Source organism: Actinomadura sp. NPDC023710 (assembly GCF_040639875.1).
Taxonomy (GTDB): Bacteria; Actinomycetota; Actinomycetes; order Streptosporangiales; family Streptosporangiaceae; genus Spirillospora; species Spirillospora citrea.
In genome coordinates this window covers 1-57,671 of the sequence record NZ_JBFAGB010000010.1, presented here as the reverse complement: position 1 = coordinate 57,671, position 57,671 = coordinate 1, and the positions used below count along the sequence as shown (strand labels likewise).

41 protein-coding genes (1 of these 41 running past the window's edge) are annotated in these 57,671 nt (G+C 75.2%); 14 read left to right on the top strand and 27 right to left on the bottom strand.

Features of this window, described 5'->3' with window-relative positions; translation table 11 throughout:
- Positions 1 to 69, top strand: partial view of a ribokinase gene (locus AB0H37_RS13770; protein ID WP_360612774.1) — the 3' portion only. The gene continues 837 nt to the left of window position 1, outside the view; the window shows 69 of its 906 coding nt (coding positions 838-906); its start codon lies off the left edge, out of view; the stop codon is at positions 67 to 69.
- A gap of 1 nt (position 70) precedes the next feature.
- On the opposite strand, the gene AB0H37_RS13765 is transcribed toward AB0H37_RS13770, so the two are convergent.
- On the bottom strand, positions 71 to 499 hold the full coding sequence (locus AB0H37_RS13765; RefSeq protein ID WP_179835914.1) for a PH domain-containing protein: 429 nt from the start codon (positions 497 to 499) through the stop codon (positions 71 to 73).
- Between the two features lie 64 nt (positions 500 to 563).
- Between AB0H37_RS13765 and AB0H37_RS13760 the strand changes: the two genes are divergently transcribed.
- On the top strand, positions 564 to 1,490 hold the full coding sequence (locus tag AB0H37_RS13760) for a Ppx/GppA phosphatase family protein (protein WP_329088836.1): 927 nt from the start codon (positions 564 to 566) through the stop codon (positions 1,488 to 1,490).
- Positions 1,491 to 1,511: 21 nt separating this feature from the next.
- Here AB0H37_RS13760 and AB0H37_RS13755 read toward each other — a convergent pair whose 3' ends face one another.
- The 4 genes from AB0H37_RS13755 to AB0H37_RS13740 all read right to left on the bottom strand — a co-directional run bounded on the left by AB0H37_RS13755 (position 1,512) and on the right by AB0H37_RS13740 (position 9,300).
- A complete protein-coding gene (locus AB0H37_RS13755; protein ID WP_360612772.1) occupies positions 1,512 to 3,518 on the bottom strand; it encodes a protein kinase in 2,007 nt (668 codons plus the stop codon).
- Between the two features lie 128 nt (positions 3,519 to 3,646).
- Positions 3,647 to 6,916, bottom strand: coding sequence for an error-prone DNA polymerase (locus AB0H37_RS13750; protein WP_360612770.1), 3,270 nt, complete (start codon positions 6,914 to 6,916; stop codon positions 3,647 to 3,649).
- A 33-nt stretch (positions 6,917 to 6,949) separates the two neighbouring features.
- Entirely contained in the window at positions 6,950 to 8,473 is a 1,524-nt protein-coding gene (locus tag AB0H37_RS13745) for a DNA polymerase Y family protein (RefSeq protein ID WP_360612768.1), read from the bottom strand.
- Positions 8,470 to 9,300 carry a hypothetical protein gene (locus tag AB0H37_RS13740; protein WP_360612766.1) on the bottom strand — a complete coding sequence of 277 codons (831 nt, stop codon included), beginning with the start codon at positions 9,298 to 9,300 and terminating at the stop codon, positions 8,470 to 8,472. The genes AB0H37_RS13745 and AB0H37_RS13740 overlap by 4 nt, the downstream gene beginning before the upstream one ends.
- Before the next feature lie 144 nt (positions 9,301 to 9,444).
- Here AB0H37_RS13740 and mtnA point away from each other — a divergent pair, with 144 nt between their 5' ends.
- On the top strand, positions 9,445 to 10,497 hold the full coding sequence (gene mtnA / locus AB0H37_RS13735; RefSeq protein ID WP_360612765.1) for an S-methyl-5-thioribose-1-phosphate isomerase: 1,053 nt from the start codon (positions 9,445 to 9,447) through the stop codon (positions 10,495 to 10,497).
- Between the two features lie 13 nt (positions 10,498 to 10,510).
- Here the strand turns inward: mtnA and AB0H37_RS13730 are convergent, their stop codons facing one another.
- Positions 10,511 to 11,809 (bottom strand): serine hydrolase domain-containing protein, encoded by a 1,299-nt coding sequence (locus AB0H37_RS13730; protein WP_360612763.1) that lies wholly within the window; start codon positions 11,807 to 11,809, stop codon positions 10,511 to 10,513.
- 120 nt (positions 11,810 to 11,929) lie between these two features.
- Here AB0H37_RS13730 and AB0H37_RS13725 point away from each other — a divergent pair, with 120 nt between their 5' ends.
- Entirely contained in the window at positions 11,930 to 14,170 is a 2,241-nt protein-coding gene (locus AB0H37_RS13725) for an ATP-dependent RecD-like DNA helicase (protein ID WP_360612761.1), read from the top strand.
- On the opposite strand, the gene AB0H37_RS13720 is transcribed toward AB0H37_RS13725, so the two are convergent.
- Genes AB0H37_RS13720 through AB0H37_RS13705 form a run of 4 tightly spaced genes read right to left on the bottom strand, consistent with a single transcriptional unit; the run spans position 14,161 to position 17,647 of the window.
- Entirely contained in the window at positions 14,161 to 14,946 is a 786-nt protein-coding gene (locus tag AB0H37_RS13720) for an MBL fold metallo-hydrolase (RefSeq protein ID WP_360612759.1), read from the bottom strand. The two genes, AB0H37_RS13725 and AB0H37_RS13720, sit on opposite strands and share 10 nt — an antisense overlap.
- A 16-nt stretch (positions 14,947 to 14,962) precedes the next feature.
- Complete coding sequence (locus tag AB0H37_RS13715; protein ID WP_179835905.1) at positions 14,963 to 15,526, bottom strand: TetR/AcrR family transcriptional regulator; 564 nt, start codon at positions 15,524 to 15,526, stop codon at positions 14,963 to 14,965.
- Positions 15,527 to 15,557: 31 nt separating this feature from the next.
- Positions 15,558 to 16,100 (bottom strand): NAD(P)H-dependent oxidoreductase, encoded by a 543-nt coding sequence (locus AB0H37_RS13710; RefSeq protein ID WP_360612758.1) that lies wholly within the window; start codon positions 16,098 to 16,100, stop codon positions 15,558 to 15,560.
- Between the two features lie 17 nt (positions 16,101 to 16,117).
- Entirely contained in the window at positions 16,118 to 17,647 is a 1,530-nt protein-coding gene (locus AB0H37_RS13705; RefSeq protein WP_360612756.1) for an ABC transporter substrate-binding protein, read from the bottom strand.
- A 164-nt stretch (positions 17,648 to 17,811) separates the two neighbouring features.
- On the opposite strand from AB0H37_RS13705, the gene AB0H37_RS13700 reads away from it, so the two are divergent.
- Positions 17,812 to 19,248, top strand: a complete 1,437-nt coding sequence (locus AB0H37_RS13700; RefSeq protein WP_329088857.1) for a hypothetical protein — start codon at positions 17,812 to 17,814, stop codon at positions 19,246 to 19,248.
- Between the two features lie 41 nt (positions 19,249 to 19,289).
- Here the strand turns inward: AB0H37_RS13700 and AB0H37_RS13695 are convergent, their stop codons facing one another.
- The 3 genes from AB0H37_RS13695 to AB0H37_RS13685 form a co-directional block, all read right to left on the bottom strand.
- Complete coding sequence (locus AB0H37_RS13695; RefSeq protein WP_329088859.1) at positions 19,290 to 20,645, bottom strand: aromatic acid exporter family protein; 1,356 nt, start codon at positions 20,643 to 20,645, stop codon at positions 19,290 to 19,292.
- A 93-nt stretch (positions 20,646 to 20,738) separates the two neighbouring features.
- Positions 20,739 to 21,272 carry a CGNR zinc finger domain-containing protein gene (locus tag AB0H37_RS13690; protein WP_229810510.1) on the bottom strand — a complete coding sequence of 178 codons (534 nt, stop codon included), beginning with the start codon at positions 21,270 to 21,272 and terminating at the stop codon, positions 20,739 to 20,741.
- A 163-nt stretch (positions 21,273 to 21,435) separates the two neighbouring features.
- Positions 21,436 to 22,881, bottom strand: coding sequence for a glutamine synthetase family protein (locus AB0H37_RS13685; RefSeq protein WP_360612753.1), 1,446 nt, complete (start codon positions 22,879 to 22,881; stop codon positions 21,436 to 21,438).
- Positions 22,882 to 22,979: 98 nt separating this feature from the next.
- Between AB0H37_RS13685 and AB0H37_RS13680 the strand changes: the two genes are divergently transcribed.
- From AB0H37_RS13680 to AB0H37_RS13665, 4 genes are read left to right on the top strand one after another with little or no spacing between them, the layout of a single operon-like run.
- On the top strand, positions 22,980 to 24,095 hold the full coding sequence (locus tag AB0H37_RS13680) for an amidohydrolase family protein (RefSeq protein ID WP_360612751.1): 1,116 nt from the start codon (positions 22,980 to 22,982) through the stop codon (positions 24,093 to 24,095).
- Between the two features lie 40 nt (positions 24,096 to 24,135).
- The gene (locus AB0H37_RS13675) at positions 24,136 to 25,524 is read left to right on the top strand and encodes an FAD-dependent oxidoreductase (RefSeq protein ID WP_329088865.1); all 1,389 of its coding nucleotides are present in this window, start codon (positions 24,136 to 24,138) and stop codon (positions 25,522 to 25,524) included.
- Positions 25,525 to 25,561: 37 nt separating this feature from the next.
- Complete coding sequence (locus AB0H37_RS13670; RefSeq protein WP_360612749.1) at positions 25,562 to 28,903, top strand: DUF4132 domain-containing protein; 3,342 nt, start codon at positions 25,562 to 25,564, stop codon at positions 28,901 to 28,903.
- Positions 28,904 to 28,916: 13 nt separating this feature from the next.
- The gene (locus AB0H37_RS13665) at positions 28,917 to 31,076 is read left to right on the top strand and encodes a DUF4132 domain-containing protein (RefSeq protein WP_360612747.1); all 2,160 of its coding nucleotides are present in this window, start codon (positions 28,917 to 28,919) and stop codon (positions 31,074 to 31,076) included.
- Here AB0H37_RS13665 and AB0H37_RS13660 read toward each other — a convergent pair.
- The 4 genes from AB0H37_RS13660 to AB0H37_RS13645 form a co-directional block, all read right to left on the bottom strand.
- Entirely contained in the window at positions 31,073 to 32,314 is a 1,242-nt protein-coding gene (locus AB0H37_RS13660; protein ID WP_360612745.1) for a hypothetical protein, read from the bottom strand. The genes AB0H37_RS13665 and AB0H37_RS13660 overlap by 4 nt on opposite strands.
- A 50-nt stretch (positions 32,315 to 32,364) precedes the next feature.
- A complete protein-coding gene (locus tag AB0H37_RS13655; protein ID WP_360612743.1) occupies positions 32,365 to 33,474 on the bottom strand; it encodes a cystathionine gamma-lyase in 1,110 nt (369 codons plus the stop codon).
- Positions 33,475 to 33,539: 65 nt separating this feature from the next.
- Complete coding sequence (locus AB0H37_RS13650; RefSeq protein ID WP_360612741.1) at positions 33,540 to 34,439, bottom strand: tetratricopeptide repeat protein; 900 nt, start codon at positions 34,437 to 34,439, stop codon at positions 33,540 to 33,542.
- Between the two features lie 14 nt (positions 34,440 to 34,453).
- Complete coding sequence (locus tag AB0H37_RS13645; protein WP_360612739.1) at positions 34,454 to 37,924, bottom strand: protein kinase; 3,471 nt, start codon at positions 37,922 to 37,924, stop codon at positions 34,454 to 34,456.
- Positions 37,925 to 37,973: 49 nt separating this feature from the next.
- On the opposite strand from AB0H37_RS13645, the gene AB0H37_RS13640 reads away from it, so the two are divergent.
- The 5 genes from AB0H37_RS13640 to AB0H37_RS13620 are packed head-to-tail and all read left to right on the top strand — an operon-like array spanning position 37,974 to position 47,839.
- Positions 37,974 to 41,273: a DUF4132 domain-containing protein gene (locus AB0H37_RS13640; protein ID WP_360612738.1), complete on the top strand. Its 3,300-nt coding sequence runs from the start codon at positions 37,974 to 37,976 to the stop codon at positions 41,271 to 41,273.
- A complete protein-coding gene (locus AB0H37_RS13635) occupies positions 41,270 to 42,424 on the top strand; it encodes an AAA family ATPase (protein WP_329088883.1) in 1,155 nt (384 codons plus the stop codon). The genes AB0H37_RS13640 and AB0H37_RS13635 overlap by 4 nt, the downstream gene beginning before the upstream one ends.
- Positions 42,382 to 44,733 carry a DUF5682 family protein gene (locus AB0H37_RS13630; RefSeq protein ID WP_360612736.1) on the top strand — a complete coding sequence of 784 codons (2,352 nt, stop codon included), beginning with the start codon at positions 42,382 to 42,384 and terminating at the stop codon, positions 44,731 to 44,733. The genes AB0H37_RS13635 and AB0H37_RS13630 overlap by 43 nt, the downstream gene beginning before the upstream one ends.
- Positions 44,730 to 45,893, top strand: coding sequence for a VWA domain-containing protein (locus AB0H37_RS13625; protein WP_179835890.1), 1,164 nt, complete (start codon positions 44,730 to 44,732; stop codon positions 45,891 to 45,893). Before AB0H37_RS13630 ends, AB0H37_RS13625 begins: the two co-directional genes overlap by 4 nt.
- Complete coding sequence (locus AB0H37_RS13620) at positions 45,890 to 47,839, top strand: hypothetical protein (protein WP_360612734.1); 1,950 nt, start codon at positions 45,890 to 45,892, stop codon at positions 47,837 to 47,839. Before AB0H37_RS13625 ends, AB0H37_RS13620 begins: the two co-directional genes overlap by 4 nt.
- 7 nt (positions 47,840 to 47,846) lie before the next feature.
- Here AB0H37_RS13620 and AB0H37_RS13615 read toward each other — a convergent pair whose 3' ends face one another.
- The 10 genes from AB0H37_RS13615 to AB0H37_RS13570 form a co-directional block, all read right to left on the bottom strand.
- A complete protein-coding gene (locus AB0H37_RS13615) occupies positions 47,847 to 48,785 on the bottom strand; it encodes an MBL fold metallo-hydrolase (protein ID WP_329088886.1) in 939 nt (312 codons plus the stop codon).
- 55 nt (positions 48,786 to 48,840) lie between these two features.
- Positions 48,841 to 49,899, bottom strand: coding sequence for a rod shape-determining protein (locus AB0H37_RS13610; protein ID WP_360612732.1), 1,059 nt, complete (start codon positions 49,897 to 49,899; stop codon positions 48,841 to 48,843).
- Between the two features lie 183 nt (positions 49,900 to 50,082).
- Positions 50,083 to 50,973 carry a metal ABC transporter permease gene (locus AB0H37_RS13605; RefSeq protein WP_360612730.1) on the bottom strand — a complete coding sequence of 297 codons (891 nt, stop codon included), beginning with the start codon at positions 50,971 to 50,973 and terminating at the stop codon, positions 50,083 to 50,085.
- Positions 50,970 to 51,638: an ATP-binding cassette domain-containing protein gene (locus AB0H37_RS13600; RefSeq protein WP_360612728.1), complete on the bottom strand. Its 669-nt coding sequence runs from the start codon at positions 51,636 to 51,638 to the stop codon at positions 50,970 to 50,972. The genes AB0H37_RS13605 and AB0H37_RS13600 overlap by 4 nt, the downstream gene beginning before the upstream one ends.
- Entirely contained in the window at positions 51,635 to 52,546 is a 912-nt protein-coding gene (locus tag AB0H37_RS13595; protein ID WP_360612726.1) for a zinc ABC transporter substrate-binding protein, read from the bottom strand. Before AB0H37_RS13595 ends, AB0H37_RS13600 begins: the two co-directional genes overlap by 4 nt.
- Positions 52,547 to 52,692: 146 nt before the next feature.
- Entirely contained in the window at positions 52,693 to 53,544 is an 852-nt protein-coding gene (locus AB0H37_RS13590; RefSeq protein WP_360612724.1) for an SAM-dependent methyltransferase, read from the bottom strand.
- A 67-nt stretch (positions 53,545 to 53,611) separates the two neighbouring features.
- Positions 53,612 to 54,607, bottom strand: coding sequence for an aldo/keto reductase (locus AB0H37_RS13585; protein WP_360612722.1), 996 nt, complete (start codon positions 54,605 to 54,607; stop codon positions 53,612 to 53,614).
- Between the two features lie 99 nt (positions 54,608 to 54,706).
- Positions 54,707 to 55,609: an NlpC/P60 family protein gene (locus tag AB0H37_RS13580; RefSeq protein ID WP_360612721.1), complete on the bottom strand. Its 903-nt coding sequence runs from the start codon at positions 55,607 to 55,609 to the stop codon at positions 54,707 to 54,709.
- A gap of 247 nt (positions 55,610 to 55,856) precedes the next feature.
- Positions 55,857 to 57,293, bottom strand: coding sequence for a phosphotransferase (locus AB0H37_RS13575; RefSeq protein ID WP_360612719.1), 1,437 nt, complete (start codon positions 57,291 to 57,293; stop codon positions 55,857 to 55,859).
- A 2-nt stretch (positions 57,294 to 57,295) separates the two neighbouring features.
- The coding region (locus AB0H37_RS13570; RefSeq protein ID WP_360612717.1) for an alpha-glucosidase C-terminal domain-containing protein at positions 57,296 to 57,671 on the bottom strand (376 nt) is incomplete at its 5' end.

Here is a 57,671-nt window from a genome sequence, read left to right as displayed (position 1 = left end):
GCGGCCGCCGTCCGCCGCCCCGGTGCGCAGAGCTCGTTCCCCACGCCGGACGACCTGCCCGCCTTCTAGGTCACCGGTCGGTGCGGGCGCGCAGCCGGTACAGCTCGTCGGCGGCGTCGTGGACGTCCGCGCCCAGGTCGAACGCGCTGAGCAGGTACAGGTCGTCGGCGGTCTCGATCTCCAGGATCCGCGTGTGCAGCAGGAGCCGGCGCCGCTCGTCCACCCGGATGCAGACCACCTCGTCCCAGCGCAGGCGGTGGCGCCGGGCGTAGCCGGTCACGACGGTGAGGCCGTCGCCGTCGGCGGCGAGCCGGACCGGGGCGATCAGGTCGCGCAGCGCGAGCACGTTCAGGCCGATCGCCGCCGCGCCCGCCAGGAACCGGAACTGGGGGTCGTGGGCGTACAGCACGAGCAGCGCCGTGACGGCCGCCGCGGCGGCGCACTTGACCACCACATGACCTGGCGGTACGCGCCACCGCCGCTCCTGACCCGGCTCCATGCCGCCGACCCTAGCCGCAGCCGGGGCCTGCCCGCGCCATGGATCGGTCCGATAGCGTCGGGCCATGCGACTCGGTGTGCTGGACGTGGGTTCGAACACGGTGCATCTCCTGGTGGTGGACGCTCATCAGGGCGCGCGGCCCCTTCCCGCGTACTCCCACAAGGCCGACCTGAGGCTCGCCGACCATCTGGACGCGGAGCGGCTCTCCGAAGAGGGCGAGACGCTGCTGCGCGACTTCGTCGACGAGGCGCTGCAGATCGCCGAGGACAAGGGCGTGGAGGACCTGGTCGCGTTCGCCACCTCCGCCGTCCGGGAGGCCTCCAACGGCGAGGACGTGCTGGCGCGCATCCGCGAGGACAAGCGGATCGACATCCGGGCGCTGTCCGGCGAGGAGGAGGCGCGGCTGACGTTCCTCGCCGTCCGGCGCTGGTTCGGCTGGTCCTCGGGACGGCTGCTGGTGGTGGACATCGGCGGCGGCTCGCTGGAGGTCGCCTCCGGCATCGACGAGGAGCCGGACGCGGCGTTCTCCCTGCCGCTCGGCGCCGGGCGCCTCACCCGCGACTGGTTCACCGCCGACCCGCCGCCCGCCGAGGAGGTCCGCAACGTGCGCCGGCACGTCCGCGCGGAGATCGCGCGGCGGGTCGCGGACGTCGCCCGGTACGGGGCCGCCGACCACGCGGTCGCCACGTCCAAGACGTTCAAGCAGCTCGCCCGGATCGGCGGCGCCGCCCCGACGGCCGACGGCCCCTACCAGCGGCGCGTCCTGGCCGGCGAGGCCCTCACCGACTGGACCGACAAGCTCGCCGCGATGCCCTCCGCCGAGCGCGCCGAGCTGCCCGGCGTGTCCGAGCGGCGCGCCCCCCAGCTGCTCGCCGGCGCGATCGTCGCCGACGCGGCGATGGACCTGTTCGAGCTGCCGGAGCTGGAGATCTGCCCGTGGGCGCTGCGCGAGGGCGTCATCCTGCGCCGCCTCGACATGATCACCGGCTGAGCGCGGGGACCGGGACCGGCCTCACGACCAGTTCGGGTGGCCGAGCACCCCGCCCTCGGGCGTGACGGCGCGGTCGCCGGTGCCGTCCGCGCGGACGGCCCGGATCACCGGGTCGGTGACCGCGCCGCGCACGTAGGCGAGCCAGCGGCCGCCGTCCGACCACGCCGGGTCCATGTCGCGCGCGGTCCCGGACGTCAGCGCGTGCGCGCCGGAACCGTCGGCATTCATGATCCAGATGTTGCTCTTGGTGGCCGGGCCCCGCACGAAGGCGACCTTGGACCCGTCGGGGGACCATTCCGGGTCGACCGCGCGCACACCGTCCTTGCTCAGCCGCGTCCAGGCGCCGCCCGGCCGGTCCGCGTCCATGCTGTACATCTGCTCCACGTCGGCGTCGCGCTTGCTCCAGAACACGAGCCTGCCCGTCGACGACCACATCGGGTCGTCCTTGAGCGAGCCGTCCGTGGTCAGCTGGGTGGCCGGGCCGCCTCCCACGGCGACGGCGAAGATCTGCCGGACGCCGTTCCTCTCGCCCATGTAGGCCAGGCGGGCGCCGTCGGGCGACCACGTCACGCGGGTGCCGCGCACGATGCCGGTCACCTTCCGGGCGCCGGACCCGTCGGCGTTCACCACCCAGGCCTCGGCGCTCCTGTCGCCCATTCTGGTGAACGCCACGCGCTTGCCGTCCGGTGACCGCTCGGGGAGGACGTCGCAGCTCGGCCCGCCCACCAGCGTCTTCGCGGACGCGTCGCCGGGCCGGTAGACGCCGATGTCGGCGTTGCACGACGTCGGCCACCCGGGCGCGGTGTCGATCCGGACGAACATCGGCGTGGTCGGGAACGCCGCCGAGCCCGCCGACGCGTTCCGCGCGCCGCCGGACTCCCGGCCGGTGTAGTAGACGGCGCCCGCGACGATCCCCGCGACCAGCACCCCCGCAGCGGTCGACGCGGCGAACACACTGCGCCGCGACGGGCCCCGGCCCCTGGCCGGGGGCGCCGTGAACTCCCGCGCGGTGGGCGGGTCGGTACGGCGCTCGTACACGGGTTCGGTCCGGGGCTCGGTCCGCGGCTCGGGCCGGGGCTGCGGGACCGGGACCGGCGCCGGGACGTCCTGGGACGTGGCCGACGGGCCGGCGGCGGGCGGGACCACCGGGGTCCCCGCGGGCGGGGAGGTCCACATCTCGCCCAGCTCGGTCGTCACGGCGGCCTCGCCGGATCCGCCGACCAGCGCCAGGAGCAGGTCCCGGGCGCTCGGGCGCTGCGCGGGGTCCTTGCGCAGCGACGCCTGGACGAGCCCGGCCAGCGACGGAGGCAGGTCGCCGACCTCGGGGTCGGCGTGCACGGCGCGGGCCGCCATGATCTGGAAGGAGCCCTGCCCGAACGGGTTGCGCCCGCTGGCGGCGAACGCCACCAGGCAGCCCCAGGCGAACACGTCCACGGCCGGGGTGACCTGCTGCGTGGTGATCTGCTCGGGCGCGATCCAGCCGGGCGTGCCGACGACCTGCCCGGTCCGGGTGTGGGAGGAGGCCATGTCCAGCGCGCGGGCGATCCCGAAGTCGATCACGCGCGGCCCGGAGATCGACAGCAGCACGTTGCTCGGCTTCAGGTCGCGGTGCACCAGGCCCGCGCTGTGGATGGCGACGAGCGCGGCCGCCACGCCGACCGCGACGCCGTGCAGCATCCCCGGCGACAGCGCCCCGTTCGCGCTGACGTGCTGGAGCAGCGACGGCCCGTCGATGTACTCGGTCACCATGTAGGCGAGCCCGAGGTCCTCGCCGTGCTCCAGGACCTGCGCCGTGCAGAACGACGCGACGCGCTGGGCGTTGGCGGCCTCGTCGTGGAACCGCGCGAGGAACGTCTTGTCGCCCGCCAGTTCGGCCCGCACCACCTTCACCGCCACGGCCCGCCCGTCGGCGTCGCGGCCGAGGTAGACGGCGCCCATCCCGCCCTCGCCGATCCTGGCCTCGATCCGGTACGGGCCGATCCGGCTGGGGTCGTCCGGCCGCAGCTCACCCAGGGAGGTCGCGTCCATGGAGTCTCACCTTCCGCCCCCACGGAGCCACGTCTTGGCGACCGCCCCACGGCGGCACGCGGCCCCAACGCCTCCATACGATGACAGAGGAGGCGGTGAGGTTCTAGCGGGGGCCGTCCGATCTCGTCTCAGTGGAAGTTCCGGGCCCGGACGCGGCCGGGGACCGGCAGGCGTCGCAGCCGGGTCGCACGCACGTTCACGACCCCGTCCACGCGCTCCAGGCGGCCGCTGACCAGCAGCGCCTGCGAGTCGACGGCGAGGCCGCGGTGCCGCTGGAACACCTGCGGCGGGCACACCACGTTGATGATGCCGGTCTCGTCCTCCAGGGTCATGAACACGATGCCGCCGGCCGTCGGCGGGCGCTGCCGGTGGGTGACGAGCCCGGCGACGACGACGTTGGTCTCGCCCGGCGTCCCCGCGAGCCGCGCGGACGGCAGCGCGCCCAGCTCGTCCAGCGCCTCCCGGACGTGCGCGACCGGATGGGTGTGGGAGACGCCGGTCGCCCACAGGTCGGCGAGGGTCTCCTCGATCGGCGTCATGGCGGGGAGGGCGGGAGCGGACGCGCCCGGTGTGACGCCCTCGATCCGCCCCGGTCCGGAACCCGCCAGCGCGCCCGCCGCCCAGAGCGCCTCGCGCCGCGACAGGCCGAACCGGTCGAACGCGCCCGCGGTGGCGAGCGCCTCCAGGGCACCGGCCGACAGCGGCACGCGGCGGGCGAGGTCCTCCATGCTCGTGTAGGGGCGTCCCGCCGCGATGGCCTCGGCGGTGTCGTCACCCAGGTTGCGGATGCCCGACAGCCCCAGCCGTATCGCCGGCTGCGGCGCGGCGGGCGCGTGGGGGTGGCCGGAGCCGACCTCGACGGGCTCCTCCAGAGTGGGATGGACGCCGCTGGCGTTGATGTCCACGCCCCGGACCACGACACCGTGCCGCCGGGCGTCGGCGAGCAAGCTCTGTGGGCTGTAGAACCCCATCGGCTGGTTGCGCACCAGGGCCGCGGTGAACGCGGCGGGGTGGTGGCGCTTCAGCCAGGCGCTCGCGTACACCAGATGGGCGAAGCTCTGCGCGTGCGACTCGGGGAACCCGAACCCGGTGAAGCCGAGGATCTTCTCGTACACGCTCTCCGCGATGGGGGCCGGGATGCCGCGCTCGGCCATCCCGTCGAGCAGCCGCCGCCTCAGCCGCTCGACGCGCTCGGGGGCGCGCTTGGCGCCCATCGCCTGCCGGAGCTGGTCGGACTCGGCCGGAGTGAAGCCCGCGCAGTCGACGGCGAGCTGCATCATCTGCTCCTGGAACAGCGGCACGCCGAGCGTCCGGGACAGGGCCGGCTCCATCAGCGGGTGCGGGCACTCGGCGGGCTCCTGGCCCTTGCGGCGCCGCAGGTAGGGGTGCACGGACCCGCCCTGGATCGGCCCCGGCCTGATCAGCGCCACCTCCACCACCAGGTCGTAGAACTCGCGGGGCTTGAGGCGGGGCAGCGTCGCCATCTGCGCCCGCGACTCGACCTGGAACACCCCGACCGTGTCGGCGTCGCACAGCATGTCGTAGACCTCCGGGTCGTCCGGGGGGATCGACTGGAGGTCGTGCCGGCGCCCGTGGTGCTCGGCCACCAGGTCGAAGCAGTCGTGCAGCGCCGCGAGCATCCCGAGGCCGAGGAGGTCGAACTTGACCAGGCCGGCCGCCGCGCAGTCGTCCTTGTCCCACTGCAGGACGCTGCGGCCCGGCATCGCCGCCCACTCGATCGGGCAGATCTCCCCGACGGGCCGGTCCGCGATGATCATGCCGCCGGAGTGGATGCCGAGGTGGCGGGGGAGCGCCAGCATCCGCTCCGCCAGTTCCCTCACCGGCGCCGGGATGCCGGTCTCCGTCCCGACCGGGTCGCGCGGGTCGATGCTCTTCGACCACGCGTCCTGCTGGCCGGGGGAGAAGCCGAGGGCGCGTGCCGCGTCCCGGACGGCCATGCGCGGGCGGTAGCTGATGACGTTCGCGACCTGCGCCGTCCGCTCCCGCCCGTACTTCTCGTAGACGTACTGGATGGCCTCCTCGCGGCGCCGGTGCTCGATGTCCAGATCGATGTCGGGCGGGCCGTCCCGCCCGGGCGACAGGAACCGCTCGAACAGCAGGCCGTGCCGGACGGCGTCGACCCCGGTGATGCCGAGCGCGTAGCAGACCGCCGAGTTGGCCGCCGACCCCCGCCCCTGGCACAGGATCCCCCTGCTCCGGCAGAACTCCACGATGTCGTGCACGATCAGGAAGTAGCCGGGGAAGCGGAGCTGCTCGATGACGTCCAGCTCCCGGGCGATCTGCTCGTAGGCGCCGGAGATCCGCTCCCGCTCGGGCGGCCCGTACCGCTGGAGCGCGCCCTCCTTCACCAGGAGCCGCAGCCAGCTCGCCTCGTCGTGCCCGTCGGGGACGGGCCAGTCGGGCAGCCGGGGCGCGACCACGTCGAAGTCGAAGCGGCACTCGTCCGCCAGCGCGACCGTCCGCTCGCGTACTCCGGGGAACCGGGCCAGCCGTCTCGCCATCTCCGCGCCGCCGCGCAGGTGCGCGGTGCCGCTCGCGGGAAGCCAGCCGACCATGTCGTCCAGGCCGCGCCGGGCCCGGACGGCGGCCATGGCCTGCGCGAGCCGCGCGTCGGCGCCGGGGGCGGCGAAGTGCACGTTGTTGGACGCCACCACGTCCACCCGGGCCCGGCGCGCCAGCTCGAACAGGGCGTCGTTGCGCAGGTCGTCGTCGGGCTGGTCGTGGTCGACCAGCTCGACGAACACGTTCTCGCGGCCGTAGGCGCCGACCAGCTCGCGCAGCTCCCGTTCCGCCGCGTCCGGGCCGCCCGCCTCCAGCGCGGCCGGGACCGGGCCCTTCCGGCAGCCGGTGAGGACGGCCCAGTGGCCGCCGTGCGCACCGGCCAGCGCCTCCGCGTCGTACACGGGACGGCCCTTGCGCCCGCCCGCGAGCTGCGCGGACGTGATCGCCGAGCAGAGCCGCGCGTACCCGGGGGCGCCCCGGGCGAGGACCAGCAGGTGCCGGCCCGCGGGGTCGGGCTCGCCGGTCCGCGGCCCGGGCAGGCCGAGGCCCAGCTCCGCGCCGAACACCGTGCCGATCCCGGCCTCGCGCGCGGCCTGCGCGAACTGCACGGCCCCGTACATCCCGTCGTGGTCGGTGACCGCCATCGCCCGCACGCCGAGCCGCGCCGCCTCGGCGACCAGCGACCCGGGGTCGCTCGCACCGTCCAGGAAGCTGAACGAGGAGTGGACGTGCAGCTCCGCCCACGGCACCTCCGCCTCGGCGCGGCGGGGCGCGCCGGCCGGCTCCGGCGGCGGCTCGGGCGCCCGCTCGCCGGGCCGCCACGACAGCCGCTCCTCGAACTCCCGCCACGGGATCGGCGGATTGTGCCATCCCATCAGCCGAGGTGCCCATGGGTCATGGACGGCCGCTCAGTCATAAACCGCCTCGACGTGCCAGCGCCCGCCCTCGACGGCGAGCAGGTAGGCGGCGCCGTCGTCGGTGGTGACCTGGAACCGGGCGCGGCGGCGCGCGGCGGCCGGGTCCCACCAGCGCTCGTCCGCCGGCCACGGGCCGGTCCAGCCGGTCACGGCGGCGGGACGCCCGCGCACGGAGAGCGTCGCGGGCGGCGCGGACACCTCGCACCGCGCCGACACCACGACCGCCGCGCCGGACGCGTCGGCCAGCTCGGCGGGAGCCGGCGCCGCCGGGACGACCGCGGGCGCGGGCCCGGAGACGCTCCCGGGCCACGGCCCCTCGCGCGGCTCGGCGGGGGCCAGGTCGCCGACCGGGACGCGGACGACCCGCTCACCCGGCCCGCGCCCGCCCACCAGCACGGGCCGCGCGATCCCGTGGTGGCCGAGCAGCGCCTGGATCCGGTCGGCCGCCCGCGCGATGCGGTCGGTGACGGTGGTGCGCCCCCAGAGCCCCTCCTGGCGTCCGAGGTCGGGGACGAGCTGGTCGGGCGCCAGCTCGACCCACGTCACGCCGCCCCAGCCGTCCTCGCCGCCCCCGTCCTGCCCGGCCGGCCGGTGGGCCGACAGCTGCCACCGCACCCGCTCGGCGACGGCCAGCGCCGACAGCCCGTCGTGCCGCCACAGCCGCCGCAGGACGTGCCCGTCGGCGAACCCGACCGCGACCTCCAGCCGGACGCACGCCAGCCCGCCCGCCGCGAGGCCCTCGTGCAGCTCGCCCGCGAGCCTCTTCGCCGCGAACACGACCCGCTCCGCCTGCTCGGCGGGCGGGTCGAAGCCGCCGCGCACCGACAGGTCGGCGGCGGCGCGGACCGGTGCGAGCGGGCGCGGTTCCTCGCCCCGCGCCAGCCGGTGCGCGAGCGCCCCGTCCGTGCCGAACCGGCCCGCGACGTGCCCGGACGGCAGTGCCGCGAAGGCGCCGAGGGTATTGACGCCGAGCCGTCGCAGCAGGTCGGCCAGCTCCGGCCGGTCGAGCACCGACAGCGGGTACGGCGCGAGGAACGCCGCCGCGCCGCCCTCGGGCACCACGACGCCGCCCTGCCCGGCACGCGCCGCCAGCTCGGCCGCGAACAGCCCGTCCGCGACGCCCGACCCGCAGTCGTGGCCGGCCTCGACGACCGTGTCCTGCACCAGGACGCGCAGCGCGTCCTCGCCCCCGTAGAACCGGGCGGGGCCGCGCGCCGGGATCGCGCAGAGCCCCGGCCGCACCACCTCCACGCGCGGCGTCAGCTCCGCGACCGCCTGCGCGACCGCCTCGAAGCGCCGTCCCTCCGCGTCGGTGTCGCGTTCGCGCACCACCAGCTCGGGACACCGCCGCTGGGCGTCGCGGAGCCGCTGCCCGCGCCGCACCCCCTCGGCGCGCGCCGCCGCCGAGCAGGCCGCCACCCGCCCCTGCACGACCACGGCGCCCGGTGCCGCCGCGTCGATCCCGACCGCGGTGACCGGCCAGTCCGGGCACCACGCCACGAGGACCCTGGTCACGCGATCCCCTCCTCGGCCGGCACCCGCACGAGCGGCGGGGGGCCGGACGGCCGCGGGTGGACGGGCGCGCCGGCGGCCACGGAGCCGGGCACCAGCTCCAGCGGCGGCCGCGCGGTCTCCACCGGCCGGACGGTGCCGTCGGCCGCGGGGAGCCAGAGGGCCGCGCGGCGACCGGAACCGGGGGCGTCGCGCCCCTCGGCGACGACCTGGACGCGGCGGCCGGTGAGCCGGCCGTGCCCCTCGGCCAGGCCCTCCCAGACCGGGTCCTCCACGCGGAGGCGGAGCCGGGTGCCGGGCCAGTCGCGGGCGAACGCGCCGGTCAGCGTGAGGACGCAGCCGTGCTTGCGGGCCAGCGCCGTCAGCCGGCGCACCGCGGCGGCGCCGGGCCGCTCCGGCGGGCACAGCAGGACCAGCTCGACGGCCTCGGCCAGGGCGGCGACCACGTCCGGCCAGCGGTCGCCGGGCTCGTCGACGAGCAGCAGCCGCTCGGGCGCGGCGCCCATGCCCGCCGCGGCGGCCACGCCGAAGCCGGGCAGGCCGACGACGGCGCACCAGCCGCCGGCGCCGTCCTCGCCGCCGTGCCGGGACACGCCCGCGGCGAGCGCGACGCCGAGGGAGGCGGCGCCGGGACCGTCAAGCCCGACGACCGAGCCGGGACGCAGCCCGCCGGCGGGGACCACGGTCCGCAGCGCGGGCAGCACCGGCACCGTCGCGTGCGGCGCCGCCGCTCCGGCGCCCCCGGACACCGCCGCTCCGGCGCCCTTGAGCGCCGCCGGTCCGGCGTCCTCCAGCGCCGCCGCAAGATCCCGCAGGGCCGCCTCCGGCACGCTCGCCCTCCTCTCGCCGCCTCCCGCACAAATCTCGAACATAAGTTCGACTGTGTCAAGTTGTCGCAGGTCACACGGCGGAGCCGGCAGGGCCGAAAGCCCGATAGGGGCGGGCTTCACGACATTTTTGTGCATCATGGAGACATGACGATCGATGCGCCGACCATCGAATGGACGGGCGACGCCCTGCGGCTGCTGGACCAGACCGTCCTGCCCCACCGGGTGGAGTTCCTCGCGGTTCAGGACGTCGACGCGCTCGTGGACGCGATCCGGCGGCTGGTGGTGCGGGGCGCCCCCGCGCTGGGCGTGGCGGGCGCGTTCGGCGTCGCCATCGCGGTCCGCCAGGCCGCGCGCGAGGGCTGGGACGGCGCAGGACGCGACGCCGCGATCGCCCGCGTCCGGGAGGCCCGCCCGACGGCGGTGAACCTGGCCGCCGGGGTGGACCGGGTCCTGCCGTTCGTTCCGCTGGGCGCCGACGCGGTGGCGGCCGAGGCCCAGGCCCTGCTGGACGAGGACGTGCGCGGGAACCGGGCCATCGGGGCCTTCGGCGCCGACTGGATCCTCGCCCGGGTCGGGGACCGGCCCCTGCGCGTCCTGACGCACTGCAACGCCGGCTCGCTCGCCACCGCCGGCTGGGGGACGGCCCTCGGCGTCGTCCGGGAACTGCACGGCAGGGGACGCGTCGAGCTCGTCTACGCGGACGAGACCCGCCCCCTCCTGCAGGGCGCGCGGCTCACCGCGTGGGAGCTCGACCAGGCCGGCATCCCCTGCCTGGTGCAGGCGGACGGGGCCGCGCCGAGCACCGTCCTGCGCGGCCTGGTGGACGTCGCGGTCATCGGCGCCGACCGGATCGCCGCCAACGGCGACACCGCCAACAAGATCGGCTCGGTCGGCGTGGCGCTGGCCTGCCGGGAGGCCGGGATCCCGCTGGTGGTCGCCGCGCCGTGGAGCACGGTCGACCTCGCGCTCCCCGACGGCGCGGGCGTGCCGATCGAGGAGCGCGACGCCGGGGAGATCCTGGCCTGGGGCGGCGCGCGGACCGCCCCGGACCGGGTGGGCGCGTTCAACCCCGCGTTCGACGTCACGCCCGCCCGCCTCGTGACCGCGCTGGTCACCGAGACGGGCGTGCTGGAGGTCGCGGCGGGCGCGACGCCCGCCCGGCGGGCCGCCGCCGGATCCGGCCGGGGCCGGTACTAGCGCGGGCGGGCGGTCAGAAGTACGTGCCGAACAGGTTCGTGGCCGGCCAGGTCGTCACCGCGTTCGCGACCTTGTGCAGCGGGGCGCTGAAGTCGTCGTAGTCGTAGGTGAGCCCGGACGGGTCGTCGCGCTGGTCGAACAGCAGCGCCCAGGTCACGCCGTCGTAGCGGCGCGTCACGATCGTGCTGGTCCCGTCGAGGGCACCGGAGTGCCAGGTGTTCCGGCCTCCCGTCACGTCGCGCACGTACCAGCCGAAGCCGTAGTAGGACCCGCCCGAGTTCAGGCCCGTCTCCGGCTTGGCGAAGATCGAGGCGATCGAGGAGGAGTTCAGGACGCTCGTCCCGCCGTCGTGGATCTGGGTGAAGCGCACGTAGTCGACGGCGGACGCGAGCCAGCCGCCCATCGGGGTGCGGTTCTCCACGTTGAACGTGCCGTAGGGGGCCGGGAGGGTCGTCCCGGCCTCGTCGAACACCGACGGTCCGGTCCGCTGCGAGAAGTAGGGCACCTCCCCGGGCGCGCGGTCGGCCTTCAAGGACGTACCTGGCCGCATCCGGGTGATCCCCATGGGGCCCAGCACGTTCTGCTGGACGTACTGCTCGTAACCCGTCCCCGCGACCTTGCCGATGATCTGGCCGAGCAGCAGGTATCCGTAGTTGCTGTAGGCGAAGGTGGTGCCGGGGTCGTGGTCGAGTTTCAGGCCCGTCCCGTACTGCACCATGTGCTCCCGGCCGATCGGCAGCGGCACGCCCAGCAGTTTCGCCGTGGTGCGGTCGCGGTAGGTCGGGTCGCCGGAGATGTCGCGGTCCCAGCCGCCGAGGTGCTGCAGCAGCCGCCGCACCGTCACCTGGCCGAGGCGCGGGTCGGGGGACTGGCCCGGCGGCGGCGTCAGCGTCAGGAGGTCCGTCACGCGCGCCGACAGGCTGAGCCGGCCGTCCTGGACGAGCCGGGCGACCGCCGTCGCCGTGACGGCCTTGCTGAGGCTGGCGAGCCGGAACAGCGACGTCGGCTGGACCTTGAGCGAGGTGTCGTCGCTCCAGGTGTAGCCGCGCGCGAGCACGAGCTTGCCCTTGCGCATGACGGCGAGCGCTCCGCACGGGATGTTCCGGGCCTGCATCAGCGACTTCACGGCCGTGTCGAAGCCGCCGAGCCCGGCGCCCGCCGTCCCGGAGACCTGCCACGTCCGCGCGCCCGCCCGCGTCGCCGCCTGCTGGGACGGCGTCCCGCAGCCGCCCGCGAGCGCGGGCACCGCGAGGCCGAGCCCCGCGGATCCCATGAGCCTGCCGAAGTCCCGCCGACTGAGCCCCTGCCCCACCGCGTCCCCCTCCAGATCGCCCGGCCCCACATGATCGAAATGGGGTGAGCAGGGAAGTTAACATGATCTTGGGGTGAGGTGGCCGGTTTCCGGGAGATACCGCCGGGCCGATCGGCCATCATGGTGACCGTGCCGACCTCCCCGAACCCACCCGCCGCGCCGCGTCCGGCGGAGCTGGAGGCGGTGCTGGAACGGATCACCTACGCCAACGAGGACACCGGCTACACCGTCGCGCGCGTCGCGACCGCCAAGGGCGGTCCCGACCTGCTCACCGTCGTGGGCGCGCTGCTCGGCGCGCAGGTGGGGGAGAGCCTGCGCCTGGTCGGGCGGTGGCGCTCGCATCCGAAGTACGGCAAGCAGTTCGAGGTCGACTCCTACACGACCGTCCTGCCGGCGACGATCCAGGGCATCCGCCGCTACCTCGGCTCCGGCATGATCAAGGGCATCGGCCCGGTGATGGCCGACCGGATGGTCGTGCACTTCGGCACCGACATCCTGCGCGTCATCGAGGAGGAGCCCGAGCGCCTCGTCGAGGTCCAGGGCCTCGGCCCCAAGCGCACCCGGCGGATCGGGGACGCCTGGCAGGAGCAGAAGGCCATCAAGGAGGTGATGGTCTTCCTGCAGGGCGTCGGCGTCTCCACGTCCCTCGCGGTCCGCGTCTACAAGCAGTACGGGGACGCCTCGATCGACACCGTCCGCAAGCGGCCGTACCAGCTCGCGTCGGACGTGTGGGGCATCGGGTTCAAGACCGCCGACACCATCGCGCAGGCCGTCGGCATCCCGCACGACAGCCCCGAGCGGATCAAGGCGGGCCTGCAGTACACGCTGTCGGAGGCCGCCGACGACGGGCACTGCTTCCTGCCCGAGCCCAACCTCGTCACGGCGGCGGAGAAGATCCTCGGCGTTGGGCGCGAGCTGATCGTCCCGGCGCTGGACGAGCTGGCGGGCGAGGAGGGCGTCGTCCGGGAGCCCATCCCCGGGGACGGCGAGGACGCCGCGACGATCCCGGCGGTGTACCTCGTCCCGTTCCACCGGGCCGAGCGCTCCCTGGCCCGCGGGCTGCTGGAGCTGCTCGACGCCCCCGCCGACCGGCTCAAGGCGTTCGCCGGCGTCGACTGGGACAGGGCGCTGCCGTGGCTCAAGCAGCGCACCGGCCAGGCGCTCGCCCCCGAGCAGGAGGACGCCGTCAAGCTCGCGCTGACGTCGAAGGTGGCCGTGCTGACCGGCGGCCCCGGCTGCGGCAAGAGCTTCACCGTCCGCTCGGTGGTGGAGCTGGCCGCCGCCAGGCACGCCAAGATCGTCTTGGTGGCGCCGACCGGCCGGGCCGCCAAGCGGCTCGCCGAGCTGACCGGGCACGAGGCCGCGACCGTGCACCGGCTGCTCCAGCTCCAGCCGGGCGGCGACCCCAAGTTCGACCAGGACAACCCCCTGGACGCCGACCTGGTCGTCGTCGACGAGTGCTCCATGGTCGACCTGATCCTGGCCAACAAGCTGGTGAGGGCCGTCCCGCGCGGCGCGCACCTGCTGCTCGTCGGGGACGTCGACCAGCTCCCGTCCGTCGGCGCGGGCGAGGTGCTGGCCGACCTGCTCGGCGCCGAGGTCGTCCCGCGCGTCCGGCTGACCAGGATCTTCCGGCAGGCGCAGCAGTCGGGCATCGTCGTCAACGCGCACCGCGTCAACTCCGGCGACCACCCCCACACCCGCGGCTACCCCGACTTCTTCCTGTTCCCCTGCGACGAGCAGGACGAGGCCGCCGAGCTGACGGTGGACGTCGTCGCCCACCGCATCCCGCGCAGGTTCGGCCTCGACCCGCGCCGCGACGTCCAGGTCCTCGCCCCGATGCACCGTGGCGCCGCCGGCGCCGGCACGCTGAACTCCCTGCTGCAGGAGAAGCTGACCCCGCATGACGACGCCCGTCCCGAGCGCCGCTACGGCGGCCGCGTGTTCCGCGTCGGCGACAAGGTCACCCAGCTGCGCAACAACTACGACAAGGGCGAGGCCGGCGTCTTCAACGGCACCGTCGGCGTCGTCACGTCCGTGTCCCTGGAAGAGCAGTCACTGACCGTCGTGACCGACGAGGACGAGAGCGTCGACTACGCCTTCGACGAGCTGGACGAGCTCGCCCACGCGTACGCGATCACGATCCACCGCTCGCAGGGCAGCGAGTACCCGGCCGTCGTCATCCCGCTCACCACCGGCGCGTGGATGATGCTGCGCCGCAACCTCCTGTACACCGGCATCACCCGGGCCAAGAAGCTCGTGGTCCTCGTCGGGTCGCGCCGGGCCCTCGCCGCCGCCGTCCGCACCGCCGGCGCGGGCCGCCGCCACACCGCCCTGGCCCACCGCCTCTCTCAGCGGTAGCGCGCCAGTTCCCAGGGGTCGTGGGCGCAGAACACCTCGACCTCGCCGCCGCGCGCCAGCTCCCGCAGCCGAGCCACGTTCGCGAGCCGCAGCTCCCGGTCGACCTCGCCGCCCGCCTGGACGAGCTCCATCAGCGGATGCGCGACCGGCTCGGGGCGGTCGACCTCCCCGTGGTACATGTACGCGTCCCCCGCGTGCAGCAGCCAGCGGGCGCCGTCGCGGACCGCCACGCCCGCGTGTCCCGGCGTGTGGCCGCCGAGCGGCACCAGCAGGACGTCCTCGGGCACGCCCTCCAGCGACCGGACGCCCTCGAAGCCGTGCCAGGTCTCGCCTTCGGCGCCCGCGTAGGCGACCCACTTCGGGCCGTGGGCGAGCTGCGCCGGGGTCTTGCCGCCGTCGGCGAGCTCCGCCTCGAACAGGTGCACCGCCGCGTCCGGGAAGTCGCTCAGCCCGCCCGCGTGGTCGCGGTGCAGGTGCGTGGGGACGACGTGCCGGACGTCGGCGGCCGCGTACCCGAGCCCCTCGATCTGCCGGACGGCCGTCGCGGACGGGTCGAGCGTCGGCCCCGCCATCTCCACCCAGTCGTCCAGCAGCCGCTCGGACGGGCGCTCGATGTCGCCGAGCCCGATCCCGGCGTCCACGAGCACGAGCCCGGCCGAGTCGGTCTCCACCAGCAGCACGTGGCCGACGGCCCGCGCAGGGCGCAGCGGGCTCTGCGGCCCGTCGGCCGGTTCGATCTCCCGCATGGGAGCGCAGTCGAGATGGTGAACGCGCATCGGTTCTCCTTCAGATTCAGATCAGGTCGGCGAGCTGGCGGGTGACCTCGTGGATGACGGACACGTCCCGCCGGACGCGGGCGAGCATGACGGCGCCCTGGACCGACGACAGGACGAGCGCGGCCAGTGGATCGGCGCGCTCGTCCGGCACGCCCCAGCCGCGCAGGGCCATCGCGATCCCGCCCTGCCATTCGGTGTAGGTGCCGTCGCAGGCGGCGCGGATGGTCTCGCTCTCGGCGGCCGTCTCCAGCGCCACCGTCGCGACCGGGCATCCCTTGCCGAAGTCGGACTCCAGCAGGGCGCGCGCGAAGTGGTCGCCGAGGGCCGCCAGCCCGGCCCGCCCGTCCGGCGCGGCGACGAGGGCCCCCGCGAGCGCCTCGCCCACCGCGCGGCCGGACAGCGCGACCGACTCCGACGCGAGCTGCTCCTTGCCGTCCGGGAAGTGGAAGTACAGCGAGCCCTTCGGCGCCCCGCTCTGCGCGAGGACCTGGTTGAGCCCGGTGCCGTGGTAACCCTGCCGCTGGAACAGCTCCGCCGCCGTCCGCAGCACGCGTTCACGCGTCTCGCCCCGAGGTGCCATGGGGCGATTCTAGGTAGACTGGTCTAATAATTCAAGGGCGGAGCGCGGCGTGCAGCGCCTCCACGGCCCCGCGGAGCCGGGCGCGCGGCTCCGCGGTGCGGACCAGGCCGTCCTCACCCACGTCGGGCCGGGTCACCGGGATCCGCGCGCACGCGGCCTCGACGATCTCGGTGCCCGCGTAGCCGAGCACCTTGCGCAGCGAGGCGTGCGCGTCGCCGCCGCCCGTGGGCGCGGCGGGGGAGGCCACGTTCAGCCAGGCGACCGGCTTCTCGTAGATCTCGCCGCCGCCGATCGTCCAGTCGAGCAGGTTCTTGAAGGAGCCGGGCAGCGCGCCCGCGTACTCCGGAGTGCAGATGAGCAGGGCGTCCGCGGCGCCGATCGCCGCGCGCAGGTCCGCGACGGCCGGGTGCAGCGGCTCGCGGTCGTCGTCGGGATTGAAGTGCGGCAGGTCGCCCATGCCGGCGTAGAGCGTCGCGTCCAGCCCGTCCGGCGCCACGGCCCGCGCGGTGCGCAGCGCCGCCTCGTTCGTGGACCCCTTGCGCAGGCTCCCGCAGAGCATCAGCACGTTCGTCATGATCGTCAGGCTACGCGTCAGTCCCGGGCGGTCAGCCGGTCGAGGCGCAGGCCCGTGAAGGCGTCGGCGGTGACGCCGCGGGCGCGCTCGGACCAGACCAGGTGGTCGTGGCGCGACCACAGCGGCATCGCGGGCATGTCGCGCAGCAGGGCGCTCTCGGCGAGGCGCGCGGGGATCACGCCCTCCTCCGGGGTGGCCGCGCGCTCGGCCTCGGTGAGCAGGCCGGACGCGTACTCGTCGTCGAAACCGGTTCCGGCGTCCAGGAGCGGCGCCAGCGCGGCGGCGGGCGCGGGGTAGGCGGCGGTGGTGTGGACGACGAAGGGGCCGTCCACCTCGTGGGAGTCCACGGCCTCGCGCAGGCCGGCGACGGGATGCGGGCGGGCGTCGAGCTTCAGTTCCTCGCCGAGCCCGTGCGCGACGGCCTTCACCCACGCGTCGTCGCCCCGGCCCGCCTCGTACCAGAGGTTCAGCGGGCCCTCCAGCCCGCCCGCGTCGGCCAGCGCGGCGACCGCCGCCTTGGAGTCGTGGACGCACAACCGGCACTGCCCGTCGCGGTGACCGGGGCGGATGCCCGGCGCGACGAGCGAGTCGGCGGGGGAGTACTGGTGGCCGAGCGGCCCCTCCGTGACGGCGGACCGGTCGATCGCCATCGACAGCGCCGTCCGGACGGTCGGGGACGACAGCCGCTCCACCCGGGCCGGGAACGCCAGGGAGGTGACGTCGCGGCCGGGGACGGCGAGGTGCCGGTCGCCGAAGTCGGCCTCCATCGACTCGTGCCGGTCCGGCGGCACCAGCGTGGCGACGTCGAGCTCGCCTGCGCCGGCCGCGGCGTACTGGCGCTTCGCGTCCGGCATCGCCCTGACGACCACGGACCGGCCCTCGCCCGATCGGCGCCGCAGAACGATCTCCCGCGCGCTCCGCGACCTCACCTGGAAGAGGCCGTTGCCGACCGGGGCGCGGCCGTAGGACGCCCAGTCGCGCGACGCGAGGACGCTCTCGGGCATGGGGAAGAACGCCGGGTCGCCGAGGAGGGCGGGGAACCCGTTCAGCGGGCGGTCCAGCGTCACCTCGAAGGTCCGGTCGTCCTTCACCTTCAGGCCCGGCACCCCGTCCTCGCCCGCGCGGGCGCCCTTGACGCGGGCGACCTCGGTGAACTGCCGGGACCCGGCCCAGCGCTCGCGCAGCACGGCCGTCCAGGCGCCGGTGAACGAGCGGGACGTGACGGGCGAGCCGTCCTGGAAGGTCGCGCCGGGACGGAGCCGGACCGTCCAGACGCGCCGGTCCGGGCTGGTGACCGACGCGGCGGCGGCGTTCGCGGGCGCGCCGGTCTTCGGGTCGTAGGAGACCAGGCCCGTCCACACCGCGTTCGCGATCATCCGGCCGGATGCGTCGCGGACGTCGCCGGGCAGCAGCGTCGCGGGGGCCGCGGCGCCGACCGAGATCCGCGGGTCGGCGGGCTCGCTCCAGGCCTTCAGGGCCGCGACCGGCGCCACGAGCACCACCACGGCGCCGGCGACCAGGGCGGCGGTGCGGGCTGAGCTCTTCACTGGCCTCTCCCGGGAGCTGGGCGACCCCAGGGGAGGGTAGACCACGTTGTCAGGTCTCACCAGTCCTTACGGTGCTGAGTCCATTTCGTGACCGCCGACCTGTTGATCAAGTCGGCGGCGCCGGTCACACTGGCGCTTGCGAAGATCCATTCCGTGGAGGCGCGATGCTCCCCCGCACATCCTTTCCCTCCGGACGCCTGCTGCAGGGCGGCGTCGCGGTCGCGGCGTCCGTGGCACTGACGGCCGGCAGCGCCTGGGCCTGCCCGCCCGAGCCGGAGAGCACCCAGACCAAGCAGGCCGCCGCCACCGCGGGCGAGGGCGCCGGCGGCCACGCCGGGCACTACCACCGCGCGGCCCCCGCGAGCACGAAGTCCGAGGCGGTCAAGGGCGTGCGGCGCGTCGGCGGCGTCTCCGACGCCAAGGGCGCCATCTCCCTGATGTTCATGGACTACGGCCAGGGCCGGCACAAGCGGACGATCATGTACGCGACCGGCGAGTTCGGGCTGAAGGCCTACGACGTCAGCGCCGACCCCCGCGTCCCCAAACTGGTCGGGCAGCTGAACATGCCCGGGATGTGGGAGACCGAGGACACCGACTTCGATCCCGAACGCAAGATCATCTATCTGTCCCGGGACCCGCGCGCGTTCGGTGGCACCACCGCCACCGGCGAGTCGGGCATCTACGTCGTGGACGCCTCCAAGCCGGAGAGCCTGCGCCAGCTCACCTACGTGACGGTGCCCGCGGGGCACACGACGACCTGCGTGAACGACTGCAAGTACCTGTGGACGGGCGGCCCCGCGAAGGCCAGCTGGATGCCCGCGGACTGGGGCGGGCGCCCCGTCTGGGTCACCGACGTCCGCAACCCGGCCAAGCCGAAGGTCCACAAGGACCCCATCGACACGGGCCGCAACGACGGCAAGACCGACTACACCCACGACATCCAGGTCGACTCCGACGGGGTCGCCTGGGCGTCGGGGCGCGGCGGCGTGCGCGGCTACCACACCACCGGCCGCCACTACGACCCGGTGGAGAAGAAGTGGCGCAAGGCCACCGCGGTCGACCCCGTCCCGTACGCGGGCGGCGGCCTGGACGAGGCCACCACCAACTCCACCTTCATGCACAACAGCTACCGGGCGGTCGGGCAGACCCGCGACCAGGCCGCCGACCCGCGCAGGTGGGGCAACGGGAAGCTGCTGTACGTCACCGAAGAGACGTTCAACGACGGCTGCGCCAACGACGGCCTGCTCGTCATCGCGTCGCTGAAGGGCTCCTACGGCGGTGAGGGCTGGCGGTCCACGCCGGAGCACAAGTTCCGGCTGAACACCGTCGCGACGTGGGGGGTGGCGGGCAAGGAGGGCAGCGATCCCGAGAGCACGGACTGCTCGGCGCACTACTTCGACGTGCGCGACGGCGTGATCGCCCAGTCGTTCTACTCGCAGGGCACCCGGTTCCTGGACGTCTCGGACCCGACGAACCCGCGGCAGGTCGCCTACTACCGCCCGGCGGACGCCGCGTCCTGGCAGCCGTACTGGCACGGCAAGTACGTCTACGTCGCCGACAACACCCGCGGCGTCGACGTCCTGGAGCCCACCTTCCGCTGACCGTCCCACCGGGGTCCGCGACCCCGCGCGAAGGCCCGTCCTCATCCCCCCGAGGGCGGGTCTTCGTCCTGTTCGGGCCGGTTGACGCGCGTTTCGGTCTCGCCTGCGCCGCGCTCGGCCGCCGCGACCGCGGACCCGGCCGCCCGGCGCAGCTGCTGCCCGGCCTGCTGGACGACCTGGACGGGCCGCTCGGGCAGGTGCCGCGAGGCGCCGCGGTGCCGCCGCCAGTGCTCGCGGGCGCGGGCGCGGTGCTCGACGCGCAGGTTCTCGATGAGCCGGTCGATGTCCATGGACACCTCCCCGTACAGCGGCCACAGGTCGCCGGCCGCGGCCCGCTCGTGCAGCCGCCGGGTGAGCCGGGCGCGGCGCTCGCGGGCCACGTCCACCCGCACCTCCAGCTCGTGCTCGGCGAGGAACGGCCGGGCGTCCCGGGTCAGGTCCGAGCGGGCCAGCCGGCCGTAGGAGGCGACGCTCGCGGCGATCCCGGCCAGCGCGTCGCCGAGCTCGCGGCGCAGCTCGGGGTCGGTCAGCAGCCGGCCCCGGTCGCCGAGCCGCTCGTCGTCGGCCAGGGAGCGGGTCAGCCCGCGCAGCGACAGCGTGAAGTGCTCCAGCGTCTCCATGGCGTTGCGCAGCGCGACGCCGGCGTCGATGAGCCGCCGCGCCCGCGTCCGCGGGTTGAGCCGGACGCTCTCCTCGGCGGCGCCGAGCTCCCGGTCGGTGCGCCCGAGGTCGCGGGCGAGCCGCTCGGCGTCCGCCTGCCAGCGGGCCGCCTCGCCCTCGGTGCGCTCGCCGCGCAGCCCGTCGGCGATGCCGGCGATCAGCTCCCGCAGCTTCTCGGTGACGTCCTGGACGGCCTCCTCCGCGGGCCGCACCCGCACCGTCGGCACCAGCAGCGTCGCCGCCAGCCCGGTGGCGGCGCCGATCAGCGTCTCCAGGACGCGGTCGGCGGCGCCCGCCTCGCTCGCCGACCCCAGCGCGAAGATCAGCATCGCGGAGATCGGCGCCTCCAGCACGTGCTCGCCGAGGCGCAGCACGTGCCCGATGACCAGGGCCGCGAGGATCGTCAGGCCGAGCGTCCACCAGGAGAACCCGATGGTGCTTGCGGCCAGCACCGCGATCAGCACCCCCGAGGTGACGGCGGCGACCCGCAGGACGCTCGCCTTGATCGTCTGGTAGACGGAGAACTGCACGACGAGCAGCGCGGTCAGCGGAGCCAGCAGCGGCTGCGGCCCGCCGGCCGGCAGCACCGTCAGGGCCAGCACGAACGACAGCGTGGCGGTGATCGTCAGGCGGGCGATGCGGTACGCGGTGGACCGCACCTCCGTCGCCACGCGCAGCGGCGAGCGGCCGCCGCGATCACCCTCGCCGGAACGGCGGCGCAAGAACACGAGCGACATGCGCACTGTCATTCCCGCAGGCGGGCAAAGGTCACAGGAATGGACAAAGATCACAAAACGGCGAGGTGTCGGGCCACCGGCGCGGGACGCGGATCACTCCCGCCGGCGGGCGCGGAACGCGGCGACGTTCGTGCGGTTCGCGCAGGCCTCCGAGCAGAACCGGCGCCGGCCCGCCCGCGAGGTGTCGGCGTACACGCGGTCGCAGCCGTCGGCGGCGCAGACGCCCGTCCGGCCGAGCCCGTGCTCGACGATCAGCTCGGCGAGGTTCATCAGCGTGGTGGCGCGGAACCGCTCCACCAGCCGGGACGACGGCGGCGCGTAGTGCATGTGCAGGCCGTGCGGCTCGTGGTCGGCGAGGTGCGGGTGCATGGGGATCTCCAGCATCAGCCGGTTCAGCATCGCCGTCGCCTCCTCCAGCCGGCCCGCCTCGAAGAAGGGGCGCAGGACCCGCCCCCAGCGCCGGAGGTCGGCGGCGTCGGCGTCCTCGAACTCCTGCCAGAAGAACTGGTTCTCCCGCAGGACGCGGCGCAGCGCGTCCGGGGAGTCGTCCCCCTCGGCGCTCGTCACGGCGTTGACCAGCGCGGCGGCGGCCGCCACCCCGTGACTCTTGTACCCAGTGATGCGCATTACCCCGAGCCTCCGGTCCCGCAGCCGACCAGTAAATGTTAGGAGCGGTCACCTGCGCCCGCTGCAAGCGCGGCAGGCCGCAGATGCGCGTCCGGCAGTTCGAGCCGCCCGCTCGTGGGGCCCGGTCGCGGGCGGCCGGACGCGGCGGTGCGCCGGAGCGGCGCTAGTGCCGCCAGCGGGTGGCGGCGGCCACCTGCTGCGGCGTCGCCCCGTCCAGCAGCGCGATCTCCCCGCGCCGCACCGCCGCCACCGTGTCGGTGACGGCCTCGCCGAGCGCCTCGCGCAGGACGGCGTCGGCCTCGAACGCCGCGACCGACTCGGCCAGCGACGCCGGCAGCGGGGCGATGCCCCGTGCGGCGCGCTCCTCCTCCGCCAGGCCCGCGGGGTCCACCTCGACCGGCTCCGGCAGCCTCAGATCGGCGCCGAGGCCGTCCCGGCCGGCCGCGAGCAGCGCCGCCAGCAGCAGGTACGGGTTGGCGGCGGCGTCCAGGCACTTGACCTCCAGGTTCGCGGCGGTCGCCTGTTCGCCCTCGGCCCCCGTCACGAACCGCAGCGCGGCCTCCCGGTTCTCCAGCCCCCAGCACGCGAACGCGCCCGACCAGTGCGACGGGACCAGCCGCAGGTAGCTCGCCACCGACGGCGCGCCGACCGCGAGGAGCGCGGGCAGCCTGCGCAGGATGCCCGCGGCGAACGCCTCCCCGGCCGGCGTCATCCCGTACGGTCCGGGGCCGCCCGCCATCGCGTTCACCGCGCCGTCCGCCGTGCCGTCCCGCCACAGGCTGAGGTGGGCGTGCGCGCCGTTGCCGACCGAGTCGGCCTCGACCTTGGGGGAGAACGAGGCGGCCATCCCATGCCGGATCGTCACCGCCCGGATCGTCTCCCGGACGAGCACGGCGGTGTCGGCCGCGCCGACCGGGTCCTCGGCGGCCACGGACACCTCGTACTGCCCGGCCGCGTACTCCGGGTGCAACTGGACGACCCTCACGCCCGTCGCCTTGAGCGACTCCAGGAGGTCGCGCAGGTAGCCGGCCAGCTCGGTGATCCGCGTCATCCCGTACGCGGGGCCCTTGCAGGCGGCGGAGAACTCCTCTCCGCCGCCGTCCGACACCGCCCACTCGATCTCGAACGCGGCCTTCACCGCGAAGCCGCGCCCGGCGAGCCGGGCCGCCTCGCGGCGGAGCAGGGCCCGCGCGTCCAGCGGGTGGACGGATCCGTCCTGGGCGTACCGGTGCGCGGGCGCGTGCGCCCAGCCCGGCAGCGCGGCCAGCGCGACGAGCCGGTCCAGGTCGGGGTGGAGCCGCAGGTCCCCGCTCGGACCGCCGATGTGGCGCCCGGACACGATCGAGTCGTCCAGCAGGAACACGTCGAACACCGGGGACATCCCGACGCCCCACGCCGCGGCGTGCTCCAGCCGCTCCACCGGGACGGTCTTGGTGCGGGTGATCCCGCTGACGTCCACCCACGTCAGCGCGATCGCGACGATGCCCTCGCCGGCCAGCCTGCGCGCCGCCTCGGCCGCGCGGGCGCCGAGCCGGGCGCGCTCGTGCCCGTCCAGAGCCTGCTCTCCGGCGTCGCTTCCCTGGAGGGCGGTCTGAGAGGTGGGTTCCACGGTGGCTGGCTCCTGGTGGGGTGGCGGCGGAGGTGAACACGCTCCGTAAGGGCATCGTAGAGAGAACGCAGTCGTGTTTCAGGGAGGATGCGGGAGCCGTGCTGGAGTATCTGGAGTCGCTGCGGCTGGTCGACCACCACTGCCATGGCGTCCTCGGCAAGGACCTCGGCAGGACGGCGTTCGAGGAGACGCTCACCGAGGCGGAGACCGCGGGGCCGCCCGGCGTGAGCATGTTCGACACCCAGGTCGGGTTCGCGCTGCGGCGCTGGTGCCCGCCGATCCTGGACCTCGACGCCCACGCCGAGCCCGACGAGTACCTGGCGCGCCGCGCCGAGCTGGGCGCCGCCGAGGTCAACCGGCGGTTCCTGGCCGCCGCCGGACTCGACGCGCTCTGCGTCGACACCGGCTACTCACCGGAGGTGATCCTCGACCCGCCGGGCCTCGGCCGGCTGGCCGGGGCGGAGGCGCACCAGATCGTCCGGCTGGAGTCCGTCGCGGAGCGGGCGGCGGCGGACGGCGTCCAGGCGGGCCGGTTCGCCGGCGAGGTGCGGTCCCGGCTCCAGGCCGCGGACGCCGTGGGGGCCAAGTCGATCGCCGCCTACCGGGCCGGGCTGGAGCTGTCGGGCGTGCGGCCGTCGGAGGCGGAGGTCGCCGGCGCGGCCGGGCGGCTGATGCTCGCGGCGGAGAGCAGCGGCGCCCCGCCGCGCGTGTGCGACGAGGTCCTGCACCGGTTCCTCGTCTGGTGCGCGGTGGACGCCGGGCTGCCCGTCCAGTTCCACGTCGGCTACGGGGACGCGGACGCCGACCTGCGCCGCGGCGACCCGCTGCTGCTCATCGAGCTGCTGCGCGCCATGGACCCCGTCCCCGCGATGCTGCTGCACAACTACCCGTTCCACCGGCACGCCGGGTACCTGGCGCAGGTGCTGCCGAACGTGTACGTCGACGCGGGCCTGGCGACCCACAACCTCGGGCACCGCTCGCCCGCGCTCATCGCCGAGCTGCTGGAACTGGCGCCGTTCGGGAAGGTGCTGTACTCCTCGGACGCGTTCGGGCTGGCCGAGCTCTACCACCTCGGGGCGCTGCTGTTCCGGCGCGGGCTCGCCGGGTTCCTGGCCGGGGGAGTGGAGGACGGCGCCTGGACGGCCCGCGACGCCGAGCGGGTCGCGGGGCTGGTGGCCTACGGCAACGCCCGCCGGGTCTACGGTCTGGGGTGAGTCGATCTTCCGGGTGGAACCGGCGAACGGGAGGACCGGGATGGCCGCACGTGAACGCCTGCTCGTCATCGGGGGCGACGCCGCGGGGATGAGCGCCGCGTCGCAGGCCCGCCGGCTGCGCGGCCCGGACGAGCTGGAGATCGTCGCCGTGGAGCGCGGGCACCACGCGTCCTACTCGGCGTGCGGCATCCCCTACTTCGTCGGCGGCGTGGTGGACGAGCTGGACGCGCTCGTCGCCCGCACGCCCGCCGAGTTCCGCGAGCGCGGCATCGACCTGCGGCTGCGCACCGAGGCCGTGGAGATCGACCCGGGCGGCGGCCGGGTGCGCATCCGGTCCCTCGACGGCGGCGGCGAGCGCTGGGAGCCCTACGACCAGCTCGTGATCGCGACCGGCGCCGTCCCCGCGCGCCCGGAGCTGCCCGGCGTGGACGCGAAGGGCGTCCACGGCGTGCAGATCCTCGACGACGGCGTGGCGATCCGCCGCGCCCTCGAGGAGGGGAGCCCGCGCAGCGCCGTCGTGGTGGGCGGCGGCTACATCGGCCTGGAGATGGCCGAGGCGATGGTGATGCGCGGCCTGGAGGTCTCGCTCGTGGACTTCGCCGACCAGCCGATGCGCACCCTCGACCCGGACATGGGCGCGATCGTCGCGGACGCGATGCGCGGCATCGGCGTGCGGCTGTACCTGGGGGAGCCGGTCGAGGGCTTCGACGCCTCCCCGGACGGGCACGTCACCGCGGTCCGCACGCGGGACCACACGCTGCCCGCGGACCTGGTCGTCCTCGGCCTCGGCGTGCGGCCGGCCTCAGGGCTGGCCGAGGACGCCGGGATCGAGACCGGCCCGACCGGCGGGATCGTCACCGACCGGCGGATGCGCACCCGCGCCGATCGGGTGTGGGCGGCGGGCGACTGCGTCGAGACCCGCCACCTGGTGTCGGGCGCGCCGGTGGCGATCGCGCTCGGCACGCACGCCAACAAGCAGGGCCGCGTCGCCGGGATCAACATCGGCGGCGGCTACGCCACCTTCCCCGGCGTGGTCGGCACGGCCGTCTCCAAGATCTGCCGGGTGGAGGTCGCGCGGACCGGGCTGAACGAGGCCGAGGCGGCCGCGGCCGGGTTCGAGACGCTGAGCGCGGCCGTCGAGTCCACCACCCGGGCCGGCTACATCCCGGGCGCCGCCGCGATGACGACCAAACTGATCGCCGAGCGGCGCTCCGGCCGGCTGCTCGGTGCGCAGATCGTCGGCGAGGAGAACGCCGCCAAGCGCGTCGACGGCCTGGCGATCGCGCTGTGGAACGGGATGACGGTCGAGGAGATGACGGGCCTCGACCTCGGTTACGCGCCGCCGTTCGCACCCGTCTGGGACCCCGTCCTGGTCGCCGCCCGCAAGGCCGCCGACGCCGTCGAGCAGGACATGCGCTCCGGATCTTGATCCCCTTTGTCGGTGATCTCCCCTACGGTGTGGGCTCATGGCGAGTGCGGGGCCGGTGGCGGCCGACGAGAGCACCTGGGAGATGCCGGACGCGTGGCGGCGGATCGCCCATCCCCGCCGGGACCGGCCGGGTCCGTGGCCGCGGGCGCGGACCGACGCCGCGGCGGCGGGGAGGGCGCGGGCGCTGGTGGAGGCCGCCCGAGCCGAGGTCGAGGACGTCCTCGCCCTGCCCGGCACGACTCCCGAGCTGGCCGAGCACGGCCGCGCCTACCTGAAGGGCGAGGCGGACGCGCTGGGCGCGGCGGTGGTCGCGACCGTCGCGGTGTCCAAACGCGGCCTGCTCGCAGTCGGCGGGAAGGACCCGTTCCGGGACGCGTGGGCCGCCGAGCACGGCCTGCCGTTCGCCGCGTGCGCCTTCGCCGAGCTGTGCGACGTCACGGCCGACTACCAGCAGGCGGGAAGCAAGGCGACCTGGACCGGTGCGCGGTGGGCCCGGCCGTCCGACTACCACGGCGGCTGGTGGGCGGAGGAGGGCGCGGCGCGGCACCTGCGCGCCCTGCTGGCCGCCGCCGACGACGACGTGTACGCCGCGGCCGTCGAGGAGCTGGCGGGCCGGCGCAGGACGCCGCTGCAGCGTCTGGTCGTCTCCTACCTGGTGCCGACCAGGCAGGACTGGGTGGACGAGGTCCGCGCCGACCCGGCGGTCATCGGCCTGCCGCCCCACTCGCAGCACCGGTGGATGCTCTTCTGCTCGCTCGGCGGGCCGGAGCAGGTCGATCCGGCCGCCCTGCCGCTCGGCTACTACGACCGGAGGACGAGCGTCGTCGCGACCCTCGCGGACGGCGTCGGGCCGTCCGGCGCGGTGCCGCTGGTGGCCGGGGCGCTGGAGGGCCGGTACACCGACACCGAGACGTACCGGAACCTGCTGGACGTGCTCGCCCGGCTGCCCGTGGACGAGGCGTTCCAGGCGCTCGTGGACCGGGTCCGCCACAAGTACGTCCAGCCCGCGGTGATCGCCGCCGCGCGGGCGTATCCGCGGCGGGCACTGCGCCTGCTCGCCCCGGCCGCGCGGACGCCGGAGGCGGAGGAGGTGCTGCGGGCGCACCTGCTCACCCATCCCGAGCTGGTGGAGGAGATGCTGCCGGAGCTTGCGGAGGAGTCGCGCGCGGCGATCGAGGCGCTTCGCGAGACCATCGTGCGGGTACCCGAGGCGCCCGCCGGCGCCCTGCCGCCGCTGCTCGCGGACCCGCCGTGGACCCGGCCCCGGACGAAGGCCAGGCCCATCGTCGTCAAGGACCTCGCCTCGCCCGGCACGCGCTCCATCATCTGGGAGCCCGGCGAGCGGGACGCCTGGACGCAGGACCTCCACCATCTCTGGCGATGGGCGAAACGCATGGAATGGCCCGTCCAGGTGGAGAAGTTCGAGAACGGGGCGCTGCCCGCCCACCAGCAGCCCATGCTGTTCATCGAGGCGCCCGAGGACCTCGTCCGCCCGCTCCTGGCGGGCTGGGAGCCGCCCGACCCGTGGTACGTGGACGAATGGATGCGGGTCGTCGTCGCCCGGTTCGAGCTCGACGCGCTGGACCCGGCCGTCCACGCGGCGCGGCGCGACCCCGCGGGCGCGGGCGCCGTCCTCCTGCCGTTCCTGAGCGACGAGATCGCGCGGCTCATGGCCGACTGGCTCGTCCGGCTCAAGCAGGCGGGCAGGACCGCGCAGACCTGGTTCCGGCGGCACGGCACGGCTGCCGTCCCGGCCCTGCTGCCGCCCGCGCTCGGCAAGGCGGGCGCCCAGCGCCGCGCCGCCGAGGCCGCGCTGCGGTTCGTCGCCGCCCGGCACGGCGCCGAGGCGGTGGTCACGGCGGCCCGCGTCCACGGCGACAGGGCGGCGGACGCGATCGAGGCCCTGGTCACGGCCGACCCGCTGGACGTCCTCCCGGCGAAACCGCCGCACATCGGCGACTGGGCCGACGTGCGCCTGCTCCCGCAGATCCTGCTGCGCGGCCGCGAGCGGGCGCTGCCGGACGCCGCCGCGCGGCATGTTCTGACGATGCTCGCGATGTCCCGGCCCGGTGAGGTCTACGCGGGGGTGCCCGCGCTCCGCGGCGCATGTGATGAGGAGTCGCTCGCCGAGTTCGGCCGGCGGCTGTTCCGGCTGTGGGAGGCGCAGGGCGCGCCGTCGAAGGACGGGTGGGCGCTGGCGCAGCTCGGCCTGACCGGCGACGACGAGACCGTCCGCCGCCTGACCCCGGTGATCCGGGCGTGGCCCGGCGACGGCGGGCACGCCAAGGCCGTCGCCGGTCTGGACGTCCTCGCCGCCATCGGCACCGACGTGGCGCTCATGCACCTGCACGGCGTCGCGCAGCGGGTGAAGTTCAAGGCGCTCAAGGCCAGGGCACGGGAGAAGATCGAGGAGGTCGCCGCCGGGCTGGAGCTGACCGCCGAGCAGCTCGCCGAGCGGCTCGTGCCCGACTTCGGCCTGGACGCCGACGGGACCCTCACCCTCGACTACGGCCCGCGCCGCTTCGTCGTCGGCTTCGACGAGCAGCTCAAGCCGTACGTGGCGGATGAGAGCGGGGCCCGCCGCAAGGCGCTGCCCAAGCCCGGCGCCAAGGACGACCCCGAGCTCGCCCCGGCCGCCTACAAGGCGTTCTCGACGCTGAAGAAGGAGGTGCGGGCCGTCGCCGCCGACCAGCTCCGCCGCCTGGAGGCGTCCATGGTCGCGCAACGCCGCCGGCCCGTGCGGGAGTTCCGGGAGCTGCTGGCCGGGCACCCGCTCGTCCGGCACCTCGTCCGGCGCCTGGTGTGGCTCGCGTCCGACGGCCGGGGGACGATCGCGTTCCGCGTCGCGGAGGACGGCACGTTCGCCGACGTCGACGACGACGCCGTCACCCTCGCCGATCCGGCGGAGGTCCGGGTCGCGCATCCGGTCGACCTCGAAGGCTCGCTCGCCGCCTGGTCGGAGGTGTTCGCCGACTACGAGATCCTGCAGCCGTTCCCGCAGCTCGGACGTCCCGTCCACGCCCTGGCCGGCGACGAGGGGAGGAACGGCAGGCTCGAACGCTTCGAGGGCCTGACCGTCCCGGTCGGCAGGGTGCTCGGCCTGACCTCCCGCGGCTGGGACCGCGGCGGGCCCCAGGACGCGGGCATCGAACCCTTCATCTCCCGGAGGCTCCCCGGGGGCCGGTACATCGTCATCGACCTCGATCCCGGCATCGCCGTCGGCGCCGTGGACTCTCTGCCCGACCAGAGGCTGGAGGCGGTCGGCCTGGCGAGCCGACCCGAGCAGCGGTGGCTCGGCGGCGGCGCCACGGGCTCCTTCGCCGACCTCGACCCGGTCACCGTGTCCGAGATCCTCGCCGACCTGGCGACGCTCACCTGAGAAGAGAACCCCCATGGATCTGCCGAAGGCGCTGCTGGACCCGCCGTGGGCGCGCAGGCCGGCCCCCGTGCCGTCCGGCGACGAGCCGATCATCGTCCCCGGGCTGGCCGCGCCGGACGACCGCGCCGTCGTCTGGGCGCCCGGCGAGCGGGAGAGCTGGGCCGCGGTCCGTCCCTACGGGTCCTTTCAGGACGGCGAGTGGGAGGAGGCCGCCGAGAAGTTCCGCGACGGGCGCATGGGCTACGAGCCCACGCGGGCGGGTTTCCTCGCGCAGGCGCCCGAGCATCTCGCGCGGCCGCTGCTGGCCGGGTGGGAGCCGCACGTGACCTGGGACTTCGACCATTCCCTCCAGCCGATCGTGGCGCGTTTCGAGACCGCCGCCTGGGACGTGGCGGTCCGGCTGGCCAAGCAGAACCCGTACGGGACGGGCCCGGTCGTGCTGCCGTTCCTGTCCGCCGACGTGGCCCGGCTGGTCGCCGACTGGCTCTACCGGCTCAAGTCGGCCCAGAAGCTCGCGCACGCGTGGTTCGACCGGCACGGCGTGGCGGCCGTCCCCTACCTCGTGCCGGACGCGCTGGGCAAGCGGGTCGGGCCGCGCCGGGGCGCGGTCAAGGCCCTGCGGATCATCGAGGGCGACGTCGTGGGGGCCGCGCGCGTCCACGGCGACGAGGCGGCCGAGGCGGTCGCCCGGCTCCTCGCCGCGGCGCCGTCCGGCGGCGCGCCCGTCGAACCGCCGGTCCGGGCGCCGTCCCTGCCGAAGTGGCTCGACACCGACGCCCTTCCCCGCCCGGTCCTGCGGGAAGGCGGGGAGCTGCCGCGCGAGGCGGCCCGCACCCTGCTGCTCGCCCTGACGGTGAGCCCGGGCGGCCGGCTCGACGTGACCGGCGTCGTGGACGGCGCCGCCCGGGTCTGCGAGCCGGAGTCGCTGACCGCGCTCGTCTGGGCGCAGTTCGAGGCGTGGCAGGCGGCGCGCATGCCCAAGGGCAGCGGGTTCGTGCTGTCGGCCCTCGGACGCTTCGGCGACGACGTGGTCGTCCGCCGGCTCGCGCCGCTGGTCAGGGAGTGGCCGGGGCGCAGCGGCGGGTACAGCAGCGCCGTCCAGGGGCTCGAAGCGCTGGTCGGCATCGGCACCGACCTCGCCCTGACGCACCTCAACGGCATCGCGCAGAAGTCCCGGTACAAGGGGCTGCGGGGCGAGGCGCAGCGCAAGCTGGCGCAGATCGCGGAGCGGCGCGGCCTGACGGCCGGGCAGCTCGCCGACCGGCTCGTCCCCGACTTCGGCCTGGACGCCGACGGGACCCTCACCCTCGACTACGGCCCGCGCCGCTTCGTCGTCGGCTTCGACGAGCAGCTCAAGCCGCAGGTGTCGGACGAGGGCGGCGCCCGCCGCAAGGCGCTGCCCAAGCCCGGCGCCAAGGACGACCCCGACCTGGCCCCGGCCGCCTACCGGCGGTTCGCGGAGCTGAGGAAGGACGTCCGCGCGGTCGCCTCCGCCGAGGTGGCCCGGCTGGAGTCGGCCATGGTCACGGGCCGCGCGTGGACGCGCGCCGAGTTCGGCGCGTTCCTCGTCGCGCACCCGCTGATGTGGCATCTCGCCCGCCGGCTGGTCTGGCTGAGCGGCGACCGGGCGTTCCGGCTCGCCGAGGACCGGACGTTCGCCGACCTGCACGACGAGACCGTCGAGCCCGCCGCTTCGGCGGACGTCCGGATCGCCCATCCCGTGCTGCTGGGCGACACCCTGGCCGCCTGGTCGCAGGTGTTCGCCGACTACGAGATCCTGCAGCCGTTCCCCCAGCTGGGACGGCCCGTCCTCGCCCTCGCCGACGGCGAGGGGAACAGCGGCAGGCTCGAACGCTTCGAGGGGCCGACCGTCCCCACCGGCAGGGTCCTCGGCCTCACCCGCACGGGGTGGCGGCGCGGCGCCCCGCAGGACAACGGCATCGAGCACTGGGTCTCCCGCACGCTCGCGCCCGGCGTCAGCGTCGTGGTCGACCTGAGCCCCGGCATCGCGGTGGGCTACGTCGACCTGAACCCCGTCCAGAAGATCGAGCGGGTCTGGATCGGCACGTCACCCGGCGACCCGTCCCGCACGGTCGGGAACGGTCTCGCCGGCGTCGACCCGGTGCTCGTCTCGGAGCTGCTCGCCGACCTGACGACCTTGACCGCGCCCTAGGCGAAGCGGCTGCTCGGCACGGGGCCGGGGGAGCGCACCATGTCCCTCGGCCCGGTGAGCCAGTGGCCGGCGACCGCCCGGACGAAGCCCGCCAGCCGCTCGTCGGGGTCCGGAGGCGCGCCGCCGTCGCCGTCGTCCGGCAGGGGGTCGGCGTCGACGATCTCGGCGGCCAGTTCCGCTTCGGGGCGCTCGTCCGGCGGCACGGTCTCCGGCTCGCCGCCGGGCATGACCCGCAGCTGCGGGCCCCACGGAGCCACCGCCACCTGGTGCAGGAACCCGGTGACGTCGGCGCTCACCACGGGCGGGTCGGTCCAGCAGGACGCGTGCTCGAACAGCACCTGCCCTTCGGTCCGCTCCCGCAGGCCGTCGGCGTCCGTCTCGTTCAGGTCGTAGGCGACCACGAGCGCCGCCGGGCGCTCCGGGGCGAACGGCTCGGCGGGCAGCCCGAACAGCCGTGCCGCGGCCAGCCCCAGGATCCGGCTCGACCGGTCGGGCAGCAGGCCGACCGACGCGGGACGCCGCCCGGCCGCGTCCAGGACCAGCCGCAGCCGGTCGAGGGTCCGCCTGCACAGGGCGTAGCTGTCGGAGGTGTAGGCGTAGCGCCCCGTCATGCCGTCGTCGAACCCGTACGGCGAGATCGTGGCGAGGACGCCGCCGCCCAGCGCGAAGTGCCAGCCTCGCAGGTCCCGGGGATCGAGCGGGCCGGCGGCCCGCGCCCGCGCGACCATCCGCGCGAGCCGGTCGCGAGCCGGGACCCAGTCCCCGTCCGGCGCGGGCAGCCGCGCCGCCTCGTGCGCGGCCCGGTCGAGGTCCCCGGAGAACAGTGCGTTGTAGGCCAGCAGGTACCGGGCGGGCCACGGGTCCAACGCGTCCACGCGCGGCTCCAGGGCCGCGACGGCCTCGTCGTGCCGGTTCTCGCGTTCCAGCGCCGACACGAGCTCCATGAGCAGGACGGGCTCGTCCGGCATCATCTCCAGCGCGCGCCTCAGCGCCGGGACCGCCAGGAAGGCGATGCCGCGCTCGACGCAGGCGTAGCCGAAGTCGTAGAGCTGCTGCGGCTCCTGCCGGGCGGCCATCGCCGCGGCCGCCTCGCGCATGTCGTCGAAGCCGGACAGCGCCGCCGCGTCCTCCATGAGCCGCGCGACCTCGCCCAGTTCCATCGCCTCGGCATTGAACCGCAGATGCCGGATCAGTCCGGCGATGTCGCCGCTTTCCAGAAGTGCCCGCGCGTCGCTCATGGGCGGCCACGCTAGCGCCGGCCGCCCGCGCCGATCACCCGGTTTTCGCGCTACCCGACCGCCGCCAGCGCCCGCAGGACGTCCGCGACGAGGTCGCCCGTGTCCTCGACGCCGGCCGAGAAGCGCACGAAGCCGGCGGGCACGGCGTCGCCGCCCCACCGGGCGCGCCGCTCCGCGGAGCTGTGCACGCTGCCGAAACTGGTGGCCTGCATGACGTGCCGCAGCGAGCCGAGGAACCTCTCGGCGGACGCCTCGTCTCTCAGGGCGAACGACACGACGCAGCCGAACCGGCGCATCTGCCGGGCCGCGACCTCGTGGGACGGGTCGTCCGGCAGCCCCGGATACCTGAGCCCGGACACGTGCGGATGCCCCCGCAGCGCCTCGGCCACGGCCAGCGCGTTGGCCGCCTGCCGGTCAAGCCTCAGCTGGAGCGTGGCGAGCGACCGGTGCGCCAGCCACGCCTCCATCGGCCCGGGGATCGCGCCGACGGTCCTGCGCCAGACCCGGACCGCTTCCGCCAGCTCCGGGTCGCGGGTCGCGACATGCCCGAGCAGCAGATCCCCGTGCCCGCTCAGCGACTTGGTGTCGCTGGCGACGGAGAAGTCGGCCCCGAGGTCCAGCGGCCGCTGCCCGAGCGGGGTGGCGAGGGTGTTGTCCACCGCCACGAGCGCGCCCGCCCGGTGCGCGGCCTCGGCGACCCGCCGGATGTCGCACACGTCCAGCTCGGGGTTGGACGGGGTTTCGAGCCAGATCAGCCGCGCCCCCTCCAGCAGCCCGATCTGGGCGTCGTCCGCGGTCGGCCCCATGCGGACCACCGCCCCGTACGACTCCAGGCGCTCCTTCAGCGCGCGGGTCGTGTGGTAGCAGTCGTCGGGCAGCACCACGACGTCGCCGGACCGGACCTGCGACAGAAGGACGCCCGCGACCGCCGCCATCCCCGAGGAGAACGAGACGACCTCCGCGCCGCCCTCCAGCTCGCCGATCGCCCGCTCCAGCAGCGTCCATGTCGGGTTGGTGTCGCGCCCGTAGGTGTAGGGCCCGCTCGCCTCCCCGGCCAGGTGGTAGTGCGCCGCGAACACGGGCCCGGGCAGGGCCGGGGCGAAGTTCTCCGCCTCCGGCCGCCCGGCGCCCACGGCCAGCGTCCCGTCCCCGATCTCCATGCGCGCCCTCCCCGGCAGGTCCGGCCCCCATCGTCCCACCTGCGGAACCGGCCGGGCCGACCGCCTCAGGCGTTGCGGAGCGAGTCGGCTATGCCGCGGGCCGTCTCCGACTCCTCCATGCGGCCCAGGCGCTCCAGGGCGTAGGACTTGTTGTAGTGGTCGTTCCAGGAGTCGGGGCCGTTGTCGATGGCGTAGTCGATGGCGGGCAGGGCCTCCTCGTAGCGGCCGAGCTTGACGAGCGCCGCGCCCTTGACGCTGTGGGCACTGGCGAGGTCGTAGCGGCCGGCGCCGACGGCGCGACCGGAGGCGAGGAGGGCGACGGCGCCGTCCACGGCGGCCAGCGCCTCGGCGTCCCGGCCGGAGTTCATGAGGATGATCGCCCGGTTGATCTGCGGCGCGGGGTAGTCCGGCCGCAGGGCGATCGTCTGGTCGTAGGCGGCGACCGCCTCGGCGGCGCGCTCCATCGCCAGGAGCGTCCCGGCCCGCTCGAAGTGGGCCACCACGTCGGACGGATCGCGCTGGAGCGCCTGCTCGAACGCGGCGAGGGCCTCGGCGCGCCGCCCCGTCGCGGAGAGGGCGATGCCGCGCATGCGGTGCGCGGCGGCGTACTCGGGCCGGAGGCGGACGGCCTCGTCCAGTTCCCTGACGGCGTCGTCGAGACGGCCGGACTCCAGGTGCCGAACGCCCTGGTCGTGGTGCTCGGCCGCGGCCGGGCGCGCGCGGCCGCTCATCTGCTCCAGCCTCGCGCCGGGGACGAGCCTGCCCCCGCAGGACGTGCAGCGCGGCGCGCGGAGCCGGGAGCCGGACGCGTGGCACCGGTCGCAGAAGTAGCTCCCGCAGAAGTCGCAGATCATGAACTCGACCGCGTAGGCGTCGGGGTCCCGCAGTGCGACGGGGTTGCCGCCCGGCACCTTCGACACCGAGATGAGGCGCGTGCACGCCCACCCCGAACAGCTGAGGAGCATGGTTCTCGTTCCCTTCAGTGTGCGTAATCCCAGTCGAGTTCCCAGACGCGCATTCCCTGGTCCCGGGTTCGCGTGGTCGCGATACGGGAGTCGGCGCTGAGCCCGGCCCATGCGACCGCGGCGGTGTGCGCGCTGAAAGAGTGCAGGCAGCGGCCGGCCGGGACGTCCCACACGCGCAGCGTCCCGTCGGACTCGCCGGAGATCGCGAACCTGCCGTCGGCGGCGGGGGCGAGGCAGGTGGTCGAGTCAGACAGGCGGTGCAGCAGGCGCCCGGCGCGCACGTCGAAGACCCGTAGCGCGTGCCCGGGGCCGACGGTGGCGGCGATGCCGCCGTCCGCGCTCACCTCGATCGAGGCGAGCTCCTCGGACGGGCCCGGGACGTAGCCGTCGGCCTCGCCGGTGGTCCCGTCCGCCGTCCACAGCGTCCCGACCGTGTGCCCGCACGACACGACGGTGCGGCCGTCCGCGCTCATGGCGGCGGGCGTCCGGCCGGGGAGGATGTGGCGGCGCTCCCCGTCCAGCTCCCACAGCGTCACGATCCGCTGCTGGTCGCCCACGAGGAGGGTCCGGCCGCCGGACCCGAAGCCGACCGTGAAGACGATCCCGCCATGGCCCTTGAGGACGTTCCGGCGCCGGCCGTCGGCCAGGTCCCAGACGCGGACCACGCCACGCTCGTCGCCGGACGCGGCGAGCCGCCCGTCCGGGCTCACCGCCAGCGCCCTGACCTCGGCGCGGTGCCCGCCGAGCACGTGGACGCAGGCGCCGGAGGCGACGTCCCACACCCGGACCCTCCCGTCGCTCGCGCCGGTCAGCAGCCGGGACCCGTCGGGGGAGAAGGCCAGGGCCTCGAGGGACGTCCCGCCGACCTGGAGGGCGTGGAGACGCTCGCCGGTCTCGACGTCCACCAGCCACACGAGGGACCAGCCGCCGAACCGCAGCGCGAGGACGCCGCCGCTGCTCAGCACGCTCCCGCTCACCAGGCGGCGCTCGGTGTCCGGCAGGGGCCGCACCTCCCAGGCGCCCGTCACCGCCGTGGGGCGGCCGTGCCGTCCGGCGGCCCGCCACAGGTCGAGCAGCTCGCGGTTGCGCTCGTGGCCGGGGACGTTCCGCGCGGCGCGGATCTCCGCCGCGGCCCGCGCCCAGTCGCCGCGTTCGGTGTGGCCGCGTGCGCGGGCGAGCATGAGGCCCGCGGTGTCCGCCTCGCGCGCGAGCTCCGTCGCCGCGCGCGGCCGGGCGTGGCTCCACGGTGCGCGGGGGCCCGCGGGTCCCAGCCGCCAGGCGTGGACGGCCCGTCCCGCCGCGGTGAGCGCGTGCCGCCCGTCGCCGCTCAGCACGGGCGCGACCAGGGAGCCACCGTCGCCCGGCAGCGTGCGCAGGCAGCGTCCGTTGTTCAGGTCCCACAGCTGGAGGCCGTCCGTCAGCGCGCGCGCCCCGTCGCCGCTGACCGCGAACCGCCCGCCCCGGCCGACGGGGAAGCGGACCGTCCGCAGCGGCAGGCCCGCCACGGGGTCCACCAGCCGCTGTTCCTTGTCGGACACCGCCAGCGCGACGCGTCCGCCGGGGCCGAGCGCGACGGTCGCCCCCGGCAGCGGCATCGTGCGGACCAGGTTCCCGGTGCCGGTGTCCCAGACGCGGAGCCGCATCGTGGTGGGCTCCCACTTCACGACGTGCGCTCCGTCGCCCGTCACGGCGACGGAGGTGCCGTGGCCGCGGTCGAGATCCTGCTCGGTCTGGAGCGTGCGCAGGTGCCGCCCCCCCAGCGTCGCCCACACCCGGACGCCCCCGCCTTCGGTGGCCGACACCAGCAGCGAGCCGTCTCCGGAGAAACCGAGCGAGGCGACCCTGCCGGGGTGGTCCTCGAACCGGTGCAGGACGCGCCCCGCCCGGACGTCCCACAGCAGGAGGGTCCCGTCCCCGCCACCCGAGGCCGTGAACCGGCCGCAGGGGCTCAGCGCGACGGCGCTCACCCCGCCGGCGAAACCGCCCGCATGCGCCGGCACCGCGTGCAGGCAGCGGCCGGCGGCGAGGTCCCAGATCCGGACGGTGCCGCCCTCGGTGCCGCCCTCGGAGCCGGGGGCGGGAGCCGACGGGTCGCCCCGTCCGCCGCTCGCCGCGGTCGCCGCGCCGGGGCCGAGCGCGATGGCGCCGACGCCGCCCGCGTGCCCCTCCAGGACGACCGGCGGCCCCGGTGCGCGCAGGCGACGGGCGCGTTCCAGCGCGGCGGCGGGTTCGGGGGCGTCGGGCGCCCGCCGGACCGCCGCTTCAAGGAACGCCGCCGCCTCGGCGGGGTCGCCGCGCTCCAGATGGACGAGCCCGAGCAGGTGGTCGCCGATCCAGTCGCCGCCGTGCGTCGCGCGGACCGCCTCCAGCTCGCCGGCGAGCTCGGCGTCGGTCAGCCGCCCCGCGCGCCAGCGGTGCAGGCCCCGGCCGAACACGGCGTGCGGGTTGTGCGGATCGGTCTGCAGCGCCCGCTCCCACAGCGCCTCCGCCTCCGCGGGGTGCCCGAGGTCGAGCATGGACAGCGCCTGGTTCGCCAGGCCGTCGGCGAGCAGCGTGGCGGGGCGGGGCCGCTCCCGGGGGTAGGGGGCCCCGACGACCTGCGCGTAGACGGTGACGAGCTCGCCGGCCAGCTCGTCCATCCGGTCAGGGCGGGCCGCGGGGTCGGGGCGGAAGCACGCGCGCAGCAGCGCGGTCAGCGAGGGCGGCAGGCCCGGCGCCCGCGCCGCGAACTCCTCGAACGCCCGCCCGCCCAGCGCGCCGGACCGGACCGGCGGCCCCCCGGTGAACATCGACAGGACGCTGAGCGCCCACGACCACACGTCGGTCGCGCGCGTCAGCGGCGTCCGGCGGTCCCGGGCGGCGAGCGCCTGCTCGGGCGAGCAGTACGCGGGCGTCAGCCCGGCGAAGCTGACCAGCGGGTCGGCGTCGGGGCGCGGCACGCCGTCCTCGCCCGCACGGACGCGCGCCTTCGCCAGCCCGAAGTCGGTCACCTTGGCGGTGCCGTCCCGCGCGAGCATCACGTTGGCGGGCTTGACGTCCTGGTGGACGAGCCCGGCGCGGTGCGCGTGGTCCAGCCCCCACGCGAACTGGATCGCCACGTCGACGATCCGGCCCGTCGCGCGCCGCGGGTCGGGGTCGCGCAGGCGGCCGGCCCGGATCGCGTCCGCGAGGCTGCCGCCGTCCACCCACTCGGCGAACACGCCGGGCAGCGGCCCGAGCCGGCGCACGTACGCGCAGCTCACCGTGTGCGGGTGCAGGCCGAGCCCGACCCAGGTCTGCGCCTCGTCCTCGAACTCGCGCAGGCCCCCGTGCGTCGCCACCACCTCGGGGCGGGGCACCTTCATCGCCAGCTCGGCGTCCCACCCGCGGTGCCGCACCCGGTAGACCAGTCCCATCCCGCCGCTGGCCACCACGTCGAGGACCTCGTAGAGGTCGAGGACGACGTCGCCGCGCCGCCACGCCCGCAGGTCCCCCGCGTCGGTCATTCACCGGATCCTACGGATTTGTCGGCGCGCTCCTCTACGGTTGGGCGGCATGGAAGATCAGCTCCCCGACGAGGACGCCTTGACGATCCCGGACGCGTGGCGGCGTTCGCTGCACGCGCGGCGCGGCGGCGCGCCCGGCCCCAAGATCAAGGTGAACGGGTCGGCGGCGCGCGACGTCCAGGAGTTCGCGGGGCGGAGCCGCGGAGTGATCGAGGCGTTGCCGGAGGGCGGCGCCGGCGACCCCGAGCTCACCGAGGCGGCGCGGCGGCACCTGGACGGGCAGGCCGATCCGGCCGGCGCGGCGGTGGTCGCGGCCGTCACCGCGATGGGCGTGGGCGGCCACGACCAGGACAAGGTGTACCGGGCGTACGTCGACGCATGGATCGGTGAGCACGGGCTCGCGTTCGCTGCGTGCGCGCTGGTGGAGCTGAGCCGGACGAAGGCCACCCGGAAGGGCGGCGGCAAGTGGCTCGGTACCTGGGTCGGCGCCGACCGCATCACGGACGAGTACGCGCTCAGGATCCCGGATCAGGAGGCACGGCGCGTCCGCGGGCTGCTGGCCGTCGCGCCCGAGGCCGACTACGCCGACGCGGTCGAGCGGCTCGCGGCCTACAGGTCCGGCTGGTGCGCGAGCTGGCTGGTCTCCTACCTCGTCCCGACGCGGGAGGACTGGGTCGACGCGTGCTGCGCGGCCCCGCCCCCGCAGGCGCGCCGCCACGACCTGCTGTGGGCGGTGATGTCGTCGCTGGGCAGGCCGGAGCAGCTCGCGACGCCGTACCCGGCGCGCGGCCTGCACTGGGGCCAGGCGACCCGGGCGCTGCTGGCCACCATGGCCGACGGCGTCGGCCCCGGCGTGCTGCCCTTCCTGCTCGCCGAGGCGGACGGCGGTTACCTGGAGTCGGAGGACCGCAAGCGCATCTTCGAGACGGTCGCGATCCTGCCGACGGACGAGGCGTTCCAGGCGCTGCTCGACCGGCTCGACGGCAAGCACGTCCGGGCCGCCCTCGGGGAGTCCGCGCGCAGGTTCCCGGTGCGGGCGCTGCGGCTGCTCGCCCGCGCGGGCGCCGACGACCTGCTCGCCTCCCACATCGAGGCCCACCCCGAACTGGTCGACGCGGTGCTGCCCGGCCTGCCGGAGGACACCGCCGCCGCCGTCCGGCGCGTCGCCGCCTCGTCCGCCCGCGTCCCGGACGCGGCGCCGGAAGAGCTGCCCGCCGTGCTCGTCGACCCCCCGTGGCTGAACCCGCGGCGCCCCGTGCTGAAGGGCCTCACCGTCCCGGAGCCGCGGCTCGTGTGGCAGGACGGCGAGCGGCAGAGGTGGCTCGACTCCGACCCGAAGACCGAGAAGCCGGACGACCCCGACTGGGAGGCGCTGGTCGAGGACTACACGACCGCGGGCCATGACTCCGGCAACGTGCAGCTGATGGTGTACGGGCCGGAGGAGCTGATCCGACCCCTCATGCCCCGTTGGAAGGGCTACGGCGTCCAATGGGCCCACGTGTGGATGCGGCCGCTCGCGGCCCGCTACGAACTCGACGCACTGCCCCCGGCGATCCGGACGGCCAAGGCGTTCCCGGAAACCTGCTGCGAGCCGCTGATGCCGTACCTGGACGGCGGCGTGGCGAAGTTCATGGCGGAGGGGCTCGCCAAGCGCGGCGCGCTCCTCGCCCAGGCCCGCCGGTGGTTCGGCCGCCACGGGCTCGGCGCGGTGCCCCTGCTCGTCCCGGGGGCGCTCGGCGAGAAGCCCAGGGACTGGCGGCACGCCGAGATCGCCCTGCGGTACGTGCAGGACCTCCGCGGCCTCGACGGCGTGGTGGCCGCGGCCCGCGACGCGCACGGCGACGAGGCCGCCGAGGCGACCCGGACGCTGCTGTCCACCCCGCCGGTGGAGACGGGCCTCGAACAGCCGCCCAAGATCGGCACATGGGTGGATCCGGTCCCGCTCCCGCAGGTGCTGCTGCGGGGCCGCGACCGCGCCCTCCCGCGGGACGCGGTCGGCCGCCTGGTCGAGATGCTCGCCCTCCCGACCCCCTGCGGGATGGACGAACTCGCGGAGGCGTGCGCGCCGGGCACGGTGGCCGAGTTCGGTTGGGCGCTGTTCCGGCAGTGGCTCGACGCCGGCAAGCCGTCCAAGGACGCGTGGGCCCTGCGGCAGCTCGGACGCACCGGCGACGACGACACCGTCCGGCTCCTCACCCCGGTCATCCGGGCGTGGCCGGGGGAGGGCGGGCACAAGAACGCCGTCCACGGCCTCGGCGTGCTCGCCGAGATCGGCACCGACGTGGCGCTGATGCATCTGCACGGCATCGCCCAGAAGGTGAAGTTCAAGGGTCTGCAGGCGGAGGCGCAGGAGCGGATCCGTCAGGTCGCGGAGCGGCTCGACCTGACCACCGACCAGCTCGCTGACCGGCTCGTCCCGGATTTCGGCCTCGACGCCGAGGGGGGCATGACCCTCGACTACGGGCCGCGCCGCTTCCTCGTCCGGTTCGACGAGCAGCTCAGGCCGTTCGTCGCCGACGAGGACGGCAAGCAGCGCAAGTCCCTCCCCAAGCCCGGCGCCAAGGACGACCCCGAACTCGCGCCCGCCGCCCACAAGGCGTTCGCCGGGCTCAAGAAGGACGTCCGCACCGTCGCCGCCGACCAGCTCCGCAGGCTGGAGCAGGCGATGGTGACGCGGCGCCGCTGGACGCCCGCCGAGTTCGGCGAGCACATCGTCCGGCACCCGCTCGTCTGGCACATCGCCCGCCGCCTGGTCTGGCTGGCGGAGGACGGCGGCGCGACCACCGCGTTCCGCATCGCCGAGGACCGGACGTTCGCCGACGCCCACGACGACGCGTTCGCCCTCCCCGAGTCGGCCCGCGTCGGCATCGCCCACCCGCTGGACCTCGGCGACACGGCGAAGGCGTGGTCGGAGGTCTTCGCCGACTACGAGACCACGCAGCCGTTCCCGCAGCTCACCCGCCCCGTCCACACGCTGACCGAGCAGGAGCGCGGCAGCGGCCGGCTGGAGCGGTTCGAGGGCCTCAAGGTGCCCTTCGGCAAGGTCCTCGGCCTGGTCAAGCTGGGCTGGGACCGCGGCGTGCCGCTGGACGCCGGCGGCGAGCGGTGGATCTCCCGGCGCGTCGCCGACGACCGGTACGTCGTCATCGACCTCGATCCCGGCATCTCGGTCGGCGCCGTCGACGCCACCGGTGACCACCAGGTCCTCGACTACGTGTGGTTCGGGACGGAGCCCAACGACTTCTGGCCCAGCAAGGGGACCCCGCTGAGGTTCGGCGAGCTGCACCCCGTCATGGCCTCCGAGATCCTGTCCGACCTGACCACCCTCGCCGAGGCGGCCGAGAAGTGAGCGACACCACCGGCGGAACCCCCGCCGACTACCAGCGCCCCCCGGCCGAGATCCGGTTCGCCGGCGAGCTGGAGAGGCTCCGCGAGAGCGACGCCGGGCCGAGGCCGCCCGGCTGGGCGCTCGGCCTGACGGCCGCGCGGCGGTTCATCGTCGGGGACGAGGCGCTCGGCGTCCGCCGCAAGTTCGTCGGCGACACCGCCCTCATCGACCGGGCCCTGGTCACCCTCGCCACCAGCCGGGGGCTGATGCTCGTCGGCGAGCCCGGGACGGCGAAGTCGCTGCTGTCGGAGCTGATCGCGGCCGCGGTCAGCGGCACCTCCACGCTGACGATCCAGGGCGGCGCGGCCACCACCGAGGACCAGATCAAGTACTCGTGGAACTACGCGCTGCTGGTGTCGGAGGGGCCGTCCACGCGCTCCCTCGTCCCGGCGCCGTTGCTCACCGGGATGGCGGAGGGCAGGGTCGTCCGGTTCGAGGAGATCACCCGCTGCCCGCTGGAGGTGCAGGACTCGCTGCTGTCGCCGCTGTCCGACCGCGTCCTGGCGATCCCGGAGCTGTCCCGCGCGGCCTCCGCGGGAGGCAAGGCCCCCTCCTCCCACGGGGGGCAGAGCGCGGACGCGATGGTCTTCGCGCGCGACGGGTTCAACATCATCGCGACCGCCAACACCCGCGACCGCGGCGTCAACGAGATGAGCGCCGCGCTCAAGCGGCGGTTCAACTTCGAGACCGTGTTCCCGATCGCCGACTTCGCGACCGAGCTGGACCTGGTCGAGCAGGAGGCGGGACGGCTGCTGGAGCACAGCGGCGTCGAGGTCGCTCCGCGCCGGGACGTCCTCGAAGTGCTCGTCACCGTTTTCCGGGAGCTGCGCGACGCCACCACCGAGGAGGGCCGGGCGATGGACCGGCTGTCGGCGGTGATGAGCACCGCCGAGGCGGTGTCGGTCGCCCACCAGGTCGGGGTGCGCGGCTGGTTCCTGCGCGGCGAGGAGGGCGGAGCCGCCGACATCGTCGAGTGCCTCGCCGGCACCGCCGCCAAGGACAACCCCGAGGACCTGGCCCGGCTGCGCCGCTACCTGGAGCAGCAGGCGCCCCGCCGCGACGGGGAGCAGTGGAAGGCGCTGCACGCCGCCCGGCACCTGCTGCCCGGCTGATGGGCGTCACGTTCGTCGGGGTCCGGCACCACAGCCCCGCCTGCGCCCGGCTCGTCCGGGAGACGATCCGGCGGCTGCGGCCCGCGTACGTGCTGGTGGAGGGGCCCGCCGACTTCGGGGACCGGATCGGCGAGCTGCTCCTCGGCCACGAGCCGCCCGTCGCGGTCTTCAGCTACTACCGGGACGCCGAACGCGTGCACGCGTCCTGGTCGCCGTTCTGCGCCTACTCCCCGGAATGGGTCGCGCTGAACGAGGGCCGGGCCGCCGGTGCGGAGCTGCGGTTCATCGACCTGCCCGCCTGGCACCCGGCGTTCGCCGGCCGCAGCAACCGCTACGCCGACGCCGAACGCCGCTACGCCGAGGTGACCGCGCGGCTGTGCCGGGAGTTCGCCGTCGACAACACCGACATCCTCTGGGACCACCTGTTCGAGATCGACGCCGAGGGGGCGGGGGAGCGGCTCGACGCCTACTTCGGGCTCCTGCGGGGCGAGGCGGAGGCCGGGGAGGACGACACCGCCCGCGAGTCCTACATGGCGGAGTGGGTGCGGGCGGCCGAGGCCGACGCCGGCGGCCGCCCCGTCGTCGTGGTGACCGGCGGCTTCCACAAGCCGGCCCTCGAAGCGCTCGCCGCGTCCGGCGGCGCGGCGTGGCCCCGCGTGCCCGAGCCGCCCGGCGACGCCACCGGCGGCAGCTTCCTCGTCCCCTACTCGTTCCGGCGCCTCGACGCGTTCACCGGCTACCAGTCGGGCATGCCGTCGCCCGAGTACTACCAGCGGCTCTGGGAGGACGGCCCCGACGCGGCCGCCGGCGCGCTCGTGGAGACGGTCGTGGCCCGGCTGCGCAAGCTCGGGCAGGTCGTGTCGACGGCCGACCTGATCGCCGCCCGCACCCTCACCGGCGGCCTCACCCGCCTGCGCGGCCATGCGGCGCCGGCCCGCACCGACCTGCTCGACGGCCTGGTGTCCGCGCTGGTGAACGACGACCTCGACCAGCGGCTCCCGTGGACCTCCCGCGGCGCGCTCGCGCCGGGAGCGCACCCCGCCGTCGCCGAGATGGTCGACGCGCTGAGCGGCGACCGGACCGGGCGCCTGCACCCGGGCACCCCCGCCCCGCCGCTCGTCGGCCATGCGACCGCCGAGCTGACGCGGCTCGGGCTCGACCGCGACGGTCCGGTCGCGCTGAAGCTGACGACCCCGCGCGGGCTGGAGCGCAGCCGGGCCCTGCACCGGCTGCGCGTCCTGCGGATCCCGCTCGCGGACCGTGAGTCCGGCCCCGCGACGGGCGCCGACCCGGTGCTGGAGGAGCGCTGGACCGTGGACGCCTCCGACCGCGACGGGCGCCGCCACGCCGCGCTCATCGAGGCGGGCGCCTACGGGCCGACGCTGGCCGACGCCGCGGCGGCCGTCCTCGACGAGCGGATGAACGCCGCGGGGACCGACATGGAGCGCCTCGCCGCCGTGCTGTTCGACGCGGCGCTGTGCGGCTGCGCCGACCAGTCCGGCCGGATCGCCGAGTCGATCTCCGCCGGGATCGCGGGCACCTCCGACATCGCCGCGCTCGGCGCCGCGCTCGGATCCGTCCTCGGGCTGTGGCGGCACGACCGCGTCCTCGGCACGGCCGGCAGCCCGCTGTTCGGCACGGTCATCGAGGAGTGCGCCGACCGGATCCTGTGGCTGGCGGAGGGCGTGCGCGGCGGCCCCGCCCCTGCCGACCTGCGCCGGCTCGGCGCCCTGGCCGCCGTCCGCGACGCGCTGCTGCACGCCTCCGGCACGCTGCGCCTCGACCGGGACGCGGCGCTCGGCGTCGCCCGCCGCGTCGCCGCCGGATCCGGCGCCCCGCCCGACCTGCGCGGCGCCGCGTTCGGGCTCGCCCGCGCCCTCGGCGACGCCTCCGACCCGGCCCGCGCGGTGCGCGGAGCGGCTGGCCCGGCGACGTTCGGCGACTGGCTCGCCGGGCTGTTCGCGCTGGCCAGGCAGGAGGTGCTCGACCCGGGCGCCGCCGTCCTCGGCGTCCTGGACGAGCTGGTCGTCGGGCTGAGCGAGGACGACTTCCTCGTCGCGCTGCCCGCGCTTCGGCAGGCGTTCGAGTTCTTTCCGCCCCGCGAGCGCGCGACCATCGCCCAGGGGCTGCTGGACCGCCGGGACCTGCGCGGCTCCGCCCGCGCGCTGCTCCGCGCGCCGGACGCGCCGCTGCTCACCGCCGAGGCCCTGGCGCTGGACGCCCGCGTGGACAGGGCCCTCGCGGCCGCGGGCCTCACGGCGGATCCGGAGACCCGGCCCACCACCCAGAGCATCGAGGGGGCATCGTGATCCCGCCCGACCTGGAACGCTGGCGGCTCGTCCTCGGCGCGCCCGCCGAGTCGTGCACGGGCGCGCTGGACGGCGAGGCCGCCGAACGGGACGCGGCGCTCGGCTGGCTGTACGGGCGCGACCCCGACCTCGGCCGGCGCGGCGTGCGGCGCGGCTCCGGCGGGGGCGGCGACGCCGAGACCGACCGGTCCGGCGACCGCACCGGCGGGACCGGGCCGTCCCAGCTGACCACCGTCGGCTGGCTCGACGCCGTGCACCGGCTCTTCCCCAAGGAGACGATCGAGCGGCTCGAACGCGACGCCGTCGAGCGGTACGAGATCCACGAGATCGTCACCGACCCGGCGGTCCTGGAGCGCATCGAGCCCGACGAGGCGCTGCTGCGCGCCGTCCTGCGGACCAAGCACCTGATGAACCCCGAGGTCCTCGCGCTGGCCCGGAAGATCGTGGAGGCCGTCGTCCGGCAGCTGATGGAGCGGCTGGCCACCGAGGTCCGGCAGGCGTTCCACGGCACCCGCTCGCGGCGGCCGAGCCGCGTGAAGAACTCCCGCAACTTCGACTTCCACGGCACCGTCCGCGCCAACCTCGCCCACTACCGGCCGGACGAGAACCGCCTCTACATCGAGAACCCGAGGTTCGTGTCCCGGACGAGGCGGCACATCGAGCAGTGGCAGATGATCCTGCTCGTCGACCAGTCCGGCTCCATGCTCGGGTCCGTCGTGCACGCCGCCGTCACCGCCGCGTGCCTGTGGGGGCTGCCCGGCCTCAAGACGCACCTCGTCGCGTTCGACACCTCCGTCGTCGACCTGACCTCCGACGTGACCGACCCGGCCGAGCTGCTGATGAAGGTGCAGCTCGGCGGCGGCACCGACATCGCGCGGGCGATGGCCTACGGCGCCGGCCTGGTGGAGAACCCGCGCCGGTCGATCGTCGCGGTCATCACCGACTTCTTCGAGGGCGGGAACGAGCACCGGCTCGTCGAGGAGGTGCGGCGGCTCGTCCAGCAGGGCACGCAGGTGCTCGGCCTGGCGGCGCTCGACGAGGAGGCGAACCCCTCCTACGACCGGAGGACGGCGCAGCGCCTCGCCGACGAGGGCGCCCACGTCGGCGCGATGACGCCGGGGCAGCTCGCCGGGTTCGTCGCGGAACGGATCGGCCGATGACCCGCGCCGACCTGCTCGCCCTGACCCCGGACGCGCTCGCGGCCCTCGCCAACCGCGGCCTGGTCAAGCGCGCCGCCAAGGACCTGGACGCCGGCGGCGGCCCCGAGATCACCGTCTCCCCGGACGGCGGGATCGACGGCGCCTTCCCCGACGGCACCACGGCGTCCCTGCCCGCCGGAGCGGGGCTGGAGGCCGCGCGCTGCTCCTGCGCGGCGACCGGGACGTGCCGCCACCGCATCTGCCTCGTCCTGGCCTACCAGCGGACCGCCGCCGAGCCGGAGGCCCCCGAGGACCTGGAGCCGGCGGCCGCCTGGTCGCCGGGATCCTTCGACGACGACGCGCTCGCCCGCGTCCTCGGGCGGCGGGCCCTCACCGCCGCGCGCCGCGGCCTCCGCGCCGGGTACTCGGCGAAGATCCGCCGTCCCACCGCGCAGGATCCGGTGGCGCAGGTCGAGCTGCAGACCTGCACGGTCCGGTTCCTGGTGCCGGGCGAGCTCGGCTACGTCCACACCGACGCGGTGGCGGCGGTGCGCGGCGAGGTCACCGTGCTCGCCGTCTGGGCGTTCCGCGCCGCCGACGAGCGCGGTCTGGAGGGCGAGGAAATCCGGCTGGAGGTCGGCGGCTCGGCCAGGACCGGCGGGGACGGCCTCGACGCCGCGCTCGACCTCGCCGGCCAGGTCCTCCTGGAGGGCGCGGCGCACGCCGGTCCCGTCCTCGCGACCGCGCTGGGGCGCACCGCCGCCGACCTCGGAGCGGCCGGCCTGCACTGGCCCGCCGCCGCGCTCGGCGACCTGGCCGAGCAGCTGGCCGCGCACCACGACCGCCGCGCCGACCACGACCCGGCGCGCGTCGCCGGGCTGCTCGCCGAGGTCCACGCCCGGCACCGCGCCGCGCGCGGCGGCGCCGCCCGCTCCCAGGTGCTCGGCACGGAGGAGGCCGCGGACACGCCGCTGCGCCGCGTCCGCCTCGCCGCCCTCGGCTGCCGCGTCGGGGGCACCCCCGCGGCCCGCACCGCCGACGTCTACCTCGCGCACACCGGCACCGGCATCGTCCTCGTGCTGAAACGGCGCTGGGACGTCCCGGACGGCGACCGGCTCACCGGCGCCGACCTCGCCGGGCGCCGCGTCCTCGGGTCGCCGCTGCGGTCCCTCGCCGCCGCGAACGTCGTGTCCGAGAGCGCCTCGCGCAGCGCCGGGCGGGTCGTCCGGGTCGCCGCCGGGCGGATCGCCAAGACGACGGTCACCCCGCTCGGCGACACCTGGGAGAGCCTGCCCGCCGCGCTGCTCGTGCGCGACCTGGCCGCCGCGGGGCGGGCCCTGGACGCGCTGCCGCCCCGCCTCGTGCGGCCCCGCGTGGAGGCGGAGCTGGTCCGCGTCGTCGAGATCGCCGAGGTCCGCGACATCGGTTACCACCCCGGGGCGCAGCGGCTGGAGGCCGTGGTCGCCGACGCGGCCGGCACCCCGGCCGTCGTCTCCGCCGACTACAGCCCGCACCGCCCCGCCGCGCTGGACGCCCTGGCCGGGGCGCTCGCGGCGGAGCCCCGGTTCGTCTCGGGCGCCGTCCGCAGGGACCGCGGGGGCCTGCTCATCGACCCGTTCGCCGTGCTGACCGCCGACGGCCCCGTCGTCCCCGACCTGGCCCCCGGCGACGGCACCGCCGCCTTCGGGGCCCCGCCCGCGGCGCCGCCCGACCCACTGGCCGGGGCCCTGGACGAGGCACTCGCCGCCTGTGCGGAGGCGGCGCATCGCGGCCTGCTGCGCCTGCCGTCCGGGACGCGGGAGCGCATCGTCCGCGCGGGCGGGACGCTGGAACGCGCCGGCCTCCGCACGTCCGCCGGGGCGCTCGCCGCCCTCACCGCCGCGCTCGCGGCGGACGACCCGCAGGAGATGACCCGCGCCTGGGCCACCGCCCACATCCGCCTGGTCACCGCGGCCGAGTTGTGCTGACGCGCCGCTACGCGCGGCAGGTGAGCGGACGGCCGCCGTTGAGGGCGACCATGTCGTTCAGGGCGGCGATCAGGTCGATCGGCGCGCCGGGCGCCCGCCCGTCCAGCTCGGCGTAGGCGCGGTGCAGGTTGCCCACGAGGCGCTCGGGGTCGGTCAGCTCCGCGTACGGGCCGAGGTCGGCCTCGCGGGCGGCCTCCAGCGGCGACAGCCCGGCCGGCCGGGCCTCGGCCGCCGTCGCCTGGACGAACCGCGCGTAGCCGAGCACCCGGTCGATGAGCTCGGGACCGGCGACGGGGCCGTGCCCGGGGACGATCGTCTCCGCGCCCAGCGGCGCGACGACCTCCTCCAGGACCTTGATCGCGCCCGCGACGGAGCCCTGCATCAGGAACGGGGTGCCGCCGTTGAACAGCAGGTCGCCGCAGAAGAGCACCCGCCGCTCCGGGATCCACACGATGGAGTCGTTGGTGGTGTGCGCGGGCGTCCCGACGTGCCGGACCTCGCAGCGCAGGTCGTCCACCCACAGGGTCACGCCGTCGGTGTAGGTGAGGAACGGCGGCTCGATCTCGACGTCGCCCCAGTCGACCTTCGTCCAGAACGGCTCGTCGAACGGCATGCCCCAGCTGAGCGCGCCCTCCCGCGTGCCCTCGTGGCCGACGACGGTCGCGCCGGAGAACAGGTAGTTGCCGAAGGTGTGGTCGCCGTGGTGGTGGGTGTTGACGAGCGTCCGGACGGGACGGTCCGTGACGGACCGGATCGACGCCAGGTACGCGCGGGTGCGGCGCTCGGTGGAACAGGAGTCGACGCTCGTCACCCCACGCGCGCCCGTGAGGAAGCCGGTGTTGTTGATCCACCAGGTGCCGTCGGGCTGGATGTAGGCGAAGATCCCGTCGGAGACCTCCTGCAGCCGCGGGCTTCCCGGTCCCTCGCGGTCGGGTGCGTCGCTCATGAGTGTGGAAGTGTAACCGGCACGGGAGTGCGACCGCCCGCCCGCGGCGGCGCGGTCAGTACTCCGCCAGGCTCGTCAGCAGGTGCGGGCGCGGGGAGACCTCGCGGGCGGACGGCTCCCGCGACCCGGCGGACCGCAGCACCTCCCCGGCGCCGAGCACGGCCGCGTCGCCGGTGTCGTCCCCGACCCGCGCGCTCAGCCCCGTCCGGTCCTGGACCAGCCGCTCCAGGCCGGGCAGCCGGGCGCAGCCGCCGGTGAGCGTGATGCCGACGCCGAGCAGGTCGCCGGAGATCTCGGGCGAGCAGCCGGAGAGGCCGGCGCCGATCGCGTCCACGATCCGCGCCACCGGTCCGGAGATCGCGCGGGCGACGTCCACGGTGGTGAGGACGACGCCGCGCGGCATGCCCGTCGCGACGTCGCGCCCGTGCACGACGGTCTGCCGCACCGGGCGGCGGCCGAGCGGCGGCACCGCGCCGACCTCCAGCTTGGCCGCCTCCGCCCCCGCCAGCGACAGCGCGATGCCGTGCTCCTGCCGGACGAGCGCGGCGATGGCGCGGTCCAGCGCCGACCCGCCGACGTGCGCGGTGTGCGAGGTGACCAGGCCGCCGAACGCGATGACGCCCACGTCGGTGACGTCCGCGCCGATGTCGGCGATCACCGTGATGTCGGGCCGCCCGCAGGAGGTCATGCCCATCCCGATGGCGGCGGCGATCGGCGTCGGCACGAGCGTGAGGCGCCGCGCGCCCGCCTGGTAGGCGGAGAACTGCAGCGCCCGGTAGTGGACGGAGGTCAGCCCGCTCGGGACCGTGACGACCAGGCGCGGGCGCGCCGTGTAGTGGCGTCTGTGATGGCGGCGCACCAGGTGCCGCATCAGGTACTCGGCCTCGTCGGTCTCGGTCGGCGCGCCTTCGCGGATGGGCCGCACGAGCGTGACGTCGGGGTTGCGCCCGGCCATCTCCCGCGCGGGGACGCCGAGGGCGAGGATGCGTCCGGTGTCGCGGGAGCGCGCGAGCAGCGACGGTTCGCGGCAGACGACGCCGCGGCCCTCCACATGCATGCGCACGGTCGAGCTCCCCAGGTCGATAGCGGTGTCCCGGCCCGCGAAATCCCACATCGCGCCCCTCCCAATCGCCCCGTTCGTCGCAAGAGTCCAGATGATTCCCGTGGTGGTCGCGGCGATGCCCACGCCCGGGTAAGCGAATCGCAACGACCTGGCGATCCGGGATCCGAAATGTCGGGAACGCGGGGCGCGGTGCGGCGCTCGCCCGGGACACAATCCCGGGCGGGCGCCAAAAGATCATGTTGGGACGGTGCCGATCCGCGCGTCCCGCCGCGCCGCCCACCCCCGCCGGGCCCGGACGGCGCCCGCCGCGCGGCACGCCCCGTACAGCAGGAACGAGACCGTGGTGACGTACGGGCTGATGGGGATGCTGGACCCGATCGACAGCAGGATCCCGCCCAGCACCGACACCGTCGCCAGCGCCGCGCTCAGCAGCGGCGCCAGCACCGGCGACGCGGTGACCCGCACCGCCGCCGCGGCCGGCGTGCATAGCAGCGCGAGCACCAGCAGAGCGCCCACGACCTGCACGGACACGGCCACCGCCAGGCCGAGCACCAGCATGAAGGCCGGTGACAGCGCCCGCACCGGCACGCCCCGCGCCGCCGCCACCTCCGGGTCCAGGCTCGCGAACGCCAGCGGGCGCCACATGACCGCCAGGCACGCCAGCACCACCGCCGACGTCGCGAGCAGCCACGACAGCCGCGGCGTGTCGATCGCGACGATCTGCCCGGTGAGGATCCCGAACTTGTTGGCCGACCGGCCCTGGTAGAGCGACAGGAACAGCACGCCGAGCCCGAGCCCGAAGGGCATCAGCACGCCGATGGCCGACCCGCGGTCGCGCGCCTTCGCGCCGAGCACCCCGATCAGCCCGGCGGCCACCAGGGCCCCCGCGATCGAACCGCCCGCCACGCTCGCCCCGGCCAGCAGGGCGGCGGCCGCTCCGGCGAACGACAGCTCGCTGATGCCGTGCACGGCGAACGCGAGGTCGCGCATGACGACGAACGTCCCGGCGAACCCGCCGACCAGCCCGAGCACCGCCCCCGCGACGAGCGAGTTGCGCACCAGCCCGAGCAGCGCCCCGTAGTCGTGGAAGTTGAAGATCTCGTGCCACGCCTCCTGCCAGCTCATGCCGTCTCCCGGCGGGAAGTTCGCGCACCGTGGGCGGCGCCCATGTCGAGGATCCGGTCGGCGAACGGGAGGACCGGGTCGATCTCGTGCGTGACGAACACGACCGCGGTGCCGTGGTCGCGGCGGCGCCGGTCCACCAGTCCGGCGACGATGCTCTGGTGCTCGGCGTCCAGGGAGGCCAGCGGCTCGTCGCACAGGAGGACGCGCGGGCCGGTGGCCAGCGCCTGCGCGATGCGCACGCGCTGCAGTTCGCCGCCCGAGAGGAGTTCGAGCGGGACGTCGGCGAACGCGGCGGCTCCCACGTCGGCCAGGACGGCCTCGACCCGGCGGCGCGCGTCCCGGCGCGGTCGCCAGGGGCCCCAGCGATGGCCGTCGATGCCGAGCCGCACGAGGTCGCGGGCGCGCAGCGGGGTGTGCGGCGGGACGGCCCGGTGCTGCGGGACGTAGCCGACGATGTCGCTGCCCCGCCGGGGACGGCGCCCGTTCACCGTGACCGTTCCCGACGACAGCCGCTGGAGCCCGAGCAGCACCCTGAGCAGGCTGGTCTTCCCCGACCCGTTGGAGCCGGCGACGGCGAGGAACTCGCCGGGCCGCACGTCGAGGTCCAGCCCGCGCCACAGGGTCCGCTCGCCGTAGGACAGGGTCGCGCCGCGCAAGATGATCACGACAGCGCCTTCTGGAGCGCGGCGATGGTGCCGTCCATCCAGGCGACGTAGTCCCGGCCGGCCGGGAGGGTCTCGGTGACCGGCACCACCGGCACGCCCGCCTCGCCCGCCGCCTCGCGGACCCTGTCGGTCTGCGGGCCGCTCGTCTGCACGTTCGCGACGAGCGCCCGCACCTTCCGGCCGGAGAGCAGCGCCAGCGTGTCGCGCAGCGCCCGCGGCGGGACGTCGTCCCCCTCCTCGATCGCCTCGCCGAACTCCTCCGGCGTCCGGTCGACCAGTCCGGCCGCCTCCAGCAGGTAGCCCGGGACGGGCTCGGTGACCGCCACGCCGTCCCCCGCATGCGCGGCCCTGACCGCCGCCACCCTCCCCTCCAGCGCCTTCAGCCTCGCCTTGAAGGAGGCGGCGTTCGACGAGAACGTCCGCGCGTCCTCGGGGTCGGCCTCGGCGAGCGCGGCGGAGATCCGGTCGGCCAGCCGCGCGACGGAGGGCAGGTCGTACCAGACGTGCTCGTTCGGCTCCCCGCCCGCCGGGGCGGCCCTCCCGGAGATCTGGACGGCGTTGAGCACCCGGGCCTTCGACCCGGACCCCCTCAGCAGCGTGCCCATGAAGTCGTCGTAGCCGCCGCCGTTCTCGATGACCACCCCGGCCTCGGACAGCGCGAGCCTGGTGCGCGTGCCCGCCTCGAAGGAGTGCGGGTCCTGCGCGGGGTCGCTGATGAACGAGGTCACCTTCACCTTGTCACCGCCGATCTGCCGCGCGATGTCCCCGTACACGTTGGTCGAGGCCACGACCGAGACCGTCTCCGCGGCACCGGCGCCGGAGGACGAACCGCAGGCGGCGGCCCCGAGCGCCGAGACGGTGAGGGCGGCGCCCGCCCCGAGGACGCGGGCGCGCTGAGCAGACATCATGGAAGCTCCTGAAAATGAAAACGATTTTCAGTGGCAACTTAACATGAATCGTCCCCTTGGTCCCTTCCTCTTGCCGCTTCGGCAACGCCCCGCACGGAAAAGGCCGCCGTCCCGGTTCCGGGACGGCGGCCTTCGACGCGGTGGCTCTAACGCTTGCGGAGGACCCCGCCGTACTCGTAGATGCCGCGGTCCAGCCTGGAGGCGCCCTCGTACCGCTCCAGCTCGGGCGGGACGGGGGCGAGCGGCGGCTGCACGTCCAGCGGTCGCCAGTCGACCAGGTTGCACAGGCCCGGCTCGACGGGGTCGAAGTCCGACAGCAGCGCGTCGATCTCGGCGGGCGTCCGCGTCTGCCACGGGATGCCCGCCCCGGTGACCTGCGCGGTCATCTCGGCGCTGCGCACCGGGTCGTCGCACGCGACCTGGGAGAAGGTGAGGTGGCTGCCCGGCGCGGCCCGGTCCATGATCACGTTCAGGACGTGGCGGGGGTCGTCGGCGTCGGGCAGGTGGTGGCCGACCGACAGGAACAGGGTCGCGACCGGCTCGTCGAAGTCGATCAGCCGCTCGACCTCGGCGTCCTCCAGGATGGCGTCCTGGTCGCGCATGTCGCCCTGGATGACCGTGGTCGAGGAGTCGCCGGCCAGCAGCGCCCTGCCGTGCGCGAGGACGATCGGGTCGATGTCCACGTAGACGACGCGCGCGTCCGGCGCGAACTCGCGGGCGACCTGGTGCACGTTCGCGTCGGTCGGCAGGCCGCAGCCCATGTCGATGAACTGGCTGATCCCCGCCTCGGCGGCCAGGTACCGGACGGCGCGGTACAGGAACAGGCGGTTCTGCCGGGTGATGTCGAGCCCGGCGGGGTGGTGTTCGAGCTGCCCCCGGATGAACTGCCGGTCGACCTCGTAGTTGTCCTTGCCGCCGAGCAGCCAGCCGTAGGCGCGGGCGGACGTCGGGACGTCGTGGGGGATGTCCGCCAGGGACGGCCTGTCTTGATCGTTCACAGGGGGAACGCTACCCCGCCGCGGCCCGGGTCGGGGGCGTCTCGCCATCGCGGGCCGCGGCCGCGGATCACCAGGCGAACGCCTCCGGCGCGGGGCCCGGGCCGGGGAAGATCTCGTCCAGGGCGGTGAGGAACTCCTCCGGCAGGTCCAGCCCGGTGGCGCGGACGGCGGAGTCGAACTGCTCGCGGACGCGCGGGCCGACGATCGGGCCCGTCACGCCGGGGCGGGTCAGGAGCCAGGCGAGGCCGACGTCGCCCGGGTCCAGGCCGTGCTCGCCGCACAGGTCCTCGTAGGCCTGGACGCGTGCCCGCTCTGCCGGGTCGTTCAGCATCTCCGCGGCGCGGCCCGACCGGGACCGGGAGCCGTCCCCGTCGCGCTCCTTGCGCAGGACGCCGCCGAGCACCCCGCCGTGCAGCGGCGACCACGGGATCACGCCGAGCCCGTAGGCCCGCGCGGCCGGGAGGACCTCCATCTCGGCGCGCCGCTCGACCAGGTTGTACAGGCACTGCTCGCTGACCAGGCCGAGCGCGCCGCGCCGGGCGGCGGCCTCGTTGGCCTGCGCGATGCCCCAGCCGGGGAAGTTGGACGATCCGGCGTACAGCACCTTGCCCTGCTGGACGAGGACGTCGATCGCCTGCCAGATCTCCTCCCACGGCGTCGTCCGGTCGATGTGGTGGAACTGGTACAGGTCGATGTGGTCGGTGCCGAGCCGCCTCAGTGACGCCTCGGCGGCCTGGCGGATGTGCAGCGCGGACAGCCCGCCCTGGTTCGGCCAGGGCGCGTCCGGCGCGGCCATGTCGGCGTAGACCTTCGTCGCGAGGACGGTCTTCTCGCGGCGCCCGCCGCCCTGGGCGAACCAGGTGCCGAGGATCTCCTCGGTGCGGCCCTTGTTCGCGCCCCACCCGTAGGCGTTCGCGGTGTCGAAGAAGTTGATCCCTTCGTCGAGCGCCGCGTCCATGATCGCGTGGGCGTCGGGCTCCTCGGTGAACGGGCCGAAGTTCATCGTGCCGAGGACGAGGCGGCTGACCTTCAGGCCGGTACGGCCGAGCTGGGTGTACTCCATGGTGATCCAGCCAAGCACCTGAAGTGCCCTCCAGGTCAAGTGTGACGCGCCCCCCGGCGCCGTGCGCCGCGCGCACGGCACCGGGGCGGCGGAAAGGGGCTAGGGAGCGACGTACTTCGCCCACGGCTCGCTGCCGGGGCCGTTCCAGAAGGATCTCGGGTGCGCCACGGCTCTCGGCCGGGGCTCAGGCTTTGACTCGTTCGACGGTCTGTCGCTTCGCGGAGCCTGTGCCGCGGAATCGTCCGGCCTCGTGGAGTGGCCGCCGGGTGGCGCGGCCTTTTTCGCCGGGATGTGTCCGGGGGCGGTAATTGGGGGCTTATGGTATTTCTTGGGGGATTTGCTACTTCGTGGCGGAATCTGGGGGGTCCGCTCGCTATCAGGGGGCTGGTCGGCGCGCTTTTCCGTGCTCATCCGGTCGATCTTCTCGACGAGCTCCCGCACGGACGGCGACCACTCCCTGTAGGCGGGCGCGCCGGGCCGTACCGCACCCGCGAACTGTCTCTTGCGCGTCGCGCCGAACCTGTCGATGCGGACCCTGGCCCCCGCATGGGGCGCGTGCAGGAACCGGCCGTGCCCCACGTACATGCCGACATGGCTGCGGCCGTGGAAGAAGATGAGGTCCCCGGGCCGGAGATCCCCCATCTGCACCTTCCGGTCCACTTGGCGGTACTGGGCGTAGGTGACGCGGGGTATCGTGACGCCCGCCCTGCGCCACGCGGCCATCGCGAGACCGGAGCAGTCGTAGCCGCCCGGCCCGTCCGCGCCCCACCGGTAGGGCTTGCCGAGCTGCTTGCGGGCGAAGCGCAGCGCCTTCTTGGCGCGCTTGCGCTGGACGTTCTCCCGCGTCCGGTACTTGTCGTACGCCTGGACCTTCTCCAGGGTGGCCGCGTCGAGGTGCAGGCTCTTCAGCACCGTCGGGTTGAGCGCGGCGAAGGCCGTGGAACCCAGTGGGACCGTCAGCGCGAGCCCGGTCACCGTGGCCGTGACGGCCGTTCGGAGCATGCCCCGTTTTCGGTCGGCCGCCCGACCGCGGCCGGTATGGCCCGCGATCGCTCCGCTTGCGCCTTCGGTCTCCTGCGAGTGGCGTGCAGTGGGCATTCCTCTGCTCTCCGTTTCCGTTCGGATTTCGGCAGGTGATCATCATCCCGCCGAGGGATCGGGTACCCGTTGATCGGCACGGAATTTGTGAGAGCGGGCCGATTTTACGTGATCATGGTGGGAAATTGGAGACGGCCTTCAGTGTCTTTGATCATGCGGTCAGATGGGCCAGAGATTTCAGCGGAACGGCGAGCCAGGCCGGCCTGTTCTGCGCCTCGTAACGCACCTCGTAGACGGCCTTCTCGAATTCGAATGCGCGGATGAGCACCGAATGCGCGGCCGGATCCGGTCCGCCGCCCGCCGCGTAGCCGCGGCAGAACGCCGCGCGGTTGCGCGCCGCCCAGGCGTGCGCCCGGGTCTCCAGCCGCGGCCCCGACTCGCTCGGCACCGCGCCGGCCTTGGTGATGAGGAACCGCGCGGCGTACTCGAACGAGCGGAGCATCCCGGCGACGTCGCGCAGCGGGTGCGCGAGGGCCCGGCGCTCGCTCTGGGTCCGCGCCGGCTCGCCCTCGAAGTCCAGCACCGTCCACCCCGACTCGGTGCGCAGGACCTGGCCGAGGTGGTAGTCGCCGTGCACACGCTGGACGGGCAGCGGCTCGGCCCGCGCGGCCAGGTCCAGGAACGCCTCGGTGAGCGCCTTGGCGTGGGGCGCGAGGCCGGGCACCGCTCGGCAGGTGCCGGTCAGTTCGGCGTTCATCCGCGCGGCCATCGCGCGGACCTCTCCGGCCGGGACGACCGTCACGCCGAACGCGTCGGCGAGCGCCCGGTGCACCTCGGCGGTGGCCGCGCCGAGCCGTTCGGCCTCGGCGGCGAAGTCGCCGCCGGCGGCACTCGCGTCCAGTTCGGCCCACTCGTCGCCGCCGGGCGGCGGCGTGTGCGCGAACCAGTCGCGGACGCTGGCGATCGCGAGGCCCCACCCGTCCACGCCGGTGTGCAGGTAGTCCGACAGGAGGGCGAGCGTGACCGGCTCCCCGCCCCCGCCGGCCCGTGCCCCGTGCCCCGGGTCCAGCTCGATCCAGCCGAGGACGGCCGGGACGTGCGCGCAGCCCCGCCGGGAGAGGGCGAGGTTGACCTCCAGGTCGAGGTTGACGCCGGGGGACAGGCGGCGGAACAGCTTGCAGATGTACTCGTCGCCGAACAGTAACGAGGTGTTGCTCTGCTCGGCGGTCATGGGCAGGCTCGTCAGGTCCGTCCGGATGCGGGCGCCGTCGGCGTGGTGGAACCGCAGCGGGCCCGCGGACGCCCCGTTCGCCAGGGCGTCCAGCAGCACCCGGGTCAGGTCCGGGTCGTGCGCGGCGTCGTACAGTCGCGCCTTCGCGGACCGGTCGCCGCAGGGCCCGCCGATCTCGACGTGCCGGAGCCGGTCGGGCAGGTCGCGGCGGGCGCCGAGGAGGAGCTGGTAGTGGTCGGTGGTGTCGTCCTGGCGGACGTCGAGGATGAGGTGGTGCAGGGCGGGGTCGCCGGTTCTCAGTTCGGTGGCGGTGCCGATGGTGAGGTCGTGGATGGGGCCGTCCTTGCCGCCGAACCACCGCTGCCGGGGCAGCCACTCGATGAGGTCCCGGACGAGGTCCGGCTCTGGAGGAAGCACGGTCAGACGGCCCTTCCCGTGCGCATGCCCGGCCCTGCGGCGGCGCCCGCCCCCAGATCGCCGTCCTCAGGTGGAACCAGCTGGAACCAGTAGAAACCATGCCCGGGCAAGGTGAGCAGGTACGGGAGTTCGCCGATGGCCGGGAACTGGACGCCGCCCATGCACTCGACGGGGGAGTAGCCCTCGAAGCGCCGCAGGTCCAGCTCGACCGGCTGCGGGAACCGGGACAGGTTGCTGACGCACAGCACCGTGTCCATCTCGTCCCACGGGCTCTCCTCCTCGGTGATCTCGCGGGTGAAGGCGAGGACGGAGGGGTTGGAGGCGGAGAGTTCGACGTAGGAGCCGACGCCGAAGACGGGGTGGCGTTGGCGGATTTCG

Bases quoted from the DNA above. Each gene is read 5' to 3' on its own strand.
- AB0H37_RS13765 (WP_179835914.1), bottom strand. From the start codon at position 499: ATGGAGCCGGGTCAGGAGCGGCGGTGGCGCGTACCGCCAGGTCATGTG.
- AB0H37_RS13760 (WP_329088836.1), top strand. From the start codon at position 564: ATGCGACTCGGTGTGCTGGACGTGGGTTCGAACACGGTGCATCTCCTG.
- AB0H37_RS13755 (WP_360612772.1), bottom strand. From the start codon at position 3,518: ATGGACGCGACCTCCCTGGGTGAGCTGCGGCCGGACGACCCCAGCCGG.
- AB0H37_RS13750 (WP_360612770.1), bottom strand. From the start codon at position 6,916: ATGGGATGGCACAATCCGCCGATCCCGTGGCGGGAGTTCGAGGAGCGG.
- mtnA (WP_360612765.1), top strand. From the start codon at position 9,445: ATGACGATCGATGCGCCGACCATCGAATGGACGGGCGACGCCCTGCGG.
- AB0H37_RS13725 (WP_360612761.1), top strand. From the start codon at position 11,930: ATGGTGACCGTGCCGACCTCCCCGAACCCACCCGCCGCGCCGCGTCCG.
- AB0H37_RS13720 (WP_360612759.1), bottom strand. From the start codon at position 14,946: ATGCGCGTTCACCATCTCGACTGCGCTCCCATGCGGGAGATCGAACCG.
- AB0H37_RS13715 (WP_179835905.1), bottom strand. From the start codon at position 15,526: ATGGCACCTCGGGGCGAGACGCGTGAACGCGTGCTGCGGACGGCGGCG.
- AB0H37_RS13710 (WP_360612758.1), bottom strand. From the start codon at position 16,100: ATGACGAACGTGCTGATGCTCTGCGGGAGCCTGCGCAAGGGGTCCACG.
- AB0H37_RS13700 (WP_329088857.1), top strand. From the start codon at position 17,812: ATGCTCCCCCGCACATCCTTTCCCTCCGGACGCCTGCTGCAGGGCGGC.
- AB0H37_RS13695 (WP_329088859.1), bottom strand. From the start codon at position 20,645: ATGTCGCTCGTGTTCTTGCGCCGCCGTTCCGGCGAGGGTGATCGCGGC.
- AB0H37_RS13690 (WP_229810510.1), bottom strand. From the start codon at position 21,272: ATGCGCATCACTGGGTACAAGAGTCACGGGGTGGCGGCCGCCGCCGCG.
- AB0H37_RS13675 (WP_329088865.1), top strand. From the start codon at position 24,136: ATGGCCGCACGTGAACGCCTGCTCGTCATCGGGGGCGACGCCGCGGGG.
- AB0H37_RS13670 (WP_360612749.1), top strand. From the start codon at position 25,562: ATGGCGAGTGCGGGGCCGGTGGCGGCCGACGAGAGCACCTGGGAGATG.
- AB0H37_RS13665 (WP_360612747.1), top strand. From the start codon at position 28,917: ATGGATCTGCCGAAGGCGCTGCTGGACCCGCCGTGGGCGCGCAGGCCG.
- AB0H37_RS13660 (WP_360612745.1), bottom strand. From the start codon at position 32,314: ATGAGCGACGCGCGGGCACTTCTGGAAAGCGGCGACATCGCCGGACTG.
- AB0H37_RS13655 (WP_360612743.1), bottom strand. From the start codon at position 33,474: ATGGAGATCGGGGACGGGACGCTGGCCGTGGGCGCCGGGCGGCCGGAG.
- AB0H37_RS13650 (WP_360612741.1), bottom strand. From the start codon at position 34,439: ATGCTCCTCAGCTGTTCGGGGTGGGCGTGCACGCGCCTCATCTCGGTG.
- AB0H37_RS13645 (WP_360612739.1), bottom strand. From the start codon at position 37,924: ATGACCGACGCGGGGGACCTGCGGGCGTGGCGGCGCGGCGACGTCGTC.
- AB0H37_RS13640 (WP_360612738.1), top strand. From the start codon at position 37,974: ATGGAAGATCAGCTCCCCGACGAGGACGCCTTGACGATCCCGGACGCG.
- AB0H37_RS13620 (WP_360612734.1), top strand. From the start codon at position 45,890: ATGACCCGCGCCGACCTGCTCGCCCTGACCCCGGACGCGCTCGCGGCC.
- AB0H37_RS13615 (WP_329088886.1), bottom strand. From the start codon at position 48,785: ATGAGCGACGCACCCGACCGCGAGGGACCGGGAAGCCCGCGGCTGCAG.
- AB0H37_RS13610 (WP_360612732.1), bottom strand. From the start codon at position 49,899: ATGTGGGATTTCGCGGGCCGGGACACCGCTATCGACCTGGGGAGCTCG.
- AB0H37_RS13605 (WP_360612730.1), bottom strand. From the start codon at position 50,973: ATGAGCTGGCAGGAGGCGTGGCACGAGATCTTCAACTTCCACGACTAC.
- AB0H37_RS13595 (WP_360612726.1), bottom strand. From the start codon at position 52,546: ATGATGTCTGCTCAGCGCGCCCGCGTCCTCGGGGCGGGCGCCGCCCTC.
- AB0H37_RS13585 (WP_360612722.1), bottom strand. From the start codon at position 54,607: ATGGAGTACACCCAGCTCGGCCGTACCGGCCTGAAGGTCAGCCGCCTC.
- AB0H37_RS13580 (WP_360612721.1), bottom strand. From the start codon at position 55,609: ATGCTCCGAACGGCCGTCACGGCCACGGTGACCGGGCTCGCGCTGACG.